The sequence below is a fragment of the Chitinophaga chungangae genome (genome assembly GCF_017742215.1).
In the GTDB taxonomy this organism is placed as follows: domain Bacteria; phylum Bacteroidota; class Bacteroidia; order Chitinophagales; family Chitinophagaceae; genus Chitinophaga; species Chitinophaga chungangae.
On the sequence record NZ_JAGHKP010000003.1, the window covers coordinates 368,308 to 425,978 of the forward strand.

Genomic DNA, 57,671 nt, shown 5'->3' on the forward strand with positions numbered 1-57,671 from the left:
TCTTCCTCGGCTATTCTTTTCGCTTCGGCTTCGGCAGCGGCTTTTGCGGCGGCTTCCTCTTCGGCTATTCGTTTTGCTTCGGCTTCGGCAGCGGCTTTTGCGGCGGCTTCCTCTTCGGCTATTCTTTTTGCTTCGGCTTCGGCAGCGGCTTTTGCGGCGGCTTCTTCCTCGGCTATTCTTTTCGCTTCGGCTTCGGCAGCGGCTTTTGCGGCGGCTTCCTCTTCGGCTATTCGTTTTGCTTCGGCTTCGGCAGCGGCTTTTGCGGCGGCTTCCTCTTCGGCTATTCTTTTCGCTTCGGCTTCGGCAGCGGCTTTTGCGGCGGCTTCTTCCTCGGCTATTCTTCTTGCGTCAGCTTCGGCAGCGACTTTTGCGGCGGCTTCCTCTTCGGCTATTCTTTTTACTTCAGCGTCAGCAGCGGCTTTTGCGGCAGCTTCTTCCCCTGCAATTCGTTTCGCTTCTTTTTCGGAGGCTTCCGTTTTGGATTTGGCGGCCGCTGCGGCGCGGTCTTCCGCTTCCAGCTCGTCCAGGATGGCCTGGTCTTCCGCGCTGATCGCATCTTCCAGCGCTATTTCCGCTTCCTGCGAAAGAGGGGCGGAAACATGAACAGACGCTTCTTCCGCCACAACATCTTCCATCAGCGCATCCGGATCGGTCGTTTCACTCGTGGAAAGACTTGCTTCCGCCTCCGCTTCCAGCTTCGCAACGATATCGTCTGCCGGCCGTATCTCGTGCACGGCGGGCGGTTCAGGCTCCATCGTCAGCTGGTAAAGGTATTGCGGCGTACTGGTGTACAGCTGCGCTTTCTTGAAAACAGGCGTATTATAGTCCGGGATGGAAGAGAATTGTTTCTGCGCCAGCATTACCCTGGCGGCCGCAAAATAGGGGTACGTTTCCACCAGTTGCTCCAGGCTTGCCTGGTCAACGTTCCGGAGGTCCGGCTGGTTAAAAATATGGTGAATGATCCTGTTTGCGGTCATGGGTGCTAAAATATGAAAATAATACTTAAATCAAACAAGCGCCTACCAGTTGGCGAACGCACGGTTAAATACGTCGTCTACCAGGTTGGGAACGATCTCCCCCAGCAAACGGCTTTCCACCGCGTTGAGCGACTGCGAAGCGTTGAAATCCGCGGAGCGGGAAAACGACTGGTTGGCAAAGCCTTTTTTGTCCCCGATCCGTTTGATGAAAGTGATATTTAGCGTGATGGTCAAACGCGCCGTAGCGGGTTTGTCGATGTCCGTTACCGCGGCGTTGGACACGGAATAACCCGTGATCGTGCCTTTAAACTCATAATCCGCGTTCTGTTCGTTGGTTTGCGTCAGGCGGGTTTGCGCGAGGATCTTCTGGCGCAGTTTTTCGGTGACCTGCTGGGCCAGCTGCGGATTATTCTGCGGGGCGCGGTTCTCGATAAACCTCACCAGTACGGTTTTGGCTTCGGGATCGATGCTGGCGCCGGCAGCGGAATATTTAATGGTACATCCGCCAATCGCGGTCCACAGGCCCAGGAAGGCGAGCAGGTAAAAGTATTTTGACATAGGGTATTTACTCATTGATATTGTATTCCTTCAGTTTCCTGTACAAAGTCCGTTCCGAAATCCCGAGATCGAGCGCGGCGTCTTTCCTTTTCCCTTTATGTTTTTTCAACGCCTTCTCGATCAGTTCCTTTTCCTTGTCCGCAATGGAAAGCGTTTCCTCCACTTCTTCGTGGTGGTCTATCTTGTTGCTGTCCTGGATAATGAAAGGCTGCGTGGGAGCGGGCATGATGGCGGGGGAGGAAGGCGTTTCCGCCGACTGGAAATTATGGATGGGCGCGGCTTCCTGGAACGCGGCGGCATGCGCCATGCCGGGATTCTGCAGGATGTCGAAGAACATTTTTTTGAGTTCCGTTACATCTTTTTTCATATCGAAGAAAAGTTTGTAAAGGATGTCCCGCTCGCTGGAAAAATCTGCGCTGCTGCCGTTGTGCGCGCCGGGAATAACGGCGGGAAGACGGTTCATAGCAGGCTGCTCCGGCAAAAAGCGGCGCAGGTCCTGGGCATGTACCAGCTTCTCGGGCGCCAGCACGGAGATCTGCTCCGCGATATTTTTCAACTCGCGCACGTTGCCGGGCCAGGGATAATTTACCAGTATCTCGCGGGCTTCATCGTCCAGCTGTATGGACGTGGTTTTGTAGCGCTCGGCGAAATCCACGCAGAATTTGCGGAACAGCATGGGTATGTCTTCCTTCCGGTCGCGCAGGGAAGGTACGCGGATGGGAACCGTGTTGAGGCGGTAGTACAGGTCTTCCCTGAACTTGCCCTGTTCGGTGCGCTCCAGCAGGTCGCGGTTGGTGGCGGCGATCACCCGTACATCGGTTTTCTGCACTTTGGAAGAGCCAACGCGGATATATTCCCCGGTTTCCAGCACGCGCAGCAGGCGTGCCTGCGTGCCCAGCGGCATTTCGCCGATCTCGTCGAGGAAAATGGTACCGCCGTTCACGGTCTCGAAATACCCTTTCCGGTTGTCTACCGCGCCGGTGAAAGAACCTTTTTCGTGGCCGAACAGTTCCGAATCGATGGTGCCTTCGGGAATAGCGCCGCAGTTCACGGCGATGAAGGGATTATGTTTGCGCGCGCTCAGCGCGTGTATGATCTGTGAGAATACTTCCTTGCCCACGCCGCTTTCGCCGGATATCAGCACCGTAAGATCGGTGTTGGATACCTGGGCGGCCACCTGGAGGGCGTAATTCAGCGCCTGCGAGTTGCCGATGATGCCGAAGCGGTTCTTGATGCTTTGAATATTGTCCATTTGCCTTGGTTTGCGTCAGGCGGGCACGATCGTACCGATCAGCGTCCCGGCTGTACAGTCTTCTATTTTAACCATCACATAGTCGCCCTTTTGAGTGTTTCCCTTCGGGAATACGACTACCTTGTTCTGATCGTTCCTTCCGAAATGTTGTGCGTCAGAGCGTTTGGAAACACCTTCCACGAGCACCTTGCAAATTTTGCCTACTTCTTTCTGCATGCCTTCGAGCGAATGCCGGCGGTGAAGGGCCACCACTTCGGCCAGACGGCGTTTTTTCACGTCTTCGGGCACATCGTCCGTATAACGGCGTGCGGCCAGCGTGCCGGGCCTTTCGGAGTAGGCGAACATATAGGCCAGCTCGTATTTCACGTAATCCATCACGGCCAGCGTGTCCTGGTGGTCTTCTTCCGTTTCGGTGCAGAAGCCGGTGATCACGTCGGTAGACAGTGCGCAGTCCGGCAGGATCTCGCGGATACGGTCGATCTTTTTCATGTACCATTCCCGGGTGTAGGTGCGGTTCATGAGCTGCAGGATGCGGTTGCTGCCGCTTTGCACGGGCAGGTGAATGTAGTTGCAGATATTTTCGCGGCGCGCCATGGCGTGGAGCACATCGTCGGTAATGTCTTTAGGATGGGAGGTGGAAAAACGCACGCGCAGCAGCGGGCTGATGGCGGCTACTTTTTCCAGCAGCAGGGCGAAAGTGACGGTTTCGTCTTTGTTTTCGTCCACAAAATAATAGGAATCCACGTTCTGGCCCAGCAGGGTCACTTCGCGGTACCCTCTTTCAAAAAGGTCGGTAGCTTCCGCCAGGATGGAATGCGGGTCGCGGCTGCGCTCGCGGCCGCGGGTGAAGGGCACCACGCAAAAGGAGCACATGTTGTTGCAGCCGCGCATGATGGACACAAAGGCGGTTACGCCGTTGCTGTCCAGGCGTACCGGGCTGATGTCCCCATACGTTTCTTCGCGGCTTAACAGCACGTTGATGGCCTTCTGACCGGTACCTGCTTCTTCGATGAGGGCGGGCAGGGTGCGGTAAGCGTCCGGGCCTACCACGAGGTCTACCAGTTTTTCCTCTTCGAGGAACTTGGCTTTAAGGCGTTCGGCCATACAACCGAGCACGCCCACGAGAAAGCCGGGTTTATTTTTCTTGGTCTTTTTGAACTCGGTAAGGCGCTGGCGAACGGTCTGTTCCGCTTTTTCGCGGATGGAACAGGTGTTGAGCAGCACAAGGTCGGCCTCGTCCACATTACGGGTGGCGCCGAAACCTTCCTGGTTGAGGATAGACGCTACGATCTCAGAATCATTGAAATTCATCTGGCAACCATAGCTTTCTATATAAAATTTTTTTATATAGACGCCATTGTCTCCCCCAACCGGGGCAATGGCTTCGCCCTGGCGTGATTCATCATGTATTTTCTGTACTGTTTCCAGCATGTCCTGACTTCTTTTTTAGGACTGCAAAAATACATAAAAAAATGACAGAATGACAGGTTTTTGTTATTTCCCAAACACCCCCGTATTCCCCTTTTCCCAATCTTTCATCAACTTCTTCACCAAATCCGGCTGCTCCGCCGCAATGTTCCTGTTTTCATACGGGTCTGTTTCATGATCATACAACTCTACCGTCGGTTCTTCCTTCCGGAAATACTTCGTAAGCCGGTAACGCGGCGTGCGCACCGTAATGCCTTGTTTGAAATAGCTGTAAGCAAGGTCGCGCCAGGCCGTTTGGGGCGAAGCCAGCAAAGGCACAAAGCTGCTGCCATCCGTTTGTACCGGCGTTTTCACCCCGCAAAGCTCCATGAGCGTCGGGTAAATATCCACGGAACTAACCACCCGCTCAATATCGGAACCGCGCTGCATACCGGGCGTTTTTATCAGCAAAGCGCTCCGCAGCGACCATTCAAAAATGGTGTGTTTGCCCCAAACCAGATCGTCGCCCAAATGCCAGCCGTGATCGCCCCAGATCACCACGATGGTGTTCCGGTCGAGCCCGTTTTCTTTGAGCGCGGCCAGCAGTTTGCCCACCTGCGCATCGATGTAGCTGACGGACGAATAATATGCGTGGCGCAGTTTCCGGGCGTAAGCGCCGGACACGGGGCCGTTCAGCGAAGGTTTTTCTTCACCGGCTTTGTATGATTTAAACTCCGCGCTGGGATGCAGGCTGGCAGGGTTTACATTCGCGGGAATGCCGGGGGAAGGCGTCAGCGAAATACGGGATTCGTCGTACATATCCCAGTATTTCTGAGGCGCGTTAAACGGCAGGTGCGGTTTGAAAAACCCAACGCCCAGGAAAAAAGGTTGTTTTTTCACGGCCAGCTCTTTCAGCTTTTTCACCGCCAGCGCCGCCGTAAGCCCGTCCGGGTAAGCCTCATCGTCTCCCGTACCGGCTTCGTAAGGTTTTACTTCGCCTTTCCGGCTTTGACGGTTCGAGCCATCCGCATAAGCGAAGAACGCATTCCAGCCGGTTTGCCATTTGCCGGCGTCCATCAGCATTTCGTCCCAGCTGTTGGGAAGTTCCAGCTCGTTGCTGCGGGGAGCGGTATAGGGATAAACATAACCGTCCGCGGAATGACTGATCTTCCCGATGCCTACCGTATAGTATCCATTACGCCGCAGGTTTTCAACAAAGGTTTCCGGTTTTTCACCGCGGGGTTTCCCGGCGATCATTTTCTCCATGGCGTCGTTGCTGAGCGCCTCTTTCATGCGCGGGTAAAAGCCGGTCAGCATCGCTGCCCGGGATGCGCCGCAGGTGGGCACCACCACGTATTGCCTTTTGAATACCGCTGCCTTCGCGGCAAATGAATCGATGTTCGGGGAATGAATTTCCTTATTTCCGTAGCAGCCCAGGTCGGGCCGCAGATCGTCGATACAGATGAACAATATGTTTTGTTTCTGTTGCGCGGCGGCGGAAAAGCCGAGCATAAGCAGCAGGATGGCCGTTAGTCTGATGTGCATGGGTCGTTCGTTTGCTGTTGAAATTTAATCATTTTCCGTTATCTCCGTCAGCGGAGCCTGGTTCTTTTCCGCACCGGGGTACCCGATGTTCTGGTTGATCACGCCCAACGTATTGGTATTGATCACTTCCGCCGGAACGGGCCACAGCACATGGTACGGACTGATCCGGCATTCGTTTTCTCCCCATTTCAGATGACTTTGATAAAAATTGTTCTTCGACATCACCCGGTCGTACCAGTAGTTTTTTGTACTGAAATTTTCCAGCGTGTAGCCGTTAAGGTGATTTGCGGCCATGATGAACGATATCCTGGTCAACTCGCTTTTCCGGAACTCTTCGGCAAACAACTCTCTTGCGCGCTCGTCCAGGATGTATTCGATGGTGACATCTGCCGCGCCGATCTCCGCGGCTTTCACCCGCCTGCGCACCGCGTTGATGTCTTCCGCCGCGGCGCCGAAATTGTTCAGCCAGTAATGGGCTTCCGCTCGCAGCAGGTAGGTTTCCGCGAGGCGGTACACGTACCAGTCGCCGTTGCCGCCATTGGGCACCTGGCCTGCGCCGCCCTGCGGCACATAGGCAATATAGTAAGGGAAGGAAAAATAATGCTGGAAGGTGTCTGCCCGCGCTCTCAGTTTGGTGGGATCAATGGGTTTGCCCACGTCTGCGGAACGGGGATTGTTGTATTTCAGGTCCTCCTTGAATATCCAGTTGCCGTCGCGGCGGCGCAGGTCGTTCGGATCGCTCCACAGCTCGTATTGGTAGTAGTTCGAGGGGCGGAGATTGGCGTTGCCGCGGCCGAGGGAATCGTACTGCGGACCGTTGTCTACCGTGCCGTTGGCGCCCCGGCTGTCCAACACGCGCGTCCACCAGGTGCAGGTATAATTGCGCATGGTAAAGGTGCCGCTGGTGCGCGCGTCTTGCGGCAGCTCGAAGCGGTCAATGGTGCCGAGGATGGTTTCCATATTGGCTGCCGCGTGAATATTCGGCGGGCGGTGCAGGTCCCAGATGTAGTTGCGGTACGTTTTCGAAGCGTCTATGCCGAAACGTGCCTGCATCAGCTTGTGTTTGCCGTTAATGATGGTGGTGGCGGTGGCAACGGCTTTGTCGAAGTTGCTGGTGGCCAGGTAGATCTTCGTCAGCAGGTGAAGGCCGGCAGCTTTGGAAGGCGCGCCGGGCACGGTGGTTTCCGGCAGCCATTGCACGGCAAATTCCATGTCTTCCGTCAGTTTTTGCAGGATGGTGGCGCGGGCGTGGCTCCTGAAATCCAGGCGGGGAGCGGTCAGTTCCTTGCCAATGAAAGGCACGTCGCCGTATTCGTTCACCAGCAGGTAATACCAGTAGCAACGGTGAAAATAAGCTTCCGCAAGTATGCCGTTGCGGTCCTGCTCGCTGGGCCATTCAATGGCGTCTATGCGCGTAATAACGGTATTGGCTACACGAATTGGCCGGTAGCTCCATTCGTAGTTGTCCAGCACGGAATAGTTGCCGTCTGCGCTGGGCGTTACCTGCAGGTCCATGTTCCGGATGCCGTTGTTGTTCAGCGGCCCGGCGGCTCCCAGTTCGGAGAACACGCCTTCGGATACGATGGTATGCAGCTCGCCGTACATGGAGTTGCGCAGGTTTTTGCGAAGCGTGATCATAAAGGCTTCGTACCCTTTTTTATCTACCAGCAGGTTTTCCGGCGCAAAAAAGGAAAGCGGTTCGGGCTTCAGCCAGTCTTTCGAGCAGGAGAGCAGCAGTACGCTGCAAAGGCCGGAGAGCAATATATTTTTAAGCAGTTTCATTTTTCTACGTTTTACAGCGTTGTATTTAATCCCACGGAAAATATGCGCGGCATGGCGTTGTTGCGCGATTCAGGGTCCCAGCCCGTCCATTTGGTGATGGTGAGCAGGTTGCGCGCGCTGGCAAACACTTTCAGCGAAGAAAGTTTCACCGGCGCCAGCAATGTTTTCGGGAAGTTGTACGATACGGACAGGTCCTGCAGGCGCAGGAACGAGGCGGATTCATACATCACGATGCCGCCTTCGTACGCAATGGTGTTCACGTTCAGGCGCGGGTAGAGGTCGGAGGGATTGTTTTTGCTCCAGTACGGCAGGTCGAGCGCATTGCTCCGGTCGTACACGTTGGAGCCGGAACGGTTAAAATCGCCTCGCGCGCCGTATTGCCCGAGGTCTGCGCGCAGGAATACCATTACGTCGATGTTTTTGAAAATGGTGAAATCGTTGCGAAGGCCCAGTTGGTAGCGGGGCGTGGTGTAACCGAGAAACACCTTGTCGTCGAACTGGCGGTAGGCGCTGTCGCCGTTTATGTCGCGGGCGCGGAAGTCGCCGGGGGCAAGACCATATTTTTTCGCGGCATTGATCTCAGACTGCTGCCAGATGCCCGCAATGTCGTAGGCCCATATGCGGTCGATGGACTGACCTGGGAACCATCCGTTGGCGTAGTCCGGCACTTCCCGCGTTACTTCTTTGCCGTTGATGGTACGCGTTTCATAATCGCCCCACAGTTTTTCGATCTTGTTGCGGTTTACGGTGAGGGTGAAGGTGGAGCGCCAGGAAAGCCGTTCGTTCTGAATGTTCTGAGTACCCAAATTCAGTTCCAGCCCTTTGTTGGAGAGCTGCCCCAGGTTGGTGGTCATGTTGGCGTAACCGGTGATGATGGGCAGCGAACGGTTCAGCAGCAGGTCGTTGGTGAAAGAACGGTAAAGGTCCAGCGTTACGTTCACTTTGCTGTTGAACGCGGTAAGGTCTACGCCGGCGTTCCAGGATTCGGTCTGTTCCCATTTCAGGTTGGGATTGGCCATGGAGGCATTGGTAACGCCGGTAAGCACTACCGTGCCGTCTGAATACACGTTGCGGTCGAGGTTGGCAAGGGCGTCGTAAGCGGCCACCGCGCGGTTGCCATTGATGCCCCAGCTGGCGCGCAGTTTCAATTGGTCCACCCACTTCACTTTAAAGAAAGACTCGTCTGAAACCCGCCATCCCAGCGCCACGGCGGGGAAATAAGCCCGCGGGTGCATTTGGCCGAAGGCGGAAAAACCGTCCCGCCGCCACGAGGCGGTGAGCAGGTATTTGTCTTTGTAGGAATAGTTGATGCGGCCCATCAGCGCATCGCCCGTTTGCACCAGGTCGCTGTTGGAGAGGGTAGGATTGCCGCCGAATTGAAGGCCGTGCCAGGAAAGGTTGCTGTTCGGCTGGAAGTTTTCGTTGGTCTGCCGCGAATTCCACCGCTTCAGTTTTTCGGCATTCGCCAAAAAAGTAACGTCAAAGGAATGCTGGCCGAATGTCTTGTTCCACCGCAGGATGTTGTCCACCATCCATTCGTAGGTATTCGCGTCTTCACGGGTGCCGTAACCGTTGGTGTGCGAGATGCCGCCGGTGACGGTATTGGCGGGCCAGAACTGGTAATCGCGGGTATTGGCCAGCCTGTTCTGGAACGAAATGCGGTAGCTGAACCCGAAGGGCAGCGTTACTTCCCCGTACAGCGTGGCGAAGAGCGCGTTGGTTTTATTGAATTGGTCTTTGTACCGGTTGTCGAGGAAAGGGTTGCGGAAAAGTGCATCGTCCTGCGGGTTGAGCTTCAGCGTACCGTCTGCATTGTACATGCTGCCGTATGGACTGAAATCGTCCAGGTTGTCGTTGTTCACCGGCACGGCGCTGTTATCGGTGCCGGAAAACTGCGAGTTCAGGCCGATGCGGATAAAGTCCGCCACGCGCGCGTCCAGGTTCAGGCGCGTGCGGAAGATCTTCACTTCGTCGCCGCGAATGATGCCTTTGTTGCGGGTGTAGCCGGTGGAAAAATAATAATTGATCTTGGGCGCGCCGCCGGATACGCTGATGTCGTAGTTCTCGCGCAATCCTTTTTGCATCACTTCGTCGTACCAGTTGGTGGTGCGGCCGGCCAGGTAGTTCTGGATCTCTGTGGCGTTGAGGTTCAGGCGGCCCAGCCATTCCATGGTATCGTTGGCGTTGGGGTTGTTGCTGAAGGCGCGCCATTCGTCGATAGACACGCTGTCCGGCAAACTGAACGGATTGGCATAATAATAGGCATGCTGCGGTTTCACGATGTCGAACAGGTCTTTGCGGAACTGCAGGTAACCCTCCGGCCCCAGCGGTTTGTAATCGTTGGCCGCTTCGGCATAACCTACTGTGGCGGAAAAGTTGATCACCGGCAGGCCGGTAGCGCCTTTTTTGGTGGATACGATAATCACGCCGTTGGCGGCGCGCGAACCGTATACCGCCGCTGCGCTGGCGTCTTTCAGCACGTCGATGGTCGCCACGTCGGAGGGGTTGATGTCGCGCAGGTTGCCGTTGTAGATCACCCCGTCCAGCACGATCAGCGGCCCGCTTTCATCCCTCAGCGAGTTGACGCCCCTGATCTCGAGCGAGCCGCCGCCCTGGGCGGAGGTGCCCTGGTTGGAAGCCAGGCCTGCCACGGTGCCGCTGAAATATTCGGAGAGGTTGGTGGTAGCCTGCGTATTGTATTTATCCGCGTTAATGCTGGTGATGGAACCGGTAAGGTCTTTTCTTTTCGCGGTTCCGTAACCCACTACCACTACTTCGTTGATGCCGGCGGCTTTTTCTTTCAGTTTCACTTCCACCTTCGTTTTCCCGTTCAGCGCCAGCTGCTGTGTTTCAAAGCCGATAAAAGAAAATTCCAGCACGGCGTCCGGCTCCGCGGTCAATATAAAAGCGCCCTGCGGATTGGTGGTGGTACCTTGTTTGCCACCTTGCACGCGCACGGTAACGCCAACAAGCGGGGTGCCGTTCTCATCCGTTACAAGACCGGTTATCTGCACGGGTTGCACAACTGGGGAAGGCGTGGCGGTTACCGCTTTTCTCGGCTTTACGATAATGATTTTGTCGTTGATGGAATAGGTGAGCGGCTGTGTGTCGAATATCTTTTTCAACACCGCTTCCAGTTCTTCATTTTTAACGTCGAGCGTAACCGGCAGCGCTTTTTCCAGCGCGTCGCTGCTGAAAATAAAATTGTACCCGGTCTGTTCCCTGATCGACTTCAGTACTTCGGCCAGGGGCATATTTTTCCGGGAAATGCTGACCTTCTGGCTGTAAGATACGTTGCCGGATAACAGGCAGACGGCCAGCAGGGTGAGCATGGCGGCGCGCAGGGGCGCGACGGCTCTTTTGAAAAATAAATTTTCAAACATACATCATGGTTTAATGAATGGGATAATGTTATGGCGTAACAATAATGCGCCCGTTCTCGAAAGTGTATTGCAGGCTGCCTGTTTCCTGCAGCACTTCAAACACCTTCGATACATTTACATTGCGTGGGATAGTACCAGTAAATCGCTGTGAAATATTTCCTTTGATGATTATTTCGACATCATACCACAAAGAGAGCTGTTTGGCCAGCGAAGCCATGTCTGTGCCGTTGAGCCAGAACAGGCCGTTTTTCCATGCCATCACTTCTTCCAGGTCCGCATGGTTTACCAGCCGAAGGTCGCCGTCGTTTGCGGCCAGCGCCTGCTGGTATGGTCTCAATGTAACGGAAGCGCCGTTCCTGCTTACTTTCACGCGGCCCGTCAACAGGGTAGCGGTCATGGGGGCGCCGGCATATGCCTGCACGTTGAAGCTGGTGCCCAATACGTCTATGCGCGTGCCGCCGGCCTGCACGATGAAAGGTTTTTGCGCGTCTTTTTCCACTTCAAAATACACTTCGCCGGTAATGTCCACTTTACGTTCCCCGCCCGCGAATATGTTGGGGAAGCGGATGGAAGAGCCGGCATTGAGCCAGGCGCGGCTGCCGTCCGGCAGGAGCAGTTGGAATTGTCCGCCTTTGGGAGTGCTGAGCGTGTTGTACACCACTTCGCCCGGAGAAGCCCCGGTAGGCTGATAGGCCAGGCGCCCGCTGTCCAGCTTCACAATGCTGATATTTCCCTGCGTGCTCAGGCGCCCGTTGGCTGCGCTGTCCAGCACCAGTTCGCTGCCGTCCGCCAATGTAAGCACCGCTTTGTTCCCTCCCGGCGGAAAATCTTTGATGATATGTTCCTGCGCTGCCGTTAAAGCGGGAGCAGGAGCGGGCTTGGGCCGTAAAACCAAATACCCGGCCGCACCTAATATCAACACCGCCGCCGCAACGCGTGGCAGCAAACGCCTGTAAAGCGGTGCAGATCTTTTGTTTTTAGCTTGATGGAATTTCTCCGCCCATTGATCATCGCTGAGCAATGGCGGCGCGTCGTGCGCGGCTTCCCAAAGCTGCTGCAGGCGGCCGCTGAGCACGCCCGGTTCTTCCCGGCGGCGCAGCAGTTCCCAAAGCTCGGCGTATTCTTCGCCGGTAATGGTATCCTGCAAATACCGCTGGAAAAGATAGTCCTGGCGCTGTGATGCGTTTTGTTCCATAATGGATAGACGATAAAAAAGGGAGGGTGTACTAATGGGCGACAAAATATTTTTACTGGCCCATTAAGATGACTAAAACAATAAGGTCGAGCCCCGGGGAAATATGCGCGCGGATCACTTGTAAGGCCGCGGAAAGGTGGTTGCGGACGGTGTTTGAAGAAAGCTGCAGCTTCTCGGCGATCTGTTCGTAGGTAAGGTGATGGTCCCTGCTGAGGAGGAAAACCATTTTGCGCTGGGGGGAAAGCCCGGCCGCCGCGTCGCGGATGCCGGATTCGAGGTTTTCGAGCAGCAGGCGCTGGTCTGCTGAACCGGCGGTGTTGCCTTGCATGCGTTCCCAGAGGGCTTCCTGTTTTTGCCGGCTTTTTTTGACCTGCCGCAGGAAGTCCAGCGCTTTGTTTCGGGCCACGGTGAACAGGAAAGCTTCCATGTTTTCCACCTTACCCATATTAATGCGGCCGTTCCAGATCTTTACGAAAATATCCAGCACGATCTCTTCCGCCGTTTCGGGGCTTTTGCAAACTTTTACCAGGTAAGCGTGCAGCCGGTTGCGGTACCTGGCAAACAGCTCGTTGAAAGCGGGCTCGTGGTCTTGCGTTACCTGTTTGATCAGCTCAATGTCCGTGTAGCTTTGATAAGAATGTTCAGTTTTCATCGTACTGGTCCTGTGAATCGTGATAGTTATGGTTTTGCAGGCCCTTATTTGGTTGATAAACGCCTTTTTTGCGGCGTATGCATAATCGTGGAGTAGTTACCTTGAATCCCTAAAGTAGAAAAAGAAAATTATCCAGGCAACAAAAATCGGGGAGAGGGGGCTTTACTTGAATAGTTACATCGTTTGAAATCGATTTGTTCGCAGAATTCCAAACAGTTTGTATATTTGTCGTCCCTTCCGGCGGAAAGGCCGTGGGGAGCAATTAGATACCAGCGGAAATAGCTCATTTGGTAGAGCATCAGCTTCCCAAGCTGAGGGTGGCCGGTTCGAGCCCGGTTTTCCGCTCCATCGTCAAAATTCCAAACTGTCAAAAGCGGTTTGGAATTTTTGTTTGCAGTGCTTCCTGAAAGGGCAAATAGCCCGGTCTTTTCCGTTTTCCCCCCCCTGCGGTCATATCGCAGGCACTCGTTTTATCTTGTCCTTTCCGTGCACCCCCTTTTATCACCTGGAAAAAACGAAACTATGCGAAACCTGATCACGGCGTCCATCGCTGTTGTAACCCTGCTGCTGGGCACTGCCTGCAGTAAAAAAGACAAAATATCCGATCCCGCGGATTCACCGGTCGAAAAATGCAGCTCTTGCGGGGAGCTTGCCGGGCTTCAGCCGGGCGAAAAGCTCGTAACTCTGGAAACCAACGGCAAAAAAATAACGTTGATCCAAAGCGGCAGCCGGTACAAACTGGACCCCGACCTGTACCTGACCGACCGCCAGCTCGCCATCCTGAAAGGAGAATACAAAGGCGACGAAGGAGGGCGTACCGCCGGCCCTCCGACTTTTATACAGCTCTGGCCTTCCCGAACGGTTTATTACACCCTCCACTGGAATCTTGCCAACCCGCAGGTGGTGGCTGATGCGATTGCCCACTGGCAGGCAAATACCAACCTGCAATTCGTGCTGCGTACCAACCAACCGAACTTCATCGAATTTAAAACGGACGAAAACGCCTGCTGGTCGGAAAGCCTTGGCATGAAAGGGGGGCTGCAAATCGTCAACCTGGGATCGGCCTGCAGCGTCAGCAATGCGATCCATGAAATAGGCCACGCTATAGGGCTTTATCATGAATTAACCAGGAAAGACCGCGATTACTACGTGGACATGAACTGGGCCAATATCCGTCCCGAATGGGTTTCACAATACCAGACCTATTGGGAGCGTGGCATTCCCGGTTTCGAGATCGGCACGATGGACTTTAGTTCTATCATGATGTACGGCTCTCTCGGCGGTTCCAGCTCCTTTGATCCTACCGTCCCGGTATGGACGGATAAGAACGGGAATACGTATGCCAGGGAAGACGAGTTGTCCGACGGCGACATTCAAACCTACAACCTGCTTTACAACCCGCCGAGCATCAGCATTGTGCGGTTAAACCAGGTACGCGTTACAACACCCGAAGGGCGCGGGTACGAATGGGAAGACGAGTTGCAGATCACCACGCCGTTTACCTGGCCCTGGCCGCTGGAAATCGCTATCTGGGTGCATGAAAGCCACTTCGACGGCTCCTATTTCACGCATTATGAACACGTCGTGCTGCAGCCAGGGCAAACTACCCAGGCCCTGGGAAGCGGATGGCAAATAAACGGCAGCTCGGGCGAAGATTCTTATAAACGTACTGCGGCTACGGTTTACCAGTAAGAGATATTATAGACTTTCTTGCACGGAACAAGGGCCGGTCATTTTGACCGGCCCTTGTTGTAATCCCGGGCATTGTTTATTGGAAAAAAGTAAAGCGATTACTTCGTCGGGAAAATCAACTGGATAAATCAGGATATCAAATATTCAAAATAACCAAACGTTTTCGTTTAATATGTTGTTTGGTGAAATCTTAGGGAACATTCAGGTATTCTGCCAAATGACGGCCCTTTCCATAACAAAATGAAATTATTCCGCGGGAATAATTTCATTTTGTTATGGAAACAGGTTTTTCAAGATTAATATCATCATTCCAATAACGTTAATCGAAGTAGTTGTTAGCAGGGTTACCAGAACAGTGTCGGATAAATCGAGATTCAAAGATTGGCATTAAAGAACAAAATGCAGATCACTGATGCAAACCAGAGAAATATTATTCCTGTAAAACAATATGCCAGGTGTTTTCTAAGCCCAGTATCTATTTCAAACCTTTTTGCCTTTGCAAGCTCGAAATGATCTTCCAGTATTTGATTGTCGCTCCTGGCATCTGCTATATCGTCGATTGAAAGGGTTAGATCGCGGCCCGCGATTGAATCATCGCCTATATTAGCGGAAATATTAAACATGCAGGGTTAATTAAGAGGCAGGAATTGCAAGCATTTTTTTCTTGTATTGCTCATAAATAACATCATCCGAAATTTTTGGACTACGATCTTTGCAATCTGCCTTTCTACGGGCGGCATTTTCTTTATTTACCATAGCACTCAGGTATATTCCGTCGAACCTGCCGTATATTTGCCAGATTCTGTCCAAAAACTTTTTGTCTTCCGGTGATATTTCCTGGTTGCCAACAGAATTAGGGATTTTCGCAGTAATATTCATTTTTCCATATTTTTTCAAGCTGAGGAATAATGAAGGGAAAAACGGACCAAAATCCCAGGATACAGGAGATTCGTCAATCAGCCTTTCTTTTTTGTCAGTAAGGGCTAGGTACCAGCCATAAGCAATATAGGTTAGTTTTATAACCTTCATAGGAGTGAAACTATCCTTCTTCGCGTATTTTCCTATAAAATAATTCGCTATGGTTGTGGGGTTATATGACATTTGTTATTCTTTAATCAAGATTACTAAATTTTTTGGGGTTTTATAGAAAAGTCACATTGAATATATCTCCTAAATAGTGATAATACCTCCATTATTTGACCCACAATTTCAAAGGACTTTAAAGACAGATTCATCAAAAAATGATGCAAGTGCTTCTTGCTCAAAGAACAATAGGCAGCCGATTGAGAACCAGCTGCCTATTAAAAAAGTGGTAAGCATCTTATTTCTTCCCCTCCTTCACCACCCACCTGTTCACCATATTCTCCTTCCCCTCCAGCACCACTTTATAAAACTCCGAAGGCGCCCCGCTGATGTCCACCTGGTAATGCTCCCGCGTAACAGGCACTTCCGCCACCATCTTATACGCATCTTCACCGCCTTCTTTGTAGTTATTGGTCGTAGCCAGCCAGATCTTCACCGTGCCGTCTTTGTCCATCGCTTTCCAGCTGATGTCCAGTTGTGTATTGGCTTTGATGAGAGTAGGCTGTGCTATGGACACTTTGCCCGTTAAAGCAATACCATCCTGTTCGCGGCTAACGTGCAGGGGCAAACGGATCTCCATAAAACGGGCGATAGTAGGCATAATGTCCACCAGGCCGGGGTAGTAATATTGCGCGTAGTTGTTGAGTTTCGCCTGGTTGGTCACGATCCAGCCGGAGCGCTGCCGGGCGGTTTGACCGCCGTGGCCTTTGCCGCTGTTCTCGTCGCGGCCGTGGTCGGTGGTGATGATGATCAGCCATTCTTCGCCGAAGGTTTTCTGGCGGTATTGAATCGCCTGCCAGATGCGGCCGATCTTATCGTCCAGTTTGCGGATGGCGGTGTGGAACTGCGGGCTATCGCCGTACATGTGGCCCATATCGTCCGTATATTCGAGGTATACCCAGCTCAGGTCCGGCGCGTCTTTGCGGATGCTGTTCGCGGCTTCGGTAGCTACCAGGTCGTCGATCTTTTCCATGAAATCGCGGCCTTTGTCCTGCGGAAATTTTACCGTGTCCAGCTCGTAACCGTCATATTTGTAATCGAATTTGATGTTGCCGGTTTCGGGCATGCCGTCGCCTACCAGTTTGGTTCGGTTGTCCGTCCAGCTGCTGTAGATGGCGGTCTTTTTCTGCGGGAACTGTTCCTTGAGTATGCGGAAGATGGTCCAGTAATGATAGTTGGGCGCGGCGATATCGTTGTCCCAAACGTTGTGTTTGTTCACCCAGGTGCCCGTCAATACGCTGTTGTAGCCCACGGCGGAAATGGTGGGCGTTTGCGAATAACCGCCTTTTTCGCCACCGACGTGCGCGCGCAGGTACGAGCCGGTTTTGGAAATCCGGGCCAGGTTGGGCGTATTCAGCGTTTCGATCACGTCCGCCGGAATACCGTCCGCAATAATGAATACCGCTTTCTTTTTCTGCGCAAAACCCGTGGCTGTGGTGAATAATGCCAGTAACAATAAGCCGTGTCTTTTCATCCTTTTTATGATTGTTTACAAATTAACGTCATTTTCCTACCAACCGAATATTTGTTTCAGGTTGGGATTGAGCAATACCTGCGTTTGCGGTATAGGGCGGTAGTAATATTTCGGTTCCGTAAATGTACGTACGCCCGTTTCCGTTACCATGTAGCCGCTGGTGCCGTTGCTGAGGTAAACGGTCACATCGTCGTTGATGGTGCCGGCCTTGTAATAAATGAGGCGTACGCCCAGCGCGTTTTTTTCCTTGCTTGCATCCGGTGGTACGGTGGCGCTTTTGTCGATGAGAATGATGTCTTCGTGGCCGTCGCCGGTCATGTCGTATTTGCCCAGCCCGGGAAAGTACATGCCCTGCGGGATCTTCGTGAGCAATTGCCCGGCTGCCCAGCGCATCAGGTCGTCGAAACGGTACCCTTCCAGCGCAAATTCCACGCGGCGCTCGCGGCGGATCTCGAGGATGGCGCCTTTCATGCTGCCGCTCACCAGCGGGTAAGCCGCGCCCAGCACGGGGTCTGGCGAAGCGTTCGCCGCGGCCAGGTTCATCGGGGCCACGCCGGCTCTAACGCGCAGCAGGTTCACGGATTTGTCCAGATCGCCCTGCGAAAGCGTGCCCAGCTCGGCAAGCGCTTCCGCATAAGCCAGCAGCGCTTCGGCATAACGGTACACGGGCACGTCCACGCTGTTCAGCAGAATGTTGTCGGTCGTGTTGTAATATCCTTTTAACTGGTGATAACCGGTGAATTTTTTGTTGAGTTTCTGGATGTAAGGCGCCGCATCGGCCACGAATTTCCAGCCGGGGTATGCCACGGTATGCATCAGCCGCGCGTCCCTGTTTTGAAACTCCTGTACGAAAGGCATTTGCAGCGCGCCGGGCTGGTCGGTGAAACGTGTGCCGTCCGTTATCAGGTATTCGCTCACAAGACTGCGCGAAGTATCCGATGCACCCTTTTTAAACCGGCGGAGCGGTTGGTATGAATGATGTTAAACGGCCTGCAGACCGAGTTTGCCGGCCAGCCAGCTGTTCTTCAGCGGCGTCAGCCAGCGGGCTTCCAATTCGCCTTTGGTTTGAACGGTGTTGTTGAGGTAAAGGGTGTCGGGAGTGATGTACCCTTTTTCCAAAGCGTAACTTACCTGCGCAAGGGGCAGCAGCTGCAGCTTGTCTTTCACGACGAATCCCAGCGCCAGCCGGTCGAACAGGTTCACGTTGTACTGGCGTTCCATGCTTTTGATGATCCGCACCGAACTGTCTGTACTGCAACCGCTCACGCCGGCCTCGGCCTCGTCGGCCATCAGCACGATCACCTGGTCGAACAGGAGGCGGCCCCAGCCTTTAACAGGCGTTCCGTGCGAGTTCCACTGGGCGGTGAACTGGTGCAGCTGCTCCTCGATCTCGGCGGATTCCTGCGCTGAGAACGGGCGGTTGCTCTGGTATATCCAAACCCGGCTTTCCGGGGAAAAATTATCGGGTAATATATGTTTGATATCTGTATTCATCCTGCAAAATTACGGAATATGGGATTAATTAGTTAGATTTGGAACAGTAACCGCTTGAAGACTCGAAAGCCCGATTCATTAGACATTTATTTTAACCTCAAAATTTTCTCACCATGGCAGAAGATCACAACGTTCATATCGTTGCCTGGCCAAAAGATGGGGCCGCCCGGCTTGAGCATCTTTTTAACGACAAACCGCTGCAGGTAAGCATGCTGCACAACCAGGGGCAGGCCGTTCCGTTATGTATCAAACTCTGTGAACCGATCTGCGCGGAAAGCAATTACCGCATCGGCATCAACCTGCTGGGGCAGCCCTTCGCCGAGATCGTGATCAAGGGCGTAACGCGTTTGTTCAATTGTAAGGACGGCAACGACCGGCCGAACGACAATCCGACCACGCCTGCCAATCCCAACAACCCGGGCGGGCCGGCCACGCATGTGCCGCCGGTAGGGTAGGATAAAAACAAGCAGTATATCGTTCATCCCCAAAATATCCTCCATATGCCCGCAAAAGCGAAGCAAAAGGCGGCGGAGCCCGCTGCCGCACAGCCGGTACAGGAAAAAAGCGCGCCTGCCGCAGGAATCCAGTTCGAAGGCCTGGGAAACCTGGTAGACGGCGCGTCTAAGATCGTGCTGAAAGCCGCCAACATCCTCGAAGAGGAGATCGCGCGCGGTATCGTGGCCGCCAAACAGATCGAAGGCAAACTTACGGACGTGCAAAAGCTGAGAGGCGGCAATAAGGAAGAATTGCTGACCCGCTTCCGGCAGGATGCGCATGATGTGATAGATCTTCTCATCGATTTTACCACCATTGCCGTGAAAAATGCCGGCAGTCTCGCTTCCCGCATCATCAACGTGCGGCAGGGCGGAACGGAAGGCGGGCAGCAGGCGGAAGATCCCGTGCAGATCCCCCTTATTCACGCGCCCAAAGACCTGAAGGCAGGCGAGGCCCTGGAAGTGCCCATCACCCTCGAAAACGACAGCAAAACCGATGTGAAGACCATCGAGTTCACCAACACCGCGCTGATGGACGCTTCCAACAACCAGATAGACGCCGCCGCCATCACGTACACGCCCAACCCGCTCGTATTACAGCCGGGCAGCAACGGCAGCGTGAATATCGCCATCAAAGTGCCGGATGGGGCGAAGCCAGGCTCGTACACCTGTTTTATCCAGGGGAAAAATGTGTCGAATCTTAAAGCCACGCTGCTGGTGAAAGTAGTATAATGCATGCTCTCCACAGACATACAGGAACAATTCCTGGCGAAGCTGGGCGCTTACCGCGACCTCAGTCTCCAAACGCTGATAAGCATCATCCCGGACCGTGAGCCGAAAAAATATCTCTACGACCTGGTGACGTTGTACCCGAAACGCGGCGGCAAAGGGTTCCGGCCCGGATTGTGCCTCGCCGCCTGCAATATTTTTGGCGGCACCACCGCCGAAGCGATGAACTCCGCCATTGCGCTGGAATTATTCCACAACGCCTTTCTCGTGCACGACGATATCGAAGACGAAAGCGACGACCGCCGCGGAAGCCCTACCATGCACGCCGCGCACGGCATCCCCATCGCCATCAACGTCGGCGATGCGATGAACGTGCTCAGCATCAAACCGCTCATGCATAACATCTTCACCCTCGGCCCTAATCTTACCTGGCAGGTGTTTTCGGAAATAGAGCACATGGTGCTGGAAAGCGTGGAAGGCCAGGCCATGGAGCTGGGCTGGCGGCAGGACAATCTCTGCGACCTGAAAGAAGACGATTACCTGCGCATGATCCTCAAAAAAACATGCTGGTACACTTGTATCCACCCGCTGCGCATCGGCGCCATCATCGGCTCCGGCGGCGCAATAGACGCGGATATGTTCAACCGCTTCGGGTACTACCTCGGCGCGGCTTTCCAGATACAGGACGACCTGCTGAACCTTATCGGAGATCAAAATAAATATGGCAAAGAGATCTGTGGCGACGTGCTCGAAGGCAAACGCACCCTCATGCTGATCTACCTGCTCAATTCCTGCAATAAAAAAGAAAAGCAAAAACTCGAAGCCTATCTCGCAAAAAGGCGCGTATTGCGTTTACCCGACGAAACGGAATGGGTGATGCGGCTGATGAAAAAATACGACTGCATAGACTACGGCAGGAAAAACGCGCAAAACCTTGCCGGTGCTGCGTTGAAGGAGTTCTACACCGTATTCGGCCACCTGCCCGATTCGGAGGATAAACAGTTTATCGAAAGCATGATCCTTTATATGATCAACCGTGATTATTGATCCCTTTCAACACATGCCCCGCCAGCTGAAAGGAATTGCTGAGAATACCTTTCCCCCAGCTCACATAATTCCCCGGATGCTGCATCACATCGCCGGCAGTCTGTACCCCGAACAGCATACCGCCCCAGGCCAGCCGCGTGAGGTTGGCCGGGCCTTTGGACGCCTCGCGGAACGCGTCCGTTGCCAGCGTTTGCGCGCCCTGCAGGATGCTCTTGCCGATGAACGACGCGCTCATTGCTTCGTTGGCGGGTTTGAGGCCGGCGAGAATGCCGCCCGCAACATCGGCATAGGCATCGTCCTGCCGGGCCTTTTGCACGATGATGTCGAGCAGTTTTAACCACAGGGGGTTAAGGTTCCGGTTGCGGATGAATTGTATCAGCGTATTGGAAAGCGACATGTCGAACCCCAGCTCTTCCACGATCTTCTTTTTATACGGCGCCAGCGCCGCTTCGCTGAACTGCTGCCGCCGGAAACATTCGGTAATGGCTTCCGCCGCCCAGCGCCCGCTGAGCGTGGCGTACTGGATGCCTTCGCCGTTCAGCGCGTTGATGAGGCCGGCTGCATCGCCTACGAGCACCAGCCTGTCCGCGATTTTGGGATGTGCGGGATTGTACGTGGCCAGCGGCCAGCCCGCTACTTTATCTTCCATTTCACCGTTGCCGATCTTCGCTTTCAGCGCGGGGTCTTTTTCGATCAGCTCGAGCAATAATTGTTTGAGATTAACGTCTTGCTGCGGGAAATTTTCCTGCACCATGCCCACGCCCACATTCGCGGTATCCGGCCCGGTGGGGAAGAACCAGTAATAACCGGGGAAACTTTGCGAGGTGAAATATAGTTCCGCCTGGTCCGCAATACATTTTACGTTTTTGTAGTACGCGCGCACGGCCAGTATCCTGTCTTCCGACGCTGGTTTGCTGCCGGTAAGCAAACGCGCCACGGTGGAGCTGCTGCCGTCTGCCCCGACGATCATTTTCGCGAACAGCGCGCCTTTTTTGTGCTGCGCCAGCACGCCGTTGCTGAACACCTGGTAATCGAGCAGCCTGCCGGGCACGAGTTTCGCGCCTTTCTGCAATGCGGCTCCCAGTATCCAGTGGTCCAGCTCCATCCGTGGGATCACGCGGCCATGATCGGGTATGCCGCTTACCAGCGGGATGTTTTTGGTGATCATCGGCCGTCCGTCCAGGTAAAGCGCGGCCTGGGTGATGACGTTCGTTTTGCGGAACTTTTCCTGCCGGTGAATGCCCATGCCTTCCAGCTCGCGGATGGCGACCGGGCCTACAAAATCGCCGCACACCTTGTCTCGCGGGAATAGCTGGTAATCGAGAATCGTGACCCTGATGCCCTGCGCGGCAAGATGGTATGCGCAGGAAGCGCCTGCGGGGCCTCCGCCGGCGATCAACACGTCCGTATCGTACTGCGGGGTTATATGCAGTTTCATGGGGCTGGGGTTTATACCGAATTTACGAAAAATAACAGCCCGTATCAGCGGTTTTACTTAAATTTGATATACAACTCCGAGCCCCAGATCATCAGCACAACGTACTGCATACATTCGCCCCAATAAAAAACGCTTCTTATGGAAAAAGGAAAGATTTCCTCCCTGAAAGAATTGCAGCAGCAGATGCCCCGTATCATCGAACAGCACGGCAAAGACCCGTCGCTCACCTTCCTGGCCCTTGCAAATCCTTTGCTGGCGTTGGAAAAGATCGGTTATTCCTTTACGCCCGAAGCAAAGGAAGAGATCGCTGCGCATGTGCGTTTCGGTAAAACCGGCGCAGAACAGGTGAAAACGCTGCAGCAACAGATCTTCACCGCCACCGGCAAACCCTTCGACCTGCGCGACGCCGCGGCGCTGCGGCAAAACCTTTCCGCACTGCTTTCGCGGCCAGACGATGAAAACGCGCCCAAGCCGAAAACCAAAGCTGCCGCGGCATCCGGCCCCGTTAAACTGGCGCTGCCCCAGGCAGAGATCGACGCAATACTCGACAGCGTGAAAAGACCGGTGAAAGTAGAAGGCGGTAAAGTAACAGACCCGCTGGAAAGTTTTAACGGCAAGCATGCCGTGATAACACCTTTGCTGGAATACCGCCGGCTCGAGGCCACCCATCCGCAGTTGGCGGAAAAAAGTGTTGTGGAAGCGCTCGTAAAAAAACAGGACAAATTTCCCTTACGCAATATCCGCTTCCGGATGAACCGGTCGAACGGCAAAACGAAATAAGCGATCATTGAAGGCATGAGCATCACCATATCGTTTTTCATTGCAGTTAAATCCCCATAAAACCCCATCAAATGGCAAATACGCATGGTTTTGAAGTAATTGCGGAACTGACCGTTCCCGCCCTGAAACAATTGCTGCTGGCCGCATGGAAATCCGGCGGCGACGCCAGCGGCCCCGGTGTGATACCTGAATACATCAACATTCCCAACACCATCACTTTCGGCCCTTACCAGGTGGCCAGCGGGCATGTACAGATCCCGAAAGAGCAGCTCGATCTTGAAATGGACACCGGCGTGAACGGCGTACGCATCAAACTCGGTACCATCAATCATATCGAGATCGCCAACCCGCCCATCGACGCGGCCAAACTGTTCGACATCAACGCGGATGTACGCGTGCGCGTGCCCATCCGCGAGACCGATCCGGCCAATCACGAGATAGGCGCGGACTTCACGGCCATGCCCGCTGATGCCGTAAGCGTGACCATCACCAGCGGCGATCCCATTGCGCCCATCACCACGGCGGCCATCGAAGAGTTTGTGCATAAAAAATACCAGGAAGGCGCCATTCCTTCCCAGATCACGCCAGACCCTTCCATCTCTTTCGGCCCGTTCAGCATGAAGGTGCATACCGAGTTGTACGACGATGTGAACAACCCGGCCAAAAAGATCACCATCGAAAAGCCGGACCCCGGGCATGTGAAGGTCAACATTCCCTGTTATCTCCGTTTTTATGATATCACCGGCAGTTTCGCCGGCTTCGAACTGGCCACGCCGATGGGCATTACCGGCACCGCCGTGATGCTGGCGGAATACACGGAAGACACGGACCGCATCTTCGTAAAAACTTCCACCGCCACCGTTACGCTCGAAAATGTAACGCCCGCGCCCGGCATTGAAGGAACCAATTACAACTCCAATAAAACCGCCGCCAACATCGGCGGGTACGACCTTGAAGCGCTTATCAAAACGAACTTTACGTCCGCCGCCAGCGGCCCGCTGCACGCCTTCGGCGATGTGGAAGTATTTGTGCCCACCCTGGCGCAGATCGAAGGTTTTATCGCCGCGCGCGTGCGCGACGAACTGCTGGCCCGGCAGAAGATACAGATATGGAAAGTGGAAGACCCCAGCGGCACCACCACCATCAACGACGTAACGCCGCAGGCTTACAGCGACGGTTTCGCCCTGTGCATCAACGGCGGCGGAGGCGGCAATCCCGGCGCGGTAACCAGCTTCGTGCCCGCGGGCCGCGACTTTGCCATCGCCACCAGCGAAGCCAAAGTGCGGCAGGAATTTAACAAGACCGTGAACGATCAATACGGCGACCTGCCCACCACGCTCGACGAAAAAGTGGAAGGCAAAACCGTCAAGCTCAACAGCATCGGTCTTGGCCTGCACGTCGGCGAACTGAGCGTGAACGGCGAAGTGACCATCGTGGACGCCGTGCTCGACAGTATCGATATTGATGCAGGTTTCGATCAGCGCGTAGGGCTGAAGTGGGTGGACAAATCAGACGGCACGCAAATGCTCGAGCACGAACTGATCGGCGAGCCAGACGTAGACCTCGGCGCCGGCGCATGGCTGCTGGTGGCCTTTCTCGGCTTCCTCACCTTCGGGGTGATCGGGCTGATCATCGGTCTTATCATTATGGCGGTAGTGGAAAGCATCGCGTCGAAAATCGGCGGCGTAGTGGCGAAAGACGAATCCGGTAAAGTGACCGGCATCGGTGCATGGCCCGGCAGTCTTGACGCAATCGGCAACGTGCAGGCGCGTTTCGAGAACCCGGTGATCATCGACCCCACCGGTCTTGTGTTCGCCGGCAACATGATCATCACCAGCACATTCGCACTTACTTCTGAAGACATGGCGCGCTCGCACGGCCCGTACAACATCACCGGCAATGCGTTCGTAAACTTCAACGGCGGGGCGGACAAACCGACCTCGAAAGCCTTATGGCTGGCGGGAGACGGCGCATCGTTCAACCTGCGCAACGTTTCCCACCGTTTCGGCAGAAGCGGCGTGTACGTGGCGCGCGTGCAGATCCAGGTAGATGAAAACGGCGGCGCCACCACGCGGCATTACACGCGGGTGAACGTGAAGAACGTTGCGCCCGTCGTGCAATTCGATATACCCGTGATCACCATCGAAGAAGGGCAGAAGGTAACGCTGAAAGCAGGCTTCACCGACGATAACTGGCTGGACACGCATAAGGCGATCATCGATTTCGGCGACAATACCGCGCCGCAAACGCTGACAGTTACGGAAACCAACCAGGAACCGCAGGCGCAGGGAACCATGAGCGCCGAGCACGCCTGGTGCGATAACGGCAGTTATACCGTGCGCCTCACCGTGCAGGACAGTGCGGGCGGCGTGGGCGAAACCACAATGCTGGTAAACGTAGTGAACGTGGCGCCGAAAGTGTATACTTACAAACGCCTTTGCGTGCTGAAAAATCAGCCCGTTCGTCTCGATGCGGTATTTATAGACGCAGGCTGGTGCGATTCGCATGTAGGCACCTGGGATTGCGGGGACGGGCATATCAAAATGGCGACCATCCGCGAGAAAAATAAATCGCCGCAGGGCGTGGGCATCGCCTCGGCTTCGCATGTGTACACCTGCAAGGGCAATTACGTAGCGAAGGTGACCGTGCAGGACGACGATGGCGGCGCAGGCACCGCGTATTCGCTCATCACCGTTACCGAGCTGCAAAACGCCCATTTTGAAGACGGGTTCCGTTATAAACCGCAGAAAGAAGCGCGGAACACGCAGGAAGATGCGATCGTGGCGAACGAATGGCAGCCTTTCGCATCGCCCGTGCTGATCATGGACCCCGCCAGCGGCGACGTGCCGCCGTTCAAAGCAGCGTATTTTATTCCAGATGAATTTATCTGCCGCGACGGGCAGCGGACGCAGGGCGTTACCATCGAAGGCTCCGGCATTGCGGGCATCCGCCAGGGCATTTGTGCGAACGTGGGTTGGGATTACGAGCTCACCGCGTTTTACCACCTGCCCACCCGCAGCAGGGGCGTGGCGAGGATCGGTATAGACCCAACGGGCGGCACCAGCCCGGTTTCTGAAGATATCAAATGGGTAGAAGCCGCAGCCGTGGACGAATGGGTGCATATGTCCGTAAGAGTGACGGCCGAAAAAACGCGCATCACCTGTTTTATCGCCGTGTTCCAGGAAGGCGGGGAAAGCGAACTGTACATCGACCGCACGGCGCTGTTCGTGATACAGGCCTGCGACCCGTATCCGCTGATCATGCGGCCGAAAGACAGGCGTGATGATTGTTGCCCGGTAGACGAACTGGAGCGGCACGATTTCGATAAACTGGAAAAATACATCAGCGACGATATCAAAATGTATTACCCCGGCACCGCCGCTTACCGCTCCACGATGAGCGGGGTGAGAATGGTGGATGAAAACAACCCGCCGCCGTCTTTCCGGCTGGACAGGCAATCCGGCGAACAACTGATGAACATGGCCGTGAGCGGGGCTATCCAGCTTACAACGGGCATTGCGAAAACGCTGATCAAAGGGACGGTGGGGAAATTATTGCCGTTTGGGAAAAGGAGGTAAGAGGTCCGGAAGTGGTTTTGATCAGTCTAGGAGTTTTATTTGTTACCAAAGAATTGGTAAATCGCATTATCATGTCAGTGAAGAAACAAACATCTCAAAAGTTAACACCTGAGCCTAAGTTGTCTTTTACTAACGACGAGGAACGGCTTCGGCGTGACATATATCGTCCGGATATTGAAAAGTTGCATCTTTTTACCCAAATGCTGCGCGTAAATGCCTTATATAAAAAGGCAAAAATTACCCATAAATAGAAGGAATGGATTTTTTAGATGAAGAACTGATCAGGTTTTGGCGAACCTTGAATGAGAAGGGGGTTAAATACATTATGGTTGGTGGATTCGCAACCCGTTTTCATGGATATAACAGGAACACTGATGACCTGGATATGTGGTTAGAAGATACGCTGGAAAAGGAATAGAGCTGGATATTCTCGGTAATATGAAAGGGTTGGAGCAGCTATCCTTTGATGAATGTTTGCAAATGGCTTCAATTGCTGATATTGAGGGCGTTTCTGTTCCATTCCTGCATATTAATCATCTCATTGAGAATAAAAAAATAGTAAATCGTCCAAAAGACCAGATCGATGTTATCGAGTTAGAAAAGATTCGCAAGATCAGAGAGGGAGAAGCGTAACCTCATGCAGGCTTCATCCGCATCGTTATATTTTAATCGCTTACCTATGAAACTTGGAAGATTTATCAGTCTCTATATTTTACCCTGCGCCATATGGGTGTTCGTGCTGACGCATGTTATTTTTCCTATTCACGGCAGCCCGCGGTAGAATGCCGTTGTGTTGCTGATGGTGTCGATATTCTGGTTGGTATACACCGCGTTATGGGCGCTGGCGGGAATTATTTACCGGTGGCTCAATAAACAATCGTTCAAAGGTTTTTTATGGGTGCCGCTGGTAATGCTGTCATTTCCGCCATTGCGCTGGGAAAAAATGAATTGATCGCGCTGGGCGGGTTTGCCGCCGCTTTTGTGATCGCATGGTTCTGTTCCCGCAAAACTACTCCTTCATTTCCGCCGCAATAATTTCCGCGATATCCAACACTTTTACGCTATCTTCTTTCCCCGCTTCTTTCACGCCGTCGGTGAGCATCGTCATGCAGAAAGGACAATTGGCCGCTATCACGGAAGCGCCGGTGGCTACGGCTTCGTGGCCTCTTTCGAAGTTGATGCGCGTTGTACCTTTTTCTTCTTCCTTGAACATCTGCGCGCCGCCCGCGCCGCAGCACAGGCCTTTGCTTTTGCAACGTTTCATTTCCACGAGATCGGCATCCAGCGTTTCGAGCACGGCGCGGGGCGCTTCGTAGATGCCGTTCGCCCGGCCAAGGTAACAGCTGTCGTGGTAAGTGATCTTTTTGCCTTTGAACGATCCGCCTTCTTTTATTTTAATGCGGCCTTCGTCTATCAATTGCTGCAGGAAAGTGGTGTGATGGATCACCTCATAACTTCCCCCCAGTTCGGGATATTCGTTTTTGATGGTGTTGAAGCAGTGCGGGCAGGCCGTCACGATCTTTTTCACCCCGTAATTATTCAGCACCTGGATGTTGTTGTAAGCCATCATCTGGAACAGGAACTCGTTGCCGGCTCTGCGCGCGGGATCGCCGGTGCAGGCTTCTTCCTTGCCCAATACGGCGAACTGCGTGCCGGTTTTGGTCAGTATCTCCGCGAAAGCCCGGGTGATCTTCTGCGCGCGCTGGTCAAAGCTGCCTGCGCATCCCACCCAGAAGAGCACTTCCGGCGTTTCTCCATTGGCAAAATATTCGGCCATTGTTTTGATCTGCATACACTTGTGTTTTAACTGTTGATCCAGGCATCACGGTCGTCCGGGCTGAATTTCCAGGGCGCCATATTGTTTTCTATGTTGGAGAACATCATGTTCCATTCCTGCGGCGCGCTGCTTTCCTCCATAATGAGGTGGCGGCGCATCTGTAAAATAATATCGAGCGGGTTGATGCTTACCGGGCATTCTTCCACGCAGGCGTTGCAGCTGGTGCAGGCGCGAAGCTCTTCTTCGGTAATGTAACCGCGCAGCAGCGTTTTGTCGCCCGCTTCGCCGTTTTGCCGGCCGATCTCTTCCGCGCGGTCCCTCGTTTTCATCATGATCAGTCGCGGGGAAAGCGCTTTGCCTGTTTGCGTGGCAGGGCATGCCGCGGAGCACCGGCCGCATTCCGTGCAGGCAAATGCATCGAGCAGGTTTTTCCAGGTGAGGTCGTGCACGTCTTTGGCGCCGAACTTCGGCGGCGTATCGCCGGGGGCCGCATTGGCGGCAAGTTCCGGCTGCATGGCGTACAATACTTCCTGTTGTATCTCGGGCATATTGTCCATTCTGCCTTTCGGTTTCAGGCGCGTATAATACGCGTTCGGGAAGGCCAGCACGATATGCAGGTGTTTGGAGTACGGAAGATAATCGAGAAAGGCCAGCACGCCGAGGATATGCAGCCACCAGGCCGTTCTTTCAATGGTTATAAGGGTTGAATCGGAAAGACCGTTAAAGATGCCCGCAAAGTGCTGTGTGACCCAAAACGGCTGCACGGGCACGTAATGCGGCACGCCGCGGCTTTGCAGGATGCCGTCTGCCGTGTTCATGGTGAGGAACAGCGCCATCAGCACGATCTCAGTGATGAGGATGTAATTGGCGTCGGACCGCGGCCATCCGTCGAGGTCTTTGCTCAGAAAACGCCTGAGCTTGAGAATGTTGCGGCGAACGAGGAAGATGGCGCAGGAAACGGCCACCAGCACCGCCAGTATCTCGAAACAGCCGATCAGTATGCCGTACAGCGGCCCCAGCACGGGCGCGAATATACGATGGGTGCCCGCCACGCCGTCTATGATGATCTCCAGTATTTCCAGGTTGATAATGATAAAACCGGCGTAGACGAAAAAGTGCAATACCGCCACCAGCGGGTTACGGAACATCTTTTTCTGACCGAATGCAAGCAGTACCAGGTTCTTCCAGCGCAGCGCGGGCTGGTCGCTAAGGTCTATATCCCTTCCCCGCAGGATGTTCCGCCGTATACCCGCCACCCTGCGCGAGAAGAAGTAAACGGCGGCGACAAGCGCCACCAGGAAAAGCAGTTGAGAAACAATTTGCATATGCGTGATTTGACCGGTTGTTAGTTGCAATTTATGTATTTTTACGGCTGTACAAAATTGAGATATGGAAAATAGGAACGTTATCCTCACGCAGGAGGCGATCGAAAAGAAGATTGAACGGATTGCGTATGAAATATATGAGCACAATTACGACGAGCCTTCTGTAATACTGGCGGGCATTTGGGACCGCGGTTCCATTCTCACGCAAAAGATCGCCGCGCATTTACAACGCATCGCTCCCTTTACCGTGGAAGTAATGGAAGTGAAGCTGGATAAACAGAAACCGGCGGAAGTGGAGCTTTCCCGCCAGCTGGACTTTACCGGCAAAGTGATCGTGCTGATTGACGATGTGGCCAATTCAGGCCGCACCATGTTGTATGCGCTCAAACCCTTTTTGCAGTTCCTCCCCAAAAAAATACAAACAGCCGTACTGGTAGACCGGAAACATAAATCTTTCCCGCTGTCTGTGGACTTTGTGGGCTACAGCCTCGCCACTACGCTGCAGGACATGGTGATGGTAGACGTTTCCGGCGACGAGATCTCTTCAGCCTATCTTACCAATTAAAAATAAAGGGCGTGCATCTTCAGCCGCCCGTTCAGATCCAGCTCCAACGCGGGCGCGGGTATTTTGATCATGTTCAGTACCTGGAACAGCACTTTCACTCCTTTGTGTTTCGTGCGGATCTTCGTCAGGTCGATATCCGGTGAAAAAATGAGCTGGCGTTTGCGTTTCAGCCGCGTATAATCGTGTGTAACGCCGTTTTCGTCCGTCCAGAGGTTGACGTAATCGTCGAACATATTATCGGCGCTGTACCCCACGGCAATATTGAGCCAGCGGGGGAGGCGGCTTTCCGGCATCACGCTGCTGAGGTTCAGGCTGAGCCAGTAGGTTTGCGAGTTATAGTCTTTGAGCGTTCTTTCCGCCCAGGTATGCCCGAACTGGTCGGTTGCGCGGGCTTTCAGCACCGGGTCTGCATAACGCGCGGGATAGGACGAGAATTTCAGCTGGAAACGTTGGTTGTTCCAGGCCAGTTCCTGGCTCATCATCACGGCCACGCCAATGCCGTTGGCGGCCATATCGCCCCAGGACCATCCCCAGTTTTCCGAATGCGCGTCCAGCAGCTCTATCACGCTTTGATAGGCCAGACCGCTCATGCCGCCGATCCATATCTGCTGTTTGCGCGGCAACCCGCTCCAGCGCCATATTTCACGGCTGTATTTGGACAACATGTAAGCGCTGAAAACGTGCCCCGCTTTATCCATCTGCAGCCATTCCCCCGAATCGTTGAAGGTGTGGAAGCTGCGTTGCGAATAACCGCTGTACCAAAAGCGGTTCAGCACCAGCAGGGAGTTGGTGTACACGGCAGCCGTGGCCCCGCTGAGCGCCCAGATGCGGCCTTTCGCGGGCTGGTCGGGGATGTCGAAAAAACCGGTGTAATGCGCGCTGTCCTGCACAACGGGCAACGAATCGCAACGTGTTCCCGCGGAGGCCGGGTGTATACAAAAAAGGCTGCCGGCGAAGCAAATGCCGCCCGCAGCCTTTTTTAAAAAGACTTTTACCGCTCGGGTCATCCGAGTTTCATGTCGTGAATAATACTGGCCACTTTCGCGTCCAGCAGCTGTTCCACTCTTTCCGCGTCTGCCGGGCTTTCCAGCGGTTCGTGCACGGAGAAATAAAATTTGATCTTCGGCTCGGTGCCGGAAGGGCGGGCTGAAATGCGGCTGCCGTCTGCCGTGAGGAATTGCAGCACGTTGGATTTCGGCAGATCTATCGGCGTTTGTTCGCCGGTAGCCAGCGTGGTGACGTGCGACAGCTGGTAGTCGAATATTTTTACGATGGGAGAGCCGTTGATCGTAGCGGGCGGATTTTTCCGGTAAACGCTCATCATTTCGGCGATCTCTTCGGCGCCTTTCATGCCTTTTTTGGTGATGGAAATGAGCGATTCCTTATAAAAACCGTAACGCACGTAGATGTCTATCAACTGCTCGTAGAGCGTTCTGCCTTCATTTTTCGCATAAGCGGCCATTTCGCAGATCATCGCCACGGAAGCGATGGCGTCTTTGTCGCGCACATTATCGCCGATCATGTAACCATACGATTCTTCGCCGCCGCAGATGAATTTTTCAGTGCCTTCCTTGCGGCGGATCAGGTCTGCGATCCATTTGAAGCCGGTGAGGGTGTTGTAGCAGGTGATATTGTTGGTGGCGGCGAACACGTCTATCAGGTCGCTGGTCACCACCGTTTTGCAGATGTAATCGTTGGGCTGCGCCAGGCCTTTGCGTTTGCGGGCCTCCACGATGTAGTTGAACAGCAGCACGGCCGTCTGGTTGCCGTTGAGCAGTATCCATTTGCCGGTATGGTCTTTCACGGCAATGCCTACACGGTCGGCGTCGGGGTCGGTGCCCAGCAGGATGTCCGCATCCAGCGCGGCGGCCTTTTTCAGGCCGAGGCTCATGGCTTCGGCTTCTTCGGGATTGGGATACACTACGGTCGGGAAGTTGCCGTCCGGCGTAGCTTGTTCTTCCACGATATGTACATTGGTAAAACCAAAACGTTTGAGTATTTCAGGCGCCAGCGTAATGCCCGTGCCATGGATGGGCGTATACACGATCTTCAGGTCGTGCTGTTTGGCCACGATCTCGGGGTACACGCTCAGGCTTTTGAGCATGGAGAGGTACGCTTCGTCGATGTCTTTCCCGATGAGGGTGATGTTTTGCTCCCATCCGGTCCATTTTACGTCGCCGATACCGCCGATCTTTTCCACTTCGCCGATCACGTTTTTATCGTGCGGGGGCACCAGCTGCGCGCCGTCGTTCCAATAGGCTTTGTAGCCGTTGTATTCGCGGGGGTTGTGGCTGGCGGTGAGCACGATGCCGCCCTGGCATTGCAGGTGGCGGATGGCGAAAGACAGCTCGGGAGTGGGGCGGAGCGCCTCGAAAAGGAATACCTTGATGCCGTTGGCGGCCATAACATTGGCGGCTACTTCAGCAAAAAAGCGGCTGTTGTTCCGGCTGTCGTGCGCGATGGCTATTTTCACCTCCCCGTCGAAGGATTTTTTCAGGTAATTGGCAAAACCTTGCGTGGCGACGCCTACGGTGTATTTGTTCATCCGGTTGGTGCCTACGCCCATTACGCCGCGAAGACCGCCGGTGCCGAATTCGAGGTTGCGGTAAAATGCGTCCGTGATCTCGTCGGGGTTTTCTTTGAGGAGTTTCTTTACCGTTGCTACCGTTTCAGGGTCATAGCCTCCGTTGAGCCATTGCTCTGCTTTGCTGAGAATGTTTGCGTCCATATGTTGAATTACTTTTTACAGGGCCAGTGATAGGTTCAAATGAACTGTAAAATAATGAGAAAAAGGTTTTCAGTCAAAATGCTTTGTAATATATTCCAATGCTTCCGCCTGGGTTTTGGCCGCAAATTGGGCGTACCGTTCGTGCACGCTCACGATCTCGTCCAGCGCTTCCTTCACCAGCTGCTTGTTTTTCCAGCCTTTCAGGTGGGCGGTCACGGTTTCGAGGCAGCCTTTTTTATAGGCGATCTGGCCGATCACGTGCACCAGCGTGTTGCGCACGCGGGCGGTGGTGTCCATTTCAAGGGCCTGGAGCAGCGGTAGCACGTCCTGCGGGTGCGTTCTTCCCCGCAGCTCGATGCCATGGCAAATTTCACGCCGTATTTCCTTATCAGGGTGGGTAAGATACGTTTGGGCCCAGGCCAGCACAGGCACGGGATTTTTTTCGCCCATCTTTTTGACCGAGCCGATCACGGCGTTCCGCACGATATGATGCGCGTCTTTCAGACCCGCGTCCATCACGTCCCGCACGGGCCCGAAATCTTTCCGGCCGATCTCCCCGGCGGCGTTCACGGCGGTCTGCCGCACTTTCGGCTCAGCCGAAACAAACATCTCCGCAATGGTTTTCAGTACTTTCGCCGGTTCCCGCGCATACAGCCTGCCGAGGGCGAGATAGACGTTTTTGCGGACGTACGTGTCTTCGTCCGCCGCATACCGCAACAGCAGCGCGGCCCGGCCGGCGGCCACTTCCCCGGCGATCTCCTCTTCCATGCGCTGCGCCATTGCCGTGCGCTCCGCTTTGGGCAGGTCGTAATAAGCCATGCGCTGTTTCGTTTTGAACTTTAAAAATCGCCCGTAATGGTTATTTTTGCGCCCATGAGGCGGTACGAAGATAATTATAAGCAAAAAGGATTACGCAGACAATTGGTAGACAACATCAGGCAGAAAGGTATTACGGACGAAAACGTACTGGCAGCCATCAACAACATCCCCCGGCATTATTTCCTGGATACGGCTTTTGAAGGGATCGCCTATGAAGACAGGGCTTTCCCGATCGGGGAGGGGCAAACCATTTCGCAGCCCTACACAGTGGCATACCAAACGCAGTTGCTGGAAGTAAAACCATTTGAGAAGATCCTTGAGATCGGCACGGGAAGCGCCTACCAGGCCTGCGTCCTGGGCGAGCTGAAAGCGAATGTCTATACCATCGAGCGGCAGAAAAAACTGTTCGACCTGGTAAAACTATTCCCGTTCAAGGCCAAATACCCGACCCTCCGGTTTTTTTATGGAGACGGTTATGAAGGCCTTCCTACCTATGCTCCTTTCGACAAGGTGCTGGTTACCGCAGCGGCGCCGCAGATCCCCGAGAAGCTGCTCAAACAGCTGAAGATCGGCGGTAAAATGGTGATCCCCGTGGGCGGCGGCGATGTACAGCGGATGTTGCGCATCACCAAAACCGGCGAAGACGAATTCGAACAGGAGATCTTCGACGATTTTTCGTTCGTGCCCATGCTGACGGGCAAAAAAGGATAGAACGTATTTCTCTCTGCCTTCACTCGTATATCGATCCTATAACGATCCCGTTTTTGAAAGGGGCAAGATAACATTAGAAAAGCCGCCCCGGGTCTCCGGAAGCGGCTTGTTCTCACTAAGATAGGGAATTAATCTCGTATTAAAATCCTCCTCCCTGGCCTTCCATCTGCATGCCTTCGGAGCTGGAGCGGTTGTTCCTGCGTTTGAACAGCTGCGCGTCGAACTTGCCGAAACGGTAGCTGAGGTTCAGGCGGAGGATGCGGCTTTCGCGTTTGCGTACCATGTCCTGCGTGAAGAACATCGATTCCTGGTCCATGCCGAACTCGCGGGTGTTGAACACGTCACTGAGGCTGATGGTGGCGGAAAGGGCCTTGCTTTTCAGGAAGTCCTTTTTCAGCGCAACGTCCACCGCGCTCAGGCCTTTGATGCGGCCCTGCGCGGAAGTGGGGATCATCATGAACCCGCCGCCGCGGCCGCCGCCGCCGGTGGGGACGGTGATGGTGGGCGCCTGGTAGTTGGCCGTTACCTGGAAGGTAAGGTTCCAGGGCAGTTTGGTTTCCGAATTGATCTTCGCCAGCCAGGCGAAACCGCGGTTGGTGTAGTTCTCTTTTTCATTGCGCACCTGCAGCTCCTGCTGGTAAAGGTTCACGTTGGTCGTGATGTCCCACCCCGGGACGATCTGGTTTTTCATCGTCAGTTCCGCGCCGTAGGAAAAACTTTTGTTGGCGTTGATGAAAGTGGTGAGCAGCGTGTCGCTGCCCGGGCCGATCGGCTCGTTGAGCGTGCTGATCAGGTTGTTGGTATTGCGGTAATACAGCGAGCCGAGGAAATTGTGTTTTTTCCAGGTCTTCATGTACGAGAACTCGAGGCTGTTGGTATACTCGGGTTTCAGGTTCGGGTTGCCTTCGCGGTGGTTGAGCGGATCGCTGAAATCGCGGTAGGGCACCAGCTGGAAGAAATTGGGACGGTTCACCCGGCGCGAATAGTTCAGCTGCAGCTCCTGCTCTTTTTCCAGCTTGTAGCTCAGGTATACGCTGGGGAATAACCCGGGCACGGCTTTCGTGGGCTTGAAGGTTTTCCCTTCGCTGGGTATTTCGCCGGAATAAACGTACTGTTCCGCACGCAAACCCACCTGGTAACCGAAGTTTTTGATCGCGTTGGAATAGTTCACGTACGCGGCGTAGATCTGTTCCTTGTATTTATAATCGTTGCTCAGGCTGTCTATCGGCACATTCACGCTGGGCCCGTCGCCTACTTCGTAAAGACTGCCGTAGTTGCGGACAGTGCCTTTGATGCCGGTCTCGAACTTCCCGGTCTTGCCCATCGGGTCCACATAATCCGCCTGGAAGGAATAAAAATCGGTATTGCCGGTGCCGCGGTTGCTCTGGATAAACGGGTCGCCAACGGGCTCGCCGGCCAGCGTTTGCTGCTGCGTACGGAAGCCGCCGCTGCGGTCGTTGCTGTTTTTGTTGATGGACACGTCTGCCGTCAGTTCCTTGTTAGGCTCGGTGAACAGGTGTTTGAAACCCAGCGTGGTGGCATAGTTCCTGAAACCGAACTCGCTGTTGGTATAACGGGTGTTGCGGCGGGTGAGGTCTTTTTGGGAATCGCTGTACAGGCTTCCCAGCTCTTCGTAGTTTTTAAAGGTACCGTCTACGATGTTCTGCGAAAGCGAAATGGTATTGCGGTTGTCCATAAAAAAGTCGATGCCGATGCGGCCGAACTGGAACTGCCCGCCGTTGCGGCTGTCGCTTTCCTGGTTGATGTAATTGACCTCGGAAGAGCCGGTGGCGAAGTTGGTGCGTTCAGTGGTGCCGCTGCCCCAGTTGCGGTTGGAGTTGAAATTGTAGTTGGCGCTTACGTTCCATTTACCCTGGCGCACGGCGATGTTGCCGCCCGCGTTGTATTTGTCGTTCGTGCCGATGCCAGCCTGTACCATGCCGTTAAAACCTGCTTTTTTATTCTTTTTCAGCACGATGTTGATGATGCCGCTCATGCCTTCCGCGTCGTATTTGGCCGAGGGATTGGTGATCAGCTCCACGCTTTCGATCGCGTCTGCCGGTATCTGGTCGATGGTGAGGGTGCTGGGTTTGCCGTCTACAAAAATATTGGGAGAGGAGTTGCGCACTTTTACGTTGCCGTCGATGTCCACGTTCACGGAAGGCACGCTTTTCAGCACGTCTGCCGCGGTGCCGCCCACGCTGGTAAGGTTGCGGTCTACGTTGAACACTTTTTTATCGATGTTCATCTGGAAAGCGGTGCGCTGGCCGGTTACTTCCACTTCCGAAAGCGCCTTGGCGTTCGGCTCCAGGCGGATGTTGCCAAGATCCTGGTCCATGGTCTGCGGCGTTACCGTTACTTTTTTGAAGTAGGTTTTATACCCCATGAAGTTGATGCGTACGAGGAAAGGCCCGAAGGGCAGTTGTTCCAGCGCAAAATCGCCGTTGCCTTTGCTGAGCATGCCGGTTACGACGCTGGAATCTTTTTGGCGGAGAAGGGCTACTGAAGCGTATTCTACGGGCTGACGGGTCTGTGCGTCCTGCAGTTTGCCGTAAATACGGCCGATCTGCGGCATCTGGCCGCCGCGTTGGGCGCCGGGCGCTCCGGCAGGACGGGTGCCTCCCTGGGGAACGCCTTGCGCGGTGGCATAGGCATGCATTACGGTCAGTCCCAGGAATAAAGCGTACAATTTTTTCATCTTGATGAATGTTGAAATGAACTCAGATTTAGACGTTGTTTTTATATCGGGCATTTACGGTTTTGGGAAAATAAAAACTTCCGCAAAAGTAATCGCAATTAGACGTGTTACCGGCGGAAAGGGATGAAGGGCGGGAATTACGACACGAGTGAAAGGAAAACGGGGGCGGAAGGTTTTAACATTATTTAACACTCCGCGGTGAACTTTTTCGAGGTTGAAAAAGAAGGGTCGTGAACGGTCATAAAAAAGAAAAAGCTCCCGGAACCGGAAGCTTTTTTGAGTGGGGTGGATGAGGGGGCTCGAACCCCCGACCCTCAGAACCACAATCTGATGCTCTAACCAACTGAGCTACAACCACCATCTGTTTGTTTTGTGGAGTGCAAAGGTAATATTTTTCATATTCAATTTCCAAATGTTGCCCCCAAAATCTTTAACAAAAAATAGAAAATTGTTGTTTCCGCTAACCCGCTGATGTTGTTGATCGTAACATATAGCGAATGAAAATCTCTTTCGAAGGAAGGGTTATGCACAGGATTTCCACAAAAAAACGCGTATCTTTGCCATTCGCAAATCACCCGAAACTTACTAGCCCAGCATGCGAAGTGCTGGGCTTTTTGTTTTTATAACTCAAGAAAAAATTATATAAAAAGTTGATATACAACTAACTATGCATATGGATCAGCTAAAATTGAAATTACAGGAGTATTACCAGCGTTACCGCAAGCAGGACAAACTGCCGAAGAAAGACGCCCGGGAAGAGGGGAAAGACCCGGTGCAGGACCTGGAGAACGATATTCTCACCCAGTTCGGGCTGCCGGTATCCAAAAGGTTTGTACAGATATTGCACGATTTTGTCAACCACAGCCAGGTAAGCGACCAGCTGCTCGATTACGTGAGCAAAAAACTGCGCACCGCCGCGCGCAAGTACCTGCTTTCACCCGTCATGAGCGATGTGGAAAACCTTAACCAGGCGCGTGACCAGAAAACGAATCCTTTCGACGTATTGCCCGAGCTCGGTTACCCGGCCAACGAATACGCCGTGTTCCTCATCGGGGAACTGCTGTACCGCCGCAACATGGGCGCACAGGACGTGCTCGACGAGCTGCAGCGCGCGCATAAGCACAACAGCTGGGAAGACCTCTTGGTGCTGAGCAAGATCAGCAATTATTCCAGCCACGAACTGTACCAGAAACTCAAAAAATTCGACCTCCGGTTCGTAGACGATTTCGTACAGCACCAGCACCGCCAGGAAGTGACGCGCCCGCAGCACAAACGCCTCACGCCCGCCGAAGAAGGATACAAACCGAATTACAAGACCATTTCAAAAGTACAGGTGGAAGACATTGTGTTCGACGATAAAACCACCCCCAGCCTGTTCGGCAAGATCAAAACCGGCAGCCGCTACACCCGCATCACCATCAGCCTCGAATTTTCCGAGCTGAACCAGCTGCTCATGAGCAGCGGCGAACTGGGCGTGGAGATCAGCAACACCATCAAAAAACGCCTTGCCAATCCCGCAGTGGCCAAACCGCTGGTGATAGACATCAAGGCGGAGTTCGGCGAACCGCTGAAACTGGACAACTGCTACCTGGAAGTATACAAACCGCAGCACCAGGAAAACGGGAAATGGACGGAAGACAAAGACGCGTTTTATTTCGTGGACAAGATCCTGTCCAAAAAGGAATTTGAAAAACGCAGCAAAGAAGCCGAAGTAAAAACCAAGATCCAGGAATGCCTGGAACTGATCGGCGGATCGTACGTGTATTACCAGCGCCTCCGCAGGCTCGGCATTACCGAAGAGGAAGCCAAGCTGCGCGCCGGTTTGCAGGACGAGCTGTTGTACAAGCTCAGCTACTACCTGAATAAACTGAAGGATTAAAACACCGCTTCATAGCACGAAAAAGCCCCGGAAATACTCCGGGGCTTTTTTATGTCATATAGAATTCTCTTAAAAATTCTTCTCGATCCTTCCCACTCTTCCATACTGGTCCATTCCTTCCACCACTACCCTGAAGTTCTTGGTGTTATCGTTATTGTAGAAGATCAGGCGCGCCGTATGATTGGTGCTGTCGATCGCCAGGTTCGGGCTCCAGAAGAGCGTGAGGCGCTTGTCCGGCAGGTCGTGGATCGGCTTGCGCACGGAGTAATCGGGATTGTAAAATTCCTTGATGATCTTGTAGCCGCCTTTTTTCAGCAGGTCGAGGCCTTTCACGTTCGGGTCCGGCTTGCTGTCTCCGCCGCGGCGCGTCCATATCGCGATAGCGCCGTTGCCGCCGCCGATGCCGCCCATGAACGGCGGACGGAACACCTTGATCATCGCTACGTCCTGCATAGGGATGTTGGCCACCGTTCCGATATCCACCGGCATTTGGTCGAGATATACGCCGGGTGCGCCGCCGCGCCAGGAAAGCACGGGGTTGCTGATGTCCCCTGTGATCTGCAGGCCCGCCACACGCGCTTGCAGGTATTGGAATACGTTGAAGGAAGTCGGGTTTTCGTTCGTCAGGTCAAACGTCATCGCATTGCCGCCGGAGAACATGCCGCTCGCGTAACGTTTTTCGGTGCTTTCCGCTTCCGTCGGCTTTTTGGCGGTGATGTCCACGCCCTGCAGCTGTATCGTCCGGTTATTGATCCTGCGGTTCACGCTGTTGCTTTCCACCACGGTGGCGAGGTAATTTTTTAATATCCGGTTATCCAGCGGGGGGGGAGGCAATAATGGAATCGGCGTTTTCACCGTTGTGTATACGTCGAAGAAATGACGGTCGAACTGCACGTCTACGTCTTTCCACTTTTTATTGGTCATGTTGCCCTGGAAATACACGTTGGCGGTATCGTTGTAGAACAGGTTGTTCAGTTCGAACGACCCGTCCGGGCTTACCGGCGCCGATGCGAAGGCAGACGAGCTGTCTACCGGTATTTTGATCAGGAAGTTCACCGAACCGTCGGTTACAGGCTGGCCGCCTGCGGTGCGGGCTTTACCGGTGATGCTGATGCCCTGTTCGTACGGGTATTTCAGTTTCGGGTATTTGTCCTGCAGAATTTCTTTCCAGCTAAACCTTCTCCAGCCGTTGGTGAGCATCACCAGATCGATGGCCTGCAGCGTGCTGGCGCTGTCGTTCCTGAAATACCAGGCCGGGTTATGCACATAGCCGTGAATGTCTGACGTAAGCAGCGTGTTGCTCACGATGTTGTTGGCCCAGGGGTCGAAGCCTACCTGGTCTGCATCGGTTACAGACGCGCTGATACGGCCGCGCATGGAATCGGGCACCTGCAGCACCAGCTCGGTGCGCTGGCGCGGGCCTTTGTTCAGTTCCTGCGGGTCGAGGAAATATTCTATCTGGTCGTTTTTCTGTCTTACGTACACCAACCGCTCGGAAAGGGGATTGCCGTTCGGGTCGAACAGCGTGAGGGTGATGATGCCCGTCGGGATCTGCGTGGCGGGTATCAGGCCGCTTACTTTGCCTTCGGATATGCTGAGGTTGGCTTTGTAAATCACCTGGTTCTGCATGGTGGCGATCAGCAGCAGGTTGTTCATGCTGCTGTCCAGCCCGTTGAAACCGGTAAGGTAAAATATCCTCGCGCCGCGGTTATACACTTTCAGCGCGATACCGGAAGGTTTTACCGCCGGCAGGCTGATGGTTTTCTGCTGGCCGCCCGCGGTGGCTACGACTGCTTTGTAAGTCTCTCCCGCAACGGGTTTCAGCTCAAATGTGCCCATGCCGTCGTGCAGGGTTTCGATCACGGCCACCTGCTGGTCTTTGCTGTCGCGCACGGCGCCCGCCACTTTGATGGGGTAGCCGTTCTGGTCGATAGCTTTGAAGGCTACCACGCTTTGCACGTCGGTGATCAGGTCGCCGCCTTCGGGGAAGAACTGTACCGAATAATCCTTCGAAGCCGGCATTTCTTCACCGCCTTTACCGGTTTTCGGGTCCAGCACTTGGATGTTTTTATAAAAAAGGAAAGTGGTGTCGTAGTTGAGCATCCATGCGGTATAAGCGCGTACCTGGTAAAGACCGGGCTTCATGTTTTCGGGGAGGGCAAACTGGCCGGCGGCGCCGCCTTCGTTTACCAGCACGAGTTCTTTCTGCACAACGGCCCCTTTGCTGTCCCGCAGTTCCGCATAAAGATTGCGCGCGCCGAGTGCGGGCAGGTCGTTGAGCGTGAGATAGGCGGAGAACCAGATATTCTCGCCCGAAGCGTAATAATCTTTATCAAAATGCAGGTACACTTTTTCCTGCGGGTAATTCGTGGCAAATTTCTCTAAAGCTTTGATGATCCTGTCTGTCCAGTCGTCGGGTCGGGAAAAGCCCATAGAGCCCCAGGCGGCTACGGCCAGAAGGCCGGCGCCAAGCAGGATTCTCAGCTTTTTCAGGGAAGGTCGTTGCATGGAGTGCTAATCGTTTAATGATCCAAGATAGTGAATTACGAATAATTAGTAGAGAATGCCAGGGATATTTTAACATTTCGTTTTTGGGCGCATTATTGCGAAATTCGCGGCCGGCGGCCGGCCCGTAAGGCCGGGCAACTTATGATGAACAACACACAGGCAAACAACAGGCTGATCGTGATCGGCGGCGGCGCGGCGGGATTTTTCTGCGCGGTGAACGCCGCAAGGCTGCACCCGGGGCTGAGCGTAACGGTAATGGAAAAAACCGGCAAATTGCTGTCGAAGGTAAAAGTATCCGGCGGCGGGCGCTGCAATGTTACGCACCATCTGCATTCCATTGCGGACATGACGAAACGTTATCCCCGCGGCGAACGCTTCCTGAAAAAGGCGTTCACCCGGTTCTTCGTGCCCGATACCATCGCATGGTACGCGGAAAGGGGCGTGCAGTTGAAAGTGGAAGACGATGGCAGGATGTTTCCCCTCACCGATAATTCGCAGACCATCGTGGATTGCCTGCTGCGCGAAGCGGACCGCCATGGGGTGATCGTTCGCACGCATGCGGACGTTACAGCGCTGGAAAAAACGGGGGAGGGGTGGACGGTGCACCTGGCCGGCGCTCCCGCGCTGGAAGCGCGATACGTGTGCGTGGCCGCGGGCGGTTTCGCGCAGGGGCAGAAGTTCGGCTGGCTCACGGCTTTGGGGCACAGCATCGAAGCGCCCGCCCCTTCATTGTTCACCTTCAACATGCCCGGCAACCCGGTAACGGAACTGATGGGCGTGGCCGTGACGCAGGCGCAGGTGAAGATCGCCGGCAGCAAACTGCAGGAAACCGGCCCGCTGCTGATCACGCATTGGGGCATGAGCGGACCCGCAGTGCTGCGGCTTTCCGCCTGGGGCGCAAGATATTTACAGGAACAGCAGTACGCTTTTACTTTGCTGGTGAACTGGCTGCCCGCTTACAACGAAAATTCCCTCCGCGACGCATGGCCGCAATGGCGGCTGGATATGGGCAAGCAGGCGATCTGGACGAAAAATCCCTTTGGCCTGCCACAGCGGCTGTGGCAGTTTTTGCTGCAACAGTCAGGCATACACGAAAATGTGCGATGGGCGGAACTGCCGGCGAAAGAACAGAACAAACTGATGAGGAACCTGACGGCGATGGAGTTCCCGGTGAAAGGGAAAACCACGTTCAAGGAAGAATTTGTGACCTGCGGCGGGATAAAGCTGTCTGAAATCGACCCGCAGACCATGCAGAGCCGCATTGCACCGGGATTATATTTTGCGGGCGAAGTGATGGATGTGGACGGGATCACGGGCGGGTTTAATTTCCAGCATGCCTGGACGAGCGGCTGGATCGCGGCGCAGCTGGCATGAGGTTATTAAAAAAAACTGATCCCCGCCTGCCAGCCCAACCAGGCGCCGGTGCTGCGGCCGGAAGAAATGGAGGGGTATCCTTTCCCCGGTCTTTCAACGATCCCATCTTTATATTCAGCAAAAGACACCACCGGCCCGGCCTGTATCGAAAACCAGCGCGAAGCTTTGAAGTGCAGCTGCGGGACGAGGCGGTACACCTGCCCCATGCTTTTCCAGGAACGGTTAAAAAGATTCTGCTGCAGCAGATCGGTGGTGATGGCGAGGTAACGGTTGCGCAATGAAAATTCCCTCCCGATGCCAAGCCCGAGCGCGTGCAGGTCTTCGTTCATGCCGCCCGCGATGATGGAATAAAATTGTTTCCTACCGCTTTTGAATGAAACATTGACGGGCATGAGATCGCCGGAATAGACGCTGAGCTTGTAATACCCGTTTTCCCGCACGATGTTCAACACGCCGATGCTGAGGCCGCCCGAGCTGTCTGCCACGTTCACCAGCCCGAATTGCAACCCGCGGTTGAATTTGCGCGCGAAATTGCCCAGCAGCCCGATCTGCACGCCGTTCAGCGAACTGCCGGCATGGTTGTACAGCGCGGCGAACTGCAGCCCGGTGAACTGCCCGCCCGTGATATTGGTAATCCCGGAAAGCTGCACGCCATGTGCATTGTTTACCACAAAATTGGTAATACCCGCTATCTGCATGCCCGATGCCGTATCGATGTTCACATTCACGATGCCGCCGATCTGTATGCCGTTCACGCTGCCGCGGTACAGGTTGGCGATGCCCGCGATCTGCCCGCCCCGCGCGCTTCCCCGCGCCATGTTGGCGATGCCGGCGATCTGCATGCCGCGCACGTTGCCCTTGATGCCGTTGTAAATGCCGCCGATCTGCACGCCAGACACGGAATCGCCCATCAGGTTGTAAATACCGCCCACCTGCACGCCTTTCATCCAGCCTTCGGAATAATTGCCGATGCCGCCCACCTGCGCGCCTTCCACGTTTCTGAGGTTGTGGTTGAAGATGCCGCCCACCTGCACGCCGTTGACGTTGCCGCCTACCATGTTGAAGATGCCGGCTACCTGCACGTATTGCGCGTCTTTTTTGTTGATGTTGAAACCGCCCGCGATCTCGACCCCGTCCGTTCCCGCGGAATACCCGCCCAGGATGTTGAGCGAAAATTTGTTCACCACCTGCCCGGCCATTTTGCCGTGAGAGCCAATGGACGGTAAAATGGAAGATTGCACGGGTTTACTGGCGAAAAACCGGGAGATATTGTCGGTCTGCCGGCGCAGGCCTTGCGACAGCAGGCGTTTGCCCAGCCAGGTTTTTTCAACCTGGTCGCTGACGGTAAATTCCTTCAGCTGTACGGGTTTGGAAGGAGAAATGGCGACATGCAGCTCGCGGTCGAAACCCGGCATGACGTACATATTGGTGTCCAGGTACAATTCCTTGCTTACCGTGAGCTGCACGGAAGGCTGACGGCCCCTGTCTTTGAGCCGCAGCTGGAAATATCCTTCGCTGTCGGTAAAAGCGGAGGCGAGGTCTCCCCGGTCGTACACGCTGGCATTCACGATACGCTGACCGTTCTCCCGGTCGCGCACATATCCGCTGATCACATAATGGCGCTCGCGCACGGCTTCCGTACGCTGGAGAATGATGTGCTCACCGCTTTCCATGTACTGGATGCGGCCCTGGAAAAGCTGGTCGAGGGTTTGACGGACGGTTTTATTGCTGACGGTGAGGGTCACCAGGCTGTCTGCCCGGAACGGTTTGCCGACGTATGAAAAAGAGCAGTTGCCGGCTTCGCTGATGCGGGCCAGCACGGTATCCACGGGTTTGCGCACCACTTTTACCGAAATGGTCTTATTGAGTTGTTGTGCGGAAAGGCCCGCGGGGAACAGGGCCAGCAGCAGGAAGCAGATACGTGACAAGTTGGAGCAGGGTTTATACATGGCGAACGCCGGGCCTTCTTTTCAGAACCCGGCGGCCAAAATTAGCGCAAATAGTACAATGGTTAAAGCGGGGAATACATCAGCGGTTAAAATACGCCGGCTTTTACGCCCAGGTGAAAGCCGGGGCCGCTCATTTTGCTGTCAGACATGCCCTCGATGCCCGCGCCTGCAACCTGGCGCCAGGTGCCGCCCGCCACGATGCGCAGGTAGCTGGTGATATTGACCTCCGCATTGATGAAAGGTTCGGCCACGAAAAAACCGTCGGATTCGTATACCTGGTCGCGGCCCTTGTCGAAGCCGATGCGCTGGGAAACGCCGCCGCCGCCGATGAGCGCGCCCGCGCTCCAGTGAAACAGTTTATCGCTGTTGTGCACGTATTCCACCACGCCGCCGGTGTACCAAAGGTTCCACCTGCGGTTGTCGTTGTAATTGTCTACCCTCGGGCTGGTGGCCATGGAATAGGCGCCCGCGCCCAGCATGATCTTTTTATTGAGGAAAACGCCGCCATAACCGCCGGTGAGCACGGCAAAACGGTCGTCGAACGTGCTGATCTTACCCAACAGCGCGCCGTATGCGCTGAGTTTTTTCCCGCTGCCGCCTTTGTGTTTGAAGCTGGAAGAAAGTGTTTCCATCTGTTGCGCCTGCGCGAAAAACGCGGTCATTACCAGAGCGCATACTAACGTAAATGTTCTCATATGTCATTATTTTGTGTTTCTGGTAATATGACCGGATAATCGCCGCTTCCCCCTATACGCCCCCGGATTTTTTTTGAAAGAGCTGTGGTGGCGGGCTGAACAAAGGCGGCCCCGCAAAGGCCGTTTTTTGTATGTCGTAAAAACAGGAAAGGCCGCCCGTGAGCAGCCCTTCCTTATATTACAACCTGTAAATTATCGTGCGGGATAGCAAATGTAATAGCCCGGCCCCGTAACCCGAAACCATTTATTTCGATACCCGTATAGAAAAGGTTTATAAGTAGCTGATGCCGGGCGGATGGTCTTTTTCCAATGCTTCCAGCAGCGTTGCGAAGTCTTCCGGCCGGTGCAGGAAATCCATTTTTGTGGTATCGACCATCAGCGTGCGCATCGGGTGCTGGCGGATGTATTGCATGTACATGCCGTGTACGTTCTGCAGGTAGCTGTCCGGTATCTGCTGTTCGTAGGAACGGTTGCGCCTGCTGATGTTCTGCTGCAGCTTCGGAACGGGCGCGTTGAGGAAAATAAGCAGGTCCGGCTGCGCGAGCTGCGGGTTGATGATGTCGAACAGTTTCTGGTAAAGGCCGAATTCGTCTTCCTTCAGGTTCATTTTGGCGAACAGCAGGCTTTTTACGAACAGGTAATCGCTCACGGTATATTGCGAGAACAGGTCGCGGGTGGCGAGCATTTCCTTCAGCTGTTTGTACCGTTCGGCCATAAAGAACAGTTCCAGCGGAAAGGCGTATTGTTCCGGCTCGGCGTAGAATTTGGGCAGGAAAGGATTGTCCGCAAACTCTTCCAATATCAGCCGCGCCTGCAGGTGCTCTGCCAGCTTCAGCGCCAGGGTGGTCTTGCCTGCGCCGATGTTGCCTTCTATGGTAATAAAACGGTATTGCATGATCTAATGGGCCGCGGCAATGTATTTATGCACCGGCAAAGGGTCGGGGCATGCTTCCAGCAATTGGTTAACAGTCAGTTGCAGGATGGGGTGCTCCCATTCCGGAACTATTTCCTGCAGCGGCGCCAGCACAAAACGGCGGTTCTGCATCTGCGGGTGCGGGATCTTCAAATGGGGCAGGGTGATCACTTCATGGTTAAAAAAGATGATATCGATATCGATCACGCGCGAATCCCACTTCAGCCGCCGGATACGCCCGATCTCGCGTTCGGCCTGCAGCGTGGTTTCCAGCAGCTGTACGGCGCTGAGCGGGGTTTCCAGCACCAGGGCCTGGTTCAGGTAGTCCGGCTGCTGCACGTCGCCCCAGGGCGCGGTTTCATAAAGGGCCGATTCCTGTGTTACCCGGCCGGCCCTTTCCCGCAACAGTTCTACGGCCGCCCGGAGGTTCTTCGGGCGGTCGCCCATATTGCCACCTATAAGTAATATCGCTGTATTCATGTATTTTTGACGGATCAAAAGTAGCTATATTCCCTATTTTTGAGAAAATTAATGAAGTTTTTGGATCTTGGGGCAAAGTGAAGAAGCGGAGCCGCTTTTTCTGAAAACCAAAGTCTGATCTAATCAATTCCTCATGCGCAGTTTCTTAAAATTTTTTCTGGCATCCTTTGTAGCCCTGGTCGTTTTTTCTATTCTCGCATTTTTTTTCATGATCATGGTGTTCGCCAGGCTGGGCACGCCGGCTAAAGTGGTGACCGGCGCCAACGCCGTTGTGGTGATAGACCTCAGCAACCCGCTGCGCGAACAACGCATGGAAGACCCGATCCGCGACCTTATGCCCTTCATCAGCGGCGAGGCCGACCAGGAGCCCGGTCTTTTCGACGCCGTGAGGCTTATCCGCAACGCCGCCAAAGACGATAACGTAAAAGGCATTTACCTGAAGGCAGACGGCAATGCTAACGGTTACGCCGCCAGCGAAGAGATCCGCCGCGCCATCGCCGATTTCAAAAAGAGCAAAAAATTCGTATATGCGTATGCGGAAACGCTCACGCAAAACGCTTATTATCTCGCTTCCGCGGCCGATAAGGTATACCTGCACCCGAAAGGCATGATGGATTTCTCCGGTTTCTCCATGACCATGATGTACCTGAAAGGCACACTCGAAAAACTGGAGATCCAGCCGCAGATATTCTACAACGGCAAATTCAAAAGCGCCACCGAACCGCTCCGCGAAACCAAAATGACGGAAGCCAACCGCATCCAGACCACCGCGTTCCTCGGCGAACTGTATGCAGACTTCCTGCTGCGCGTGAGCGAAGCCCGCAAGATAGACACCGCCACGCTGCACCGTTACGCCAACGAAGGGCTCATCATGGAACCTTCCGACGCGGAAAAATATAAACTGGTAGACGCGCTGAAATATAACGACCAGGTGATGGACGACATCAAACGCCGCCTGAGCCTCACCGGAGACGAAAAAGTAAACTTTGTTTCCCTCAACCGCTATTTCACCGCCAATCCTTTCTACGAATCCAGCGGCAATATCGCGCTGATCTATGCGGACGGCAATATTGTGACCGGCGGGGACGGCGAGAATATCATTTCCAGCGACGATTATGTAAAAACGATCCGCGAAGTGCGGCAGGATAAAGACATCAAAGCCATCGTATTCCGTGTGAACTCGCCGGGCGGCAGCGCGTTGGCTTCGGAAAGCATCTGGAGGGAATTGTCACTGGCCCGGAAAACCAAACCGGTAGTGGTTTCCATGGGTAACTACGCCGCATCCGGCGGGTATTATATTTCCTGCATGGCCGATTCGATCTTCGCGGAGCCCAATACGCTGACGGGCTCCATCGGCGTGTTCGCCATCGTGCCGAACATGCAGGGCTTCTTCAACAACAAGCTCGGCATTACGTTCGACGGCGTAAAAACCGGCGAGTTCGCCGATGCAGGCAATACCACCCGCCCGCTCACCGAAAAGGAAAAAGCATTGTTCCAGCGTTCGGTGGACACGATCTACGCCACTTTCAAACAACGCGTGGTGGAAGGCCGCAAACTGAGCCAGGCCGTAGTAGACAGCATTTCCCAGGGCCGTGTGTGGACGGGCGTACAGGCGCAGAAAATGGGGCTGGTAGACAGGCTGGGCGGCATCCAGGCGGCGGTGGATTGCGCGGCAAAAATGGCGAACATCCCCGAGCCTGAAATCGCGGCGTATCCCCGGCCGAAAAACAAACTCGAATTATTCCTGAAAGGCGTGGGCGACAATGCCCGTGCGGACATGCTGAAAAAAGAACTGGGCGCGGACTACAAGTTCTACCAGACCGTCAAACAGCTGCGCGCCCTCACCACCGGCGAAGTGCAGGCCAAGCTGCCTTACGACATGGTGATCGAATAGTAAATTCCACTGCATTATACAACACGGAAAAGTGAAAGGCGGCAGCGCTTTTCACTTTTTCATTTTATATTCGTCTCTAAATTTTCAACCCTATGAAACGTTGTTTAATCCCAATCGGATTTGCGCTGATCGCAACCGCCTGCCAGCAACCCCCCGCTGTGCGGCAGATACAGGATTCTATTCACACTGATCCGACGACGGCGGATACTGCCGATGTTGTTGCAGAACCAACGGAGAGAGACACCGTTACCATCGCCGGCGTTTTGTACAACATCATTGATATCAGCCAGGCTGAATTTGAGGCGGTACCGGGTTATCGTCCGCTGCCAGAAAATGAAAAGGAAAACATCGCGCGTTATGCGGGGAAAATTTTCCGATCCGGCGATTCGCTGATGCTGAAACTAGAAAACGACAGCATGGTGGTGCTGAAAACGAACCGTAGCGATAATGAAGATTATGCTGATTATCACTTCCTCGATTACATGCCTGCATTAAAAGCTTACCTGGTGTACGTGGAAGGGTATGAATATTTTGCTTACCTGCTGGTAGATGCCAACATGGGCAGGGTGACGAACACGATCGGCGTACCACAGCTGTCGCCGGATAAAAAAATGTTCGTCTCCAGTAATGAAGACCTGGTAGCGGCCTTTACCACCAATGGTTTCGAACTGTTCAGGATGGGTACGGACAGCCTCGAGCTCGTGCAGGAGCGGCAACCGGAAAAATGGGGACCGGTGATCATTAAATGGAAAGACGCGCGCAGTTTTGTCGGCCATTTCAACGAACTGGACGAAGAAATCAATCGTATAGGCCGTTACGTGAAGTTAGTGCCCCGTTAACATTCCCATCCGTTCATATAACCAGGCATCAGGCATGCTCAGCTTTCCTCCGTATACACAGGATCTCTCTCTTCCGGGCTGAGCCGGATCACGTTGTTGTGATTATCGTCCACCACTTTCTGCGCCTGCATTCGCAGGCGGCGAAGGCCGTCTGCCAGCGCTTCCATGCTCTTTTCCGCCGCTTCGGCGATCTCGTTGTGATGGCGTATTACGCTGGTGAGGCGTTTGATGTGCTCGTTGATCACGTTGCAAAGGATCTGCGACGCGCTGAAAGGATCGAACTCCTGTAAATTGTTGAGAATAAGGTCGTAGCTCTCGCACATCTTTTCCATGGAACCGGCCGGTTCCGTAGTGGCTGGTTGTTTTTTAAGTTCTGCCATGTTCAGTCGGGTTTATTGCCGGCTTTGCCCGGTGTTGGTTGATAAGATCGGTTTAGACAAGATGTTCCCGCAACTTAATAAATGTCTATAACCCCCTCAAACCAAATTTGTTAATGAGAGGTTATTGAGCGGTTCCTAATCATTTTTTAAAAACAGGGGTAACAAAAGTTTTTGTTCGCTGATCTCCTTTCGAACAAACAGCAATTATTTCTTCATTAAAATGATATCTCATGAAAAAGCAAACTTTAGCAGCCCTGTTCACCGCCGTTACCGTATTTTTTGCCGCGTGCAAAAAAAATGACGCGCCCCCTCCGGCCAACCCCGTACAGGATACCCGCGACTTACTGGAAAAGATAGGGCCGCAGGTACAGTCTTTTTCCTTCAATGCAAACGAGCTTCCCAAAACCATATCGCTCAAGGGCGGCGTGAAGGTTACCTTTCCCGCCGGTTCGCTTACTAAAAACGGCAACGCCGTGTCCGGCAGCGTAACGGTAGACGCGGTGGAACTGCTCAAACGCAGTGATATCGTATTGTTCGGCGCCAATACCAACCACATTTCCGGCGCGCCGCTTCAGTCAGACGGTTCCTTCCTCCTCGACGTAAAAGCCAATGGCGAAAAAGTGGACCAGCAGCTGAAAGTGCCCATCAGGGTGGAAGTACCCGCCAAACGCGACGGCGGCACGCAACTGTGGGTAGGGGCTGATACGGTGCAGGGCAACCAGTTCGCATGGCAGGCGCCCCGCCAGGGAGCCGGACAGGTGGACGTGAAAATGGAACAGGGCAAATTCGCCTTTGATTTCGGGCAGCTCGGCTGGGTGAACTGCGATATTTTCTGGTCGTACGCCAACCCCAAAACCACGGTGAAAATATCCGTGCCTAACAATCCCGGCACGATGGCGAGCTTCAGGGCTTTCAGCGGGGAAACCTTCGTATTCTTCATCGCCAAAAACGCCAACGTGGTAGCGCAGCTGTATACGCCGGACGGCGCCAACCGCGTAAAAAGCTACGACAACATGATGCCCGTTGGCGCGGAAGGCCGCCTGATCGCTTTCTCCATCAAAGACGGCAAATATTATTTCGTGAAAAAAGACATCACTATCGCAACAAATATGGAAGAGGCGCTGACCCTTTCCGAAACCACGGAAAGCGCCATACAGGCCGAAATCACCGCCCTCGACGGATTCTAACGCTTTATTCACTGAGGTTTCTGGGTTTAAGAAGGAAGTCCCGGCATTGCGCCGGGATTTTCCGTTTCCGGGGTGTTGCGTATTGAACTGGAATAATTGGCCGGCGTTTGCTAGTTTTGCGTCCATCTAAAACAACACGCATGGCAGAAAAGTATAACCAGGGCCGGGCAATGTGGTCAATTACAAAGGCAAGCATCCGGGCGATGTTCAGAAGCCCTTCGGCGATCGTATTCAGCCTTGGTTTTCCGCTGATGTTCACGATGGTATTCGGTTTCATCGGGGGCGGCGGCAGCACGGTGAGGGTAGGGGTAGACCATGCGTCTGATACGCTGAACCCTGTGTTCCAGGGCATGAAACTTAACAAAAACATACGGCTGGTAACCGATGCCACGCAGGAGCAGATGGAAGACGACCTGTCCAAAGGCAGGCTCACCGCCATTTTGAAGATAAACACGGGCGGGAGCGCCCCGGCGCCGCCGTATACCGTTCACATGAAAACCTCCACGGCCAGCGCGCCGGAGAACGTGAGCATGCTGATCAACATGCTCAATACCGGCATCAATATCGCCAACGACAGGGTGCATCCGCGGCCATCCGTTGCGCGCATCGTGCCGGAAACGGTGCCCGGGCGCGTGTACAAACGCATCGACTTCATCCTGCCCGGCCAGCTGGGCTTTTCGCTGCTGAGCGCCGCGGTGTTCGGCACGGCTTTCCTGTTCTTCAGCCTGCGGCAAACGCTGGTGCTGAAACGTTTTTTCGCCACGCCGGTAAGCAGGATGTACATTATCCTCGGTGAAGCCATCAGCCGCCTGCTGTTCCAGTCTTTCGGCTCCATCATCATCATCGGCGTGGGGTATTTCTTTTTTGGTTTTACGCTGGTGCACGGGCTGCTCACTTTCCTGGAAATGCTTCTGCTCTGCCTGTTCGGCCTCATCGTGTTCATGGGGTTCGGGTTCGTGGTGAGCGGCATCGCCAAAACGGAAAGCACCATTCCCCCGTTCGCCAACATCGTTACATTGCCGCAGTTCCTGCTGGCGGGCACATTTTTCCCGATAGACGTGTTTCCCGGCTGGCTGCAGCCTATATGTAAAGTATTGCCGCTCACTTACCTGAACGACGCTTTGCGGAAGGTGGCTTTCGAGGGGCTGCATTTGTGGAATCTCGGTCCGCAATTGCTGATCCTGACCGTTTGGGGCATTGTTGTTTATACTTTGGCCGTAAAGGTGTTCCGCTGGGAATAAACGCTTGTTTTTTGCCGGAAAGAGCGTAACTTTTACGTTCTTCAACCATCCTTAAAACACGTATTATGCAACAAGCCTTAATGATCATCCTGGGGGCTGTGGCTGTGATTGTGTTAGGGTTATTCGTATTCGCCACCTATTTGCCTTCCCGCGTACGAGTGGAACGTTCTTTACTCATCCGCGCCCCCGCAGGCAGGATATTCAGCTTTGTGAACACGCTGCGCAACTGGCCTCAATGGAGCCCGTGGCATAGGGAAGACCCGCAGATGAAAGTGGAATATTCGCCGACGGATTCCGGCCAGGGCGCTGCCTATTCCTGGAAAAGCCGGAACCGCAACATTGGCAAAGGCAGCCTGAAGATCACCGAATCGCGGACGAATGAGTATATTGCCAACGAAATGAATTTTATGCAGCAGGGGCCCGTGAAAGGTTATTTCCGTTTCAGGTCCGCCGCAACGGGCACGCTGGTAACCTGGGGCATGGAAACGGATGTGGGGCAGAACCCGGTCCGCAAGCTGATCGGCAACCTGGTGAACAAATGGGTGGGCAGCGATTTCGAGAAGGGGCTGAGCAACCTGAAAAGACTGAGCGAGATTTGATTTAAAAACCCGGAACCGGTAATTCTGTTATAGAAAAAGGGCTGGAAAGCCCTTTTTTATTGGGCGAAGCCCGCATCGAAACGACTATGAGATTTTTAAAAATGTTCCTGGCCGCAGTGGTTGTACTGGGCACGCTTGTGTTTTTATTGTCCCTTGCCTTTCCATCCACCGCCCGCATGGAACGCTCCGGCTCTATCAGCGCGCCGCTGGATAAAGTGTATGCGGTAACGGGCGACCTGAAGACCTGGCAGGAATGGAACCCCTGGAACCCCGCTTACCGCGGGCGCGAGCACCTGCTTTTGCAGTATTCCGACCCTTCCGTGGGAACGGGCGCCTGGTATACCTGGAGCAAAACTTCCGGCGCGGCCGCCTCCGGCAGGGTGGAAATAGTGGCCGCCGATTCCACCAAAGGCATCGAATTTAACATGACCGACCCGTCTATGAAGCCGGTGAAAGGGTATATCGAGCTGAAACCCACCACAGACGGCAAAGGCACCGCTATTTTGTGGCGGCTGGAAGCGAAAGTGGGCATGACGCCCTGGTGGAAACTCCGCGGTTTCCTGATGGACAGGGTCTATGGCGATTCCATGGAAGAAGGCCTCAACAAGCTGCGGGATATTTGTGAAAGGCCCTGATTTTAATTGCGGTTTTATTTGAATGGTATGGTAATTGTGAACCGAACGGCGTAAATTTCCATTTCATTCAAATCAAATCCTATTTTATGAAAAGTATGTTATTCGGCCTCGCCTTCCTTTTCACCGCCACAACAGTGCTGGCGCAGGACCCGCCCAAGAGCCCGCGCGTAACCGCCTCCGGGGATAATGTTGAAATCGCTTACGGCCAGCCGTCTAAAAAAGGTCGCCAGATTTTTCCCGGCCTCGAAGCTTATGGAAAAGTATGGCGCGCAGGTGCCAACAAGTCTACCGACATCACTTTTAAGAAAGACGCCCAATTCGGCGGTAAAAGCGTGAAAGCCGGTACTTATGCGCTCTTCATCATTCCCGGCGAAAAGGATTTTACTTTCATCCTGAATAGTGTTCCGGCGCAAAACGGTGCTTCCGAGTATGAAAAGAACAAAGACAAAAACGTAGCCGAGGTAAAAGTGGCCCGTCAGAAAACGGCCTCCACCGTTGAGAAACTGACCTTCAGCCTGCCGAAAGGCTCGCTCGTGTTCGAGTGGGACGATGCCAAAGCGGTAGTTCCCCTGACTTTCTAAGCAATACGCAAACAAATCTTTGACCGGCCCGGGGCGTTTGCTTCCGGGCCGGTCCTTTTAACGGTTTCCGGTTCGCCGGGATGTTAACAGCCTGGCTAAATTCCCTCCATTCAAGGCACTGCCCCGCGCAACGGTCGGCTAAAGGCGTTGCTTCAGTAATGCTTTAGTAAGGCTTTAGTAGGGATACCGTAACAGAACCGTAGTAAATTGCACAATTGCGCAAACTCCGGCGCCGGTTACTCCCATTTTTTCCCGTATTCCCGCAGCATATCCAGTATCGATTGATACACCTCGTCCAGCTCCGCATCCGTAATACAATACGGCGGCAGGATGTACAGCGTATTGCCCAGCGGCCGCAGCATAATGCGCCGCTCCCTGAAAAAATCCGCCAGGAAGCCTGCCAGGTTGTTCACGTAACCATCCGCTTCTCCCGTTTCGATCTCGAACGCCAGAATAGTGCCCAGCGTGCGGACGTTGCGCACATCGTCGTGATACGCCAGCTCCACCGCGAATTGCCGGTGGCGCGCGTTGATCCTTTCCCGGTTGGCGAGGCTTTCCGGCTGCAGGAACAGCTCCAGGCTGGCCAGCGCTATCGCGCAGGTGAGCGGGTTGGCGGTGAAGGAATGACCGTGGAACAAGGTTTTCAGCTTGTCGTGGCTCAAAAACGCATCGTAGATCTCCTGCGTACAGGTGCTGATGCCCATGGCAATGGTGCCGCCGGTAAGGCCTTTGGAAAGGGTGATCATGTCCGGCGGGGTTTGCACCTGTTCCATCGCGAAGTTGGTGCCGGTTCTGCCGAAGCCGGTCATGATCTCGTCCGCTATCAGCAAAATGCCTCTTTCGCGGCAGAAGGCCAGCAGCCGGTCGAACACGGCGGGGGAATACATCAGCATGCCGCCCGCGCCCTGCACCAGCGGCTCGAAAATGAACGCGGCGGTATCGGGCGCCAGCAGCGCCACTTCTTCCAGCAGCCGCTCAATATTTTCTTCGGTGGGCGTATCGATAAAATTGACCTCGAACAGGAAATCGTCGAACGCACGGGTGAACACGCTGCGTGCGCTTACGCTCATGGCGCCGAAAGTATCGCCGTGATAGGCGTTGTGGAAGGCCAGTATTTTTTTGCGTTCAATGCCTTTGTTCCGCCAGTACTGGATCGTCATTTTCAATGTCACTTCCACGGCGGTGGAGCCATTGTCCGAATAAAACACTTTGGCCTGTTTGCCCGGCAGCACAGGCAACAGCTGTTCGGCCAGGGCCACTGCGGGCTCGTGCGTATACCCGGCAAATATGGCGTGATGGAGCTTTGCGGCCTGCTCCGCCAGTTTTTGCGTAATATAAGGATGTGCGTGGCCGTGAATGTTCACCCACCAGCTGGAAGTGGCGTCTATATACCGGTTGCCCTGCTCGTCGAACAGCAGCGCGCCTTCGCCCCGAACCAGCGCCACGGGGGCGGGAGCCGTCTGCATCTGCGTGTAAGGGTGCCAGATCACCGCCTGGTCTCTCTCGCTTAAACTTTTTTGCATCCGGCAAATGTAAGACATACATGAATATGCTAATGCATCCCGGACGGAACCATTTACGTAACTTTGTGTTTATTATACGGCACAAGATTTGGTCACACCCCCTAAAAGGACATCATGGAAACGAAGCTGTTGGAAGTTATTGATAATGTGAACGCCCGTCAGTTCGAAGTAAAAATCGACGGGCAATTGGCGAAGGTGGAATATATGTTCGGCGGGAACAAGATCTTCCTGACCCATACGGAAGTTCCGCCGGCCCTCGAAGGCAAGGGTATTGCCTCGGCGCTGGTGGAAAGGGTGCTGCATATCCTGGAGGAACGCCGCCTCAAACTTGTTCCGCTCTGCCCGTACGTGGCTACTTTCATACGCAAGCACCCTGAATGGAAAAAGCTGCTGGCGCATGGTATCAATGTTTAAACCATCCACTTTTATTTTATGCCTGTAGAAAACTTCGATCGGCTCCACCGCCTGCACCAGGAATGGAAAAAAGACCTGTTATTGAACGAAAAGGAGATCAAGTCGCTCACCGAAGAGCTGACGGAACTGGCTTCGCAAAAGCTGGATCACGACCAGCTCGCCAGGATCGAGCATTTCCAGAACTCACTGATCCGCCAGAAAGAAGTGGTGAACGACCTGCTGCAGCAGGTGATCAAAGGAGACAAGATGATGTCTGAAGAAAACGGCGACAATGCGCAGCTACACATGCTGCACAACAAACTGCAGGACGATATGGATACTTTCGACCGGCTGTTCGTAGACCTCCGCGAAGAATTTAAAGGATTCAAGCGCAGCCTGCTCAAAGCTTAAACGAACGCAGACAAACCCGTGCAAAACGACTCAACGCCAGATGAATAAATACAGAAGCGTAAGGGACGTGCTTTACGCAGACCAGAAAGATATGGACGGCATGCCGCTGCGGCAGCCATTCCCCTCCGTACATGCAGACCGCATCGATCCGTTCCTGCTGCTTCACCACATCCGCGCGCAGGTGCGCGACGATGTTCCCCTGCGCCACCTCGGCGTAGGCCCGCATCCGCACCGCGGCTTTTCGCCGGTCACCTTTATTTTCGAAGGCGGCGTGCACCACCGGGACAGCCGGGGGAATAATTCCGTGGTACATGCCAGCGGCACGCAATGGATGCATGCCGGCATGGGCATCGTGCACAGCGAACGGCCGCCACAGGATATTTTCGAGACCGGCGGCGTGCAGGAATTGATACAGCTCTGGGTGAACTCGCCCGCAAAACATAAAATGGACCAGCCCTCGTATTTCCCGCTGCACGAGGCCGATACGCCCGTGGTGACGAGTGAGGACGGCCTGGTGAAAGTGAGCGTTATCGCCGGGGAGCTTAACGGCGTAAAAGGGCCGGTTCCCACGCTCACGCCCCTGAACACGTTCACCGCGCAATGCAAAAAAGGCGGCAGCATGTACCTGCCACTTCCCGCAGACCATCACGCATTTATTTACCTGCTCGACGGCGAGCTGAAAGTGGAAGGCGGCAGCGTGTACACCGGCTTCCATGCGGTAGTGTTCCGTGAAGACGGGGAGGGCATCGGCATACGCGCGGAAGAAGACACGCGGCTGTTCATCGCCTCCGGCAAACCGATCCATGAAAAGATCGCCGCCAACGGCCCCTTTGTGATGAATACCGAAACGGAAGTATTGCAGGCCATGCGCGATTACCAGATCGGCAAAATGGGCATTCTCATTGAAGATTAATCAGTAATTTCCGGTAAAATCCCTGCCATGACCTTACAGGAAACACTCAAAGCCATTGCCGCCGTGAGCACGGACGGCATTAAGCGCATTTTGA

General features: G+C 54.2%; 49 protein-coding genes, 2 tRNA genes and 1 pseudogene (1 of these 52 running past the window's edge). 24 read left to right on the top strand and 28 right to left on the bottom strand.

What is annotated here, in order from left to right:
• From J7I43_RS15790 to J7I43_RS15830, 9 genes are all read right to left on the bottom strand, one after another.
• On the bottom strand, positions 1-977 hold a 977-nt coding region (locus J7I43_RS15790), incomplete at its 3' end, for a hypothetical protein (RefSeq protein ID WP_209146759.1).
• 42 nt (positions 978-1,019) lie between these two features.
• The gene (locus J7I43_RS15795; protein ID WP_209146767.1) at positions 1,020-1,535 is read right to left on the bottom strand and encodes an LptE family protein; all 516 of its coding nucleotides are present in this window, start codon (positions 1,533-1,535) and stop codon (positions 1,020-1,022) included.
• A gap of 7 nt (positions 1,536-1,542) precedes the next feature.
• Positions 1,543-2,787, bottom strand: coding sequence for a sigma-54 interaction domain-containing protein (locus J7I43_RS15800; protein WP_209146770.1), 1,245 nt, complete (start codon positions 2,785-2,787; stop codon positions 1,543-1,545).
• A 15-nt stretch (positions 2,788-2,802) separates the two neighbouring features.
• Complete coding sequence (gene miaB, locus J7I43_RS15805) at positions 2,803-4,218, bottom strand: tRNA (N6-isopentenyl adenosine(37)-C2)-methylthiotransferase MiaB (protein ID WP_209146772.1); 1,416 nt, start codon at positions 4,216-4,218, stop codon at positions 2,803-2,805.
• Positions 4,219-4,281: 63 nt separating this feature from the next.
• Complete coding sequence (locus J7I43_RS15810; RefSeq protein WP_209146774.1) at positions 4,282-5,739, bottom strand: sulfatase; 1,458 nt, start codon at positions 5,737-5,739, stop codon at positions 4,282-4,284.
• Between the two features lie 24 nt (positions 5,740-5,763).
• Positions 5,764-7,521, bottom strand: a complete 1,758-nt coding sequence (locus J7I43_RS15815; RefSeq protein ID WP_209146776.1) for a RagB/SusD family nutrient uptake outer membrane protein — start codon at positions 7,519-7,521, stop codon at positions 5,764-5,766.
• Positions 7,522-7,532: 11 nt separating this feature from the next.
• Positions 7,533-10,904: a TonB-dependent receptor gene (locus tag J7I43_RS15820; protein WP_209146778.1), complete on the bottom strand. Its 3,372-nt coding sequence runs from the start codon at positions 10,902-10,904 to the stop codon at positions 7,533-7,535.
• 28 nt (positions 10,905-10,932) lie between these two features.
• Positions 10,933-12,099 (bottom strand): FecR family protein, encoded by a 1,167-nt coding sequence (locus J7I43_RS15825; RefSeq protein ID WP_209146779.1) that lies wholly within the window; start codon positions 12,097-12,099, stop codon positions 10,933-10,935.
• 52 nt (positions 12,100-12,151) lie between these two features.
• Positions 12,152-12,751 carry an RNA polymerase sigma-70 factor gene (locus J7I43_RS15830; protein ID WP_209146781.1) on the bottom strand — a complete coding sequence of 200 codons (600 nt, stop codon included), beginning with the start codon at positions 12,749-12,751 and terminating at the stop codon, positions 12,152-12,154.
• Between the two features lie 272 nt (positions 12,752-13,023).
• Between J7I43_RS15830 and J7I43_RS15835 the strand changes: the two genes are divergently transcribed.
• Together J7I43_RS15835 and J7I43_RS15840 are read left to right on the top strand one after the other, a co-directional pair.
• Positions 13,024-13,099 (top strand) — tRNA-Gly (locus tag J7I43_RS15835).
• A gap of 174 nt (positions 13,100-13,273) precedes the next feature.
• Positions 13,274-14,443, top strand: coding sequence for a M12 family metallopeptidase (locus tag J7I43_RS15840; protein ID WP_209146783.1), 1,170 nt, complete (start codon positions 13,274-13,276; stop codon positions 14,441-14,443).
• A 633-nt stretch (positions 14,444-15,076) separates the two neighbouring features.
• Here the strand turns inward: J7I43_RS15840 and J7I43_RS15845 are convergent.
• The 4 genes and pseudogenes from J7I43_RS15845 to J7I43_RS15860 form a co-directional block, all read right to left on the bottom strand.
• On the bottom strand, positions 15,077-15,544 hold the full coding sequence (locus J7I43_RS15845) for a Panacea domain-containing protein (RefSeq protein WP_209146785.1): 468 nt from the start codon (positions 15,542-15,544) through the stop codon (positions 15,077-15,079).
• A gap of 220 nt (positions 15,545-15,764) precedes the next feature.
• Positions 15,765-17,000: an alkaline phosphatase family protein gene (locus J7I43_RS15850; RefSeq protein ID WP_209146794.1), complete on the bottom strand. Its 1,236-nt coding sequence runs from the start codon at positions 16,998-17,000 to the stop codon at positions 15,765-15,767.
• Between the two features lie 36 nt (positions 17,001-17,036).
• Positions 17,037-17,924: pseudogene (locus J7I43_RS15855) on the bottom strand (RagB/SusD family nutrient uptake outer membrane protein); the annotation flags it as partial.
• A gap of 57 nt (positions 17,925-17,981) precedes the next feature.
• A complete protein-coding gene (locus J7I43_RS15860; protein ID WP_209146798.1) occupies positions 17,982-18,494 on the bottom strand; it encodes a hypothetical protein in 513 nt (170 codons plus the stop codon).
• Between the two features lie 113 nt (positions 18,495-18,607).
• On the opposite strand from J7I43_RS15860, the gene J7I43_RS15865 reads away from it, so the two are divergent.
• Genes J7I43_RS15865 through J7I43_RS15875 form a run of 3 tightly spaced genes read left to right on the top strand, consistent with a single transcriptional unit; the run spans position 18,608 to position 20,764 of the window.
• Complete coding sequence (locus tag J7I43_RS15865; RefSeq protein WP_209146800.1) at positions 18,608-18,949, top strand: hypothetical protein; 342 nt, start codon at positions 18,608-18,610, stop codon at positions 18,947-18,949.
• Positions 18,950-18,994: 45 nt separating this feature from the next.
• Entirely contained in the window at positions 18,995-19,720 is a 726-nt protein-coding gene (locus J7I43_RS15870) for a COG1470 family protein (RefSeq protein WP_209146802.1), read from the top strand.
• A 3-nt stretch (positions 19,721-19,723) separates the two neighbouring features.
• A complete protein-coding gene (locus J7I43_RS15875) occupies positions 19,724-20,764 on the top strand; it encodes a polyprenyl synthetase family protein (RefSeq protein ID WP_209146804.1) in 1,041 nt (346 codons plus the stop codon).
• Here the strand turns inward: J7I43_RS15875 and J7I43_RS15880 are convergent.
• Complete coding sequence (locus J7I43_RS15880) at positions 20,748-22,202, bottom strand: geranylgeranyl reductase family protein (protein WP_209146806.1); 1,455 nt, start codon at positions 22,200-22,202, stop codon at positions 20,748-20,750. The genes J7I43_RS15875 and J7I43_RS15880 overlap by 17 nt on opposite strands.
• Positions 22,203-22,340: 138 nt before the next feature.
• On the opposite strand from J7I43_RS15880, the gene J7I43_RS15885 reads away from it, so the two are divergent.
• The 4 genes from J7I43_RS15885 to J7I43_RS15900 all read left to right on the top strand — a co-directional run bounded on the left by J7I43_RS15885 (position 22,341) and on the right by J7I43_RS15900 (position 27,193).
• Positions 22,341-22,982 (top strand): hypothetical protein, encoded by a 642-nt coding sequence (locus J7I43_RS15885; protein WP_209146808.1) that lies wholly within the window; start codon positions 22,341-22,343, stop codon positions 22,980-22,982.
• Positions 22,983-23,053: 71 nt separating this feature from the next.
• Positions 23,054-26,560 carry a PKD domain-containing protein gene (locus tag J7I43_RS15890; RefSeq protein ID WP_209146811.1) on the top strand — a complete coding sequence of 1,169 codons (3,507 nt, stop codon included), beginning with the start codon at positions 23,054-23,056 and terminating at the stop codon, positions 26,558-26,560.
• Between the two features lie 71 nt (positions 26,561-26,631).
• Positions 26,632-26,811 carry a hypothetical protein gene (locus J7I43_RS15895; protein WP_209146813.1) on the top strand — a complete coding sequence of 60 codons (180 nt, stop codon included), beginning with the start codon at positions 26,632-26,634 and terminating at the stop codon, positions 26,809-26,811.
• A 136-nt stretch (positions 26,812-26,947) separates the two neighbouring features.
• On the top strand, positions 26,948-27,193 hold the full coding sequence (locus J7I43_RS15900; protein ID WP_209146815.1) for a hypothetical protein: 246 nt from the start codon (positions 26,948-26,950) through the stop codon (positions 27,191-27,193).
• A gap of 376 nt (positions 27,194-27,569) precedes the next feature.
• Here J7I43_RS15900 and J7I43_RS15905 read toward each other — a convergent pair whose 3' ends face one another.
• Positions 27,570-28,352 carry a (Fe-S)-binding protein gene (locus tag J7I43_RS15905; protein WP_209146817.1) on the bottom strand — a complete coding sequence of 261 codons (783 nt, stop codon included), beginning with the start codon at positions 28,350-28,352 and terminating at the stop codon, positions 27,570-27,572.
• Between the two features lie 11 nt (positions 28,353-28,363).
• Positions 28,364-29,662, bottom strand: coding sequence for a (Fe-S)-binding protein (locus J7I43_RS15910; RefSeq protein WP_209146819.1), 1,299 nt, complete (start codon positions 29,660-29,662; stop codon positions 28,364-28,366).
• Between the two features lie 64 nt (positions 29,663-29,726).
• Between J7I43_RS15910 and J7I43_RS15915 the strand changes: the two genes are divergently transcribed.
• Positions 29,727-30,227: a phosphoribosyltransferase family protein gene (locus J7I43_RS15915; protein ID WP_209146821.1), complete on the top strand. Its 501-nt coding sequence runs from the start codon at positions 29,727-29,729 to the stop codon at positions 30,225-30,227.
• On the opposite strand, the gene J7I43_RS15920 is transcribed toward J7I43_RS15915, so the two are convergent.
• From J7I43_RS15920 to J7I43_RS15930, 3 genes are all read right to left on the bottom strand, one after another.
• A complete protein-coding gene (locus tag J7I43_RS15920) occupies positions 30,224-31,117 on the bottom strand; it encodes a DUF2279 domain-containing protein (protein WP_317197085.1) in 894 nt (297 codons plus the stop codon). The genes J7I43_RS15915 and J7I43_RS15920 overlap by 4 nt on opposite strands.
• A 113-nt stretch (positions 31,118-31,230) precedes the next feature.
• Positions 31,231-32,955: a phospho-sugar mutase gene (locus J7I43_RS15925; RefSeq protein ID WP_209146825.1), complete on the bottom strand. Its 1,725-nt coding sequence runs from the start codon at positions 32,953-32,955 to the stop codon at positions 31,231-31,233.
• A 69-nt stretch (positions 32,956-33,024) separates the two neighbouring features.
• Positions 33,025-33,774, bottom strand: a complete 750-nt coding sequence (locus J7I43_RS15930) for a HEAT repeat domain-containing protein (protein WP_209146827.1) — start codon at positions 33,772-33,774, stop codon at positions 33,025-33,027.
• Between the two features lie 54 nt (positions 33,775-33,828).
• Between J7I43_RS15930 and J7I43_RS15935 the strand changes: the two genes are divergently transcribed.
• Entirely contained in the window at positions 33,829-34,485 is a 657-nt protein-coding gene (locus tag J7I43_RS15935) for a protein-L-isoaspartate(D-aspartate) O-methyltransferase (protein ID WP_209146829.1), read from the top strand.
• A gap of 139 nt (positions 34,486-34,624) precedes the next feature.
• Here J7I43_RS15935 and J7I43_RS15940 read toward each other — a convergent pair whose 3' ends face one another.
• On the bottom strand, positions 34,625-37,183 hold the full coding sequence (locus J7I43_RS15940; protein WP_209146831.1) for an outer membrane beta-barrel family protein: 2,559 nt from the start codon (positions 37,181-37,183) through the stop codon (positions 34,625-34,627).
• A 281-nt stretch (positions 37,184-37,464) separates the two neighbouring features.
• Positions 37,465-37,541: transfer RNA gene (locus J7I43_RS15945), tRNA-His, on the bottom strand.
• A 315-nt stretch (positions 37,542-37,856) separates the two neighbouring features.
• On the opposite strand from J7I43_RS15945, the gene J7I43_RS15950 reads away from it, so the two are divergent.
• Positions 37,857-39,062 (top strand): hypothetical protein, encoded by a 1,206-nt coding sequence (locus tag J7I43_RS15950; protein ID WP_209146833.1) that lies wholly within the window; start codon positions 37,857-37,859, stop codon positions 39,060-39,062.
• A 69-nt stretch (positions 39,063-39,131) separates the two neighbouring features.
• On the opposite strand, the gene J7I43_RS15955 is transcribed toward J7I43_RS15950, so the two are convergent.
• Complete coding sequence (locus tag J7I43_RS15955; protein WP_209146835.1) at positions 39,132-41,570, bottom strand: MG2 domain-containing protein; 2,439 nt, start codon at positions 41,568-41,570, stop codon at positions 39,132-39,134.
• Between the two features lie 141 nt (positions 41,571-41,711).
• Between J7I43_RS15955 and J7I43_RS15960 the strand changes: the two genes are divergently transcribed.
• A complete protein-coding gene (locus J7I43_RS15960) occupies positions 41,712-42,944 on the top strand; it encodes a BaiN/RdsA family NAD(P)/FAD-dependent oxidoreductase (protein ID WP_209146837.1) in 1,233 nt (410 codons plus the stop codon).
• A 5-nt stretch (positions 42,945-42,949) separates the two neighbouring features.
• On the opposite strand, the gene J7I43_RS15965 is transcribed toward J7I43_RS15960, so the two are convergent.
• From J7I43_RS15965 to folK, 4 genes are all read right to left on the bottom strand, one after another.
• The gene (locus tag J7I43_RS15965) at positions 42,950-44,872 is read right to left on the bottom strand and encodes a peptidase associated/transthyretin-like domain-containing protein (protein ID WP_209146839.1); all 1,923 of its coding nucleotides are present in this window, start codon (positions 44,870-44,872) and stop codon (positions 42,950-42,952) included.
• Between the two features lie 107 nt (positions 44,873-44,979).
• The gene (locus J7I43_RS15970) at positions 44,980-45,588 is read right to left on the bottom strand and encodes a hypothetical protein (protein ID WP_209146841.1); all 609 of its coding nucleotides are present in this window, start codon (positions 45,586-45,588) and stop codon (positions 44,980-44,982) included.
• A 271-nt stretch (positions 45,589-45,859) separates the two neighbouring features.
• A complete protein-coding gene (locus J7I43_RS15975; protein ID WP_209146843.1) occupies positions 45,860-46,483 on the bottom strand; it encodes a deoxynucleoside kinase in 624 nt (207 codons plus the stop codon).
• A gap of 3 nt (positions 46,484-46,486) precedes the next feature.
• Positions 46,487-46,981 (bottom strand): 2-amino-4-hydroxy-6-hydroxymethyldihydropteridine diphosphokinase, encoded by a 495-nt coding sequence (gene folK / locus J7I43_RS15980; protein ID WP_209146845.1) that lies wholly within the window; start codon positions 46,979-46,981, stop codon positions 46,487-46,489.
• Positions 46,982-47,114: 133 nt separating this feature from the next.
• On the opposite strand from folK, the gene sppA reads away from it, so the two are divergent.
• Together sppA and J7I43_RS15990 are read left to right on the top strand one after the other, a co-directional pair.
• Positions 47,115-48,875, top strand: a complete 1,761-nt coding sequence (gene sppA / locus J7I43_RS15985; protein ID WP_209146847.1) for a signal peptide peptidase SppA — start codon at positions 47,115-47,117, stop codon at positions 48,873-48,875.
• Between the two features lie 92 nt (positions 48,876-48,967).
• Positions 48,968-49,714, top strand: coding sequence for a hypothetical protein (locus J7I43_RS15990; protein ID WP_209146849.1), 747 nt, complete (start codon positions 48,968-48,970; stop codon positions 49,712-49,714).
• A gap of 38 nt (positions 49,715-49,752) precedes the next feature.
• Here the strand turns inward: J7I43_RS15990 and J7I43_RS15995 are convergent, their stop codons facing one another.
• On the bottom strand, positions 49,753-50,094 hold the full coding sequence (locus J7I43_RS15995) for a hypothetical protein (protein ID WP_209146851.1): 342 nt from the start codon (positions 50,092-50,094) through the stop codon (positions 49,753-49,755).
• A 230-nt stretch (positions 50,095-50,324) separates the two neighbouring features.
• On the opposite strand from J7I43_RS15995, the gene J7I43_RS16000 reads away from it, so the two are divergent.
• The 5 genes from J7I43_RS16000 (at position 50,325) to J7I43_RS16020 (ending at position 54,337) form a co-directional block, all read left to right on the top strand.
• A complete protein-coding gene (locus J7I43_RS16000; protein ID WP_209146852.1) occupies positions 50,325-51,281 on the top strand; it encodes a hypothetical protein in 957 nt (318 codons plus the stop codon).
• A gap of 140 nt (positions 51,282-51,421) precedes the next feature.
• A complete protein-coding gene (locus tag J7I43_RS16005; protein ID WP_209146854.1) occupies positions 51,422-52,522 on the top strand; it encodes an ABC transporter permease in 1,101 nt (366 codons plus the stop codon).
• A 65-nt stretch (positions 52,523-52,587) separates the two neighbouring features.
• Entirely contained in the window at positions 52,588-53,121 is a 534-nt protein-coding gene (locus tag J7I43_RS16010) for an SRPBCC family protein (RefSeq protein ID WP_209146855.1), read from the top strand.
• Positions 53,122-53,207: 86 nt separating this feature from the next.
• Entirely contained in the window at positions 53,208-53,756 is a 549-nt protein-coding gene (locus J7I43_RS16015; RefSeq protein WP_209146856.1) for an SRPBCC family protein, read from the top strand.
• Between the two features lie 86 nt (positions 53,757-53,842).
• Complete coding sequence (locus J7I43_RS16020) at positions 53,843-54,337, top strand: DUF2911 domain-containing protein (RefSeq protein WP_209146857.1); 495 nt, start codon at positions 53,843-53,845, stop codon at positions 54,335-54,337.
• Between the two features lie 236 nt (positions 54,338-54,573).
• Here J7I43_RS16020 and bioA read toward each other — a convergent pair whose 3' ends face one another.
• Positions 54,574-55,860: an adenosylmethionine--8-amino-7-oxononanoate transaminase gene (gene bioA, locus J7I43_RS16025; protein WP_209146858.1), complete on the bottom strand. Its 1,287-nt coding sequence runs from the start codon at positions 55,858-55,860 to the stop codon at positions 54,574-54,576.
• A 114-nt stretch (positions 55,861-55,974) separates the two neighbouring features.
• Between bioA and J7I43_RS16030 the strand changes: the two genes are divergently transcribed.
• The 4 genes in view from J7I43_RS16030 to J7I43_RS16045 are tightly spaced (at most 40 nt apart) and all read left to right on the top strand, a layout consistent with a single transcriptional unit that may run on beyond the window.
• The gene (locus J7I43_RS16030; protein ID WP_209146859.1) at positions 55,975-56,274 is read left to right on the top strand and encodes a GNAT family N-acetyltransferase; all 300 of its coding nucleotides are present in this window, start codon (positions 55,975-55,977) and stop codon (positions 56,272-56,274) included.
• A gap of 18 nt (positions 56,275-56,292) precedes the next feature.
• Positions 56,293-56,664 (top strand): hypothetical protein, encoded by a 372-nt coding sequence (locus J7I43_RS16035; RefSeq protein WP_209146860.1) that lies wholly within the window; start codon positions 56,293-56,295, stop codon positions 56,662-56,664.
• Positions 56,665-56,704: 40 nt separating this feature from the next.
• Positions 56,705-57,577: a pirin family protein gene (locus J7I43_RS16040; RefSeq protein ID WP_209146861.1), complete on the top strand. Its 873-nt coding sequence runs from the start codon at positions 56,705-56,707 to the stop codon at positions 57,575-57,577.
• 27 nt (positions 57,578-57,604) lie between these two features.
• On the top strand, positions 57,605-57,671 hold the start of the coding sequence (locus tag J7I43_RS16045; RefSeq protein WP_209146862.1) for a DNA alkylation repair protein. The gene runs 635 nt beyond the window's last position; the window shows 67 of its 702 coding nt (coding positions 1-67); the start codon lies at positions 57,605-57,607; its stop codon lies off the right edge, out of view.

Coding starts and splice junctions, on each gene's coding strand:
- J7I43_RS16000 (WP_209146852.1), top strand. CDS start 50,325: ATGAAAAAGCAAACTTTAGCAGCCCTGTTCACCGCCGTTACCGTATTT.
- J7I43_RS15995 (WP_209146851.1), bottom strand. CDS start 50,094: ATGGCAGAACTTAAAAAACAACCAGCCACTACGGAACCGGCCGGTTCC.
- J7I43_RS15865 (WP_209146800.1), top strand. CDS start 18,608: ATGGCAGAAGATCACAACGTTCATATCGTTGCCTGGCCAAAAGATGGG.
- J7I43_RS15940 (WP_209146831.1), bottom strand. CDS start 37,183: ATGAAAAAATTGTACGCTTTATTCCTGGGACTGACCGTAATGCATGCC.
- J7I43_RS16005 (WP_209146854.1), top strand. CDS start 51,422: ATGGCAGAAAAGTATAACCAGGGCCGGGCAATGTGGTCAATTACAAAG.
- J7I43_RS15915 (WP_209146821.1), top strand. CDS start 29,727: ATGGAAAATAGGAACGTTATCCTCACGCAGGAGGCGATCGAAAAGAAG.
- J7I43_RS15875 (WP_209146804.1), top strand. CDS start 19,724: ATGCTCTCCACAGACATACAGGAACAATTCCTGGCGAAGCTGGGCGCT.
- J7I43_RS15930 (WP_209146827.1), bottom strand. CDS start 33,774: ATGGCTTATTACGACCTGCCCAAAGCGGAGCGCACGGCAATGGCGCAG.
- J7I43_RS15870 (WP_209146802.1), top strand. CDS start 18,995: ATGCCCGCAAAAGCGAAGCAAAAGGCGGCGGAGCCCGCTGCCGCACAG.
- J7I43_RS15840 (WP_209146783.1), top strand. CDS start 13,274: ATGCGAAACCTGATCACGGCGTCCATCGCTGTTGTAACCCTGCTGCTG.
- J7I43_RS15960 (WP_209146837.1), top strand. CDS start 41,712: ATGATGAACAACACACAGGCAAACAACAGGCTGATCGTGATCGGCGGC.
- J7I43_RS15935 (WP_209146829.1), top strand. CDS start 33,829: ATGAGGCGGTACGAAGATAATTATAAGCAAAAAGGATTACGCAGACAA.
- J7I43_RS15820 (WP_209146778.1), bottom strand. CDS start 10,904: ATGTTTGAAAATTTATTTTTCAAAAGAGCCGTCGCGCCCCTGCGCGCC.
- J7I43_RS15955 (WP_209146835.1), bottom strand. CDS start 41,570: ATGCAACGACCTTCCCTGAAAAAGCTGAGAATCCTGCTTGGCGCCGGC.
- J7I43_RS16035 (WP_209146860.1), top strand. CDS start 56,293: ATGCCTGTAGAAAACTTCGATCGGCTCCACCGCCTGCACCAGGAATGG.
- J7I43_RS16020 (WP_209146857.1), top strand. CDS start 53,843: ATGAAAAGTATGTTATTCGGCCTCGCCTTCCTTTTCACCGCCACAACA.
- J7I43_RS15800 (WP_209146770.1), bottom strand. CDS start 2,787: ATGGACAATATTCAAAGCATCAAGAACCGCTTCGGCATCATCGGCAAC.
- J7I43_RS16015 (WP_209146856.1), top strand. CDS start 53,208: ATGAGATTTTTAAAAATGTTCCTGGCCGCAGTGGTTGTACTGGGCACG.
- sppA (WP_209146847.1), top strand. CDS start 47,115: ATGCGCAGTTTCTTAAAATTTTTTCTGGCATCCTTTGTAGCCCTGGTC.
- J7I43_RS15895 (WP_209146813.1), top strand. CDS start 26,632: ATGTCAGTGAAGAAACAAACATCTCAAAAGTTAACACCTGAGCCTAAG.
- bioA (WP_209146858.1), bottom strand. CDS start 55,860: ATGCAAAAAAGTTTAAGCGAGAGAGACCAGGCGGTGATCTGGCACCCT.
- J7I43_RS15975 (WP_209146843.1), bottom strand. CDS start 46,483: ATGCAATACCGTTTTATTACCATAGAAGGCAACATCGGCGCAGGCAAG.
- folK (WP_209146845.1), bottom strand. CDS start 46,981: ATGAATACAGCGATATTACTTATAGGTGGCAATATGGGCGACCGCCCG.
- J7I43_RS15890 (WP_209146811.1), top strand. CDS start 23,054: ATGGCAAATACGCATGGTTTTGAAGTAATTGCGGAACTGACCGTTCCC.
- J7I43_RS15880 (WP_209146806.1), bottom strand. CDS start 22,202: ATGAAACTGCATATAACCCCGCAGTACGATACGGACGTGTTGATCGCC.
- J7I43_RS15830 (WP_209146781.1), bottom strand. CDS start 12,751: ATGAAAACTGAACATTCTTATCAAAGCTACACGGACATTGAGCTGATC.
- J7I43_RS15850 (WP_209146794.1), bottom strand. CDS start 17,000: ATGAAAAGACACGGCTTATTGTTACTGGCATTATTCACCACAGCCACG.
- J7I43_RS15950 (WP_209146833.1), top strand. CDS start 37,857: ATGGATCAGCTAAAATTGAAATTACAGGAGTATTACCAGCGTTACCGC.
- J7I43_RS15845 (WP_209146785.1), bottom strand. CDS start 15,544: ATGTCATATAACCCCACAACCATAGCGAATTATTTTATAGGAAAATAC.
- J7I43_RS15905 (WP_209146817.1), bottom strand. CDS start 28,352: ATGCAGATCAAAACAATGGCCGAATATTTTGCCAATGGAGAAACGCCG.
- J7I43_RS15970 (WP_209146841.1), bottom strand. CDS start 45,588: ATGAGAACATTTACGTTAGTATGCGCTCTGGTAATGACCGCGTTTTTC.
- J7I43_RS15815 (WP_209146776.1), bottom strand. CDS start 7,521: ATGAAACTGCTTAAAAATATATTGCTCTCCGGCCTTTGCAGCGTACTG.
- J7I43_RS16030 (WP_209146859.1), top strand. CDS start 55,975: ATGGAAACGAAGCTGTTGGAAGTTATTGATAATGTGAACGCCCGTCAG.
- J7I43_RS15885 (WP_209146808.1), top strand. CDS start 22,341: ATGGAAAAAGGAAAGATTTCCTCCCTGAAAGAATTGCAGCAGCAGATG.
- J7I43_RS15825 (WP_209146779.1), bottom strand. CDS start 12,099: ATGGAACAAAACGCATCACAGCGCCAGGACTATCTTTTCCAGCGGTAT.
- J7I43_RS16010 (WP_209146855.1), top strand. CDS start 52,588: ATGCAACAAGCCTTAATGATCATCCTGGGGGCTGTGGCTGTGATTGTG.
- J7I43_RS15925 (WP_209146825.1), bottom strand. CDS start 32,955: ATGGACGCAAACATTCTCAGCAAAGCAGAGCAATGGCTCAACGGAGGC.
- J7I43_RS15910 (WP_209146819.1), bottom strand. CDS start 29,662: ATGCAAATTGTTTCTCAACTGCTTTTCCTGGTGGCGCTTGTCGCCGCC.
- miaB (WP_209146772.1), bottom strand. CDS start 4,218: ATGCTGGAAACAGTACAGAAAATACATGATGAATCACGCCAGGGCGAA.
- J7I43_RS15990 (WP_209146849.1), top strand. CDS start 48,968: ATGAAACGTTGTTTAATCCCAATCGGATTTGCGCTGATCGCAACCGCC.
- J7I43_RS15860 (WP_209146798.1), bottom strand. CDS start 18,494: ATGAATACAGATATCAAACATATATTACCCGATAATTTTTCCCCGGAA.
- J7I43_RS15810 (WP_209146774.1), bottom strand. CDS start 5,739: ATGCACATCAGACTAACGGCCATCCTGCTGCTTATGCTCGGCTTTTCC.
- J7I43_RS15795 (WP_209146767.1), bottom strand. CDS start 1,535: ATGTCAAAATACTTTTACCTGCTCGCCTTCCTGGGCCTGTGGACCGCG.
- J7I43_RS16040 (WP_209146861.1), top strand. CDS start 56,705: ATGAATAAATACAGAAGCGTAAGGGACGTGCTTTACGCAGACCAGAAA.